Source organism: Nocardia sp. GTS18, assembly GCF_013839555.1.
In the GTDB taxonomy this organism is placed as follows: Bacteria; Actinomycetota; Actinomycetes; order Mycobacteriales; family Mycobacteriaceae; genus Nocardia; species Nocardia rosealba.
The window spans coordinates 1-52,525 of the sequence record NZ_JACBIU010000032.1 but is presented as its reverse complement, the minus strand read 5'-3'; the positions used below and the strand labels follow the sequence as shown (position 1 = coordinate 52,525).

The window sequence follows — 52,525 nt, the reverse complement described above, 5'->3', positions numbered from 1 at the left end:
GACGCCCCCCGGCGCCGACCACGGCGGTCCCGACGGCTCCCCCGGCCGCCGCGCCACCAGCTGCTCCCGCACCGGCACCCGGCGCGCCCGCGCCTGCCGCGCCACCTGCCGCAGCGCCGGCACCAGCCGCGCCACCCGCCGCAGCGCCGGCACCAGCCGCGCCACCCGCCGCAGCGCCGGCACCAGCCGCCCCCGTAGCTCCGCAGGGCCAAGCGCCCGCACCAGCCGAATCAGCTCCGGCGCCGGGCGCGCCGAACGGCCAGGCACCGGCAGCCCCCGCCCAGGCACCGGGCGCCCCGCAAGACCAAGCCGTGCCAGCTCCGCAGGCCCAGGTCCCGGCGGCCCGAAAGCTCCCCGGCGGAGCGAAATTCATCGCCGACCCGGAAAACCTGGAACCCGGCACCACCCCTGACACCCCGGCTCTCGCGCCGGGCGCGGTCGACCCGGAACTCGTCGACGAGGTCGGCGCCCAGGTCAAGGAGCTCACCCAGGAGACGCCGTTCAGCATGGTCGCGCTCACCGCGCGTGACCTGGTCAACACCACGACCAAGCTGCGCGCCCGCCAACCCGACGGCAGCTGGGGCCCCTGGTACAACGCCGATCCGATCGACACACGCGCCACCGATCAGACCCCGGCCGACGCACCGACCGGCACCGAACCGATCTACGTCGGCGAGACGACCGCCGTGCAGATGCTGGTGACCCGCAAGCCCACCGCGGGCCCGGATCACGACCCGGCGCACCTCACCGAGGCCGCGCTCAAGGCGGTGCTGATCAATCCGGGCCGGGCGGCGATCGATGCCGCGCTCAACGATGTGGCGGCAGCCCTGCCGGGCGGTGGTCCCAAGGTCATCACCCGCGCGCAGTGGGGTGCCGACGAGTCGATCCGCTGCCAGGAACCCACCTACGACGACGGCATCGGCGGCGTCACCGTGCATCACACGGCGGGCCGCAACGACTACAGCCGCGCCGAGTCGGCGGGTATCGTCCGCGCGATCTACGCCTATCACGCCGAGACGCTCGGCTGGTGCGACATGGGCTACAACGCTCTCGTCGACCAGTACGGACAGATCTTCGAGGGCCGCTACGGCGGCCTCGACCGGGACGTGCAGGGCGCGCACGCGGGTGGATTCAACGAGAACACCGCCGGTGTGGCGCTGATGGGCAACTACGAGAACGAGCAGCCGAGCAACGAGGCGATCACCGCGATCGGCCGTTTCATCGGCTGGCGCACCGGAATCGCCGGTCTCGATCCCGAGGGCGAGACCGTCATGTACTCCGAGGGCACCGAGTTCACCCCGTACGCCCAGGACGAGGCAGTGGAGTTGCCGGTGGTGTTCGCGCACCGCGACGTGGGCAACACCGACTGCCCCGGCGACGCCGCCTACGCCATGATGGACCGCATTCGTGCCATCGCCGCGGGCAATTCGGTCACCAACGACGCGTCGAGCAACCCGCATCGTCCGCCGAGCAATCAGGCGCGAGCTCCACAGGGCAACATGGCCGAGCTGGGCGCGCTGGTGGACAAGTTCCTCGGCCTGTCGAGTGAGAACCCGATCGCCAAGCACTGGGTGAGCCGCGGTGGTGCCGACGGCCCGCTCGGCGCGCCACAGGCGGACCTGCTCGCGGGCGCGGGTGGGCGTCAGTACGCGAAGTTCGCGAACGGGTTCGTGTACTCGGGCGAGAACGGTCAGGTGTTCGAGGTGGTCGGCGCGATTCTCGACCGCTACCTGAGCCTGGGTGCCGACGCGGGCGTGCTCGGCCCGCCGACGGGCAGTTCGTACCTGGTCCCGGACGGTCTGCGCACGGATTTCCAGAACGGTTCGCTGGTGCTCAACGAGCTCACCGGCATCGTCACCACCTTCTGGAAGACCTACAACGACACCTACGAGCAGGAGATGAACGGCAGCAAGCCGGAACAGGCGCCGCCGACCACCGCGCCGACGCTCGGCCTGACGGTCCCGGCCGAACCCGGCGCACCGGAAGCCGCCGCACCGACCGGCCCGCAGTCGTCGACCACGGTGCCACCGGCGGGTTCACCGGCGCCCGCCGGTCCGCAGGCGCCGGCCGTACAGCAGGCCCCTGAACAGGGCGTTCCAGCACAATCGGCGCCCGCCGAGCCTGCCCCCGTCGGCTGATCTACCGCAGCAACGACAGAGCCGGTGCGCTCCTTCGGGAGGGCACCGGCTCTTTGTCATCAGCCCGGAAAGTTCACCGGTTCGGCCCCTGGGCCCGTCGAGGCCGAGCACCGACAGCGCGACGGATGCGCCTAGGTCCACCACCGCTCGAGCACCATCGCCACACCGTCGTCCACATTCGTCCCGGTCACCTCATCAGCCGCCGCCCGCGCCTCGGGATGCGCATTCCCCATCGCCACCCCGTGCCCGGCCATCGTCAGCATCGGCACATCGTTGGGCATGTCCCCGAACGCGACGATCTCGTCCTCGCGCACGCTCATCCGCCGCGCCACCTCGGCCAGCCCGGACGCCTTGGTCACCCCTGGCACGGCGAGTTCGATCAGCCCGTGCTCGGTGGAGTAGGTGATCTCGGCACGGTCGCCGATCAGCGGGGCCAGCGCCGCGCGCATCTCGGAACTGCGGGCCGTGCTGAGCCGGATCAGCATCTTGATGGCCGGTGCGTCGATCACCTCGGCATGCGAGACGACGGTGTCGTCGGGATTGAGCCAGGCGTGTTCATATGTCGGCGAGCTGACGAACTGCGGCGTGGCGGCGTCGTGCGCGCTCACCCCCACCCGTTCGGCGGCGAGCCCGCATCCGGGTAACGCGCGTTCGGCGATCTCGGCGAGCCAGCCGAGGGTCTCGGTGTCGAGGGTGTGGCTGGCGAGCACGCGGTCGGTGGCGCTGTCGTAGACGACGGCCCCGTTTCCGCAGATGGCAAGCGGTGCGTAGCCGAGTTCGCTGACCACCGGGTCGATCCAGCGGGGCGGCCTGCCGGTGGCGAGCACGAAGGTGGCGCCGTCGGCGAGGACAGCGCCGACGGCGGCCTTGGTGCGTGGCGAAATCCGGTCGGCGTCGTCGATGAGGGTGCCGTCGACGTCGGTGGCGACCAGCTTCGGTTTCGGGTGCGTGCTCGTCATCGTTTCCATCCTGCCGCACGTCGGCACGCGGCGACGCGTGACTGTCCTTATGATCAGGGCTTGATTACCCGATCCAGAGGGGACTGATGACCGGCTTCTTGGTGCGGCGCGCGCTGAACTACCTCGTGCTCCTGTTGCTGGCTTCGTTTCTGACGTTCAGCCTCGCCTCGCTCACCTTCCGTCCGCTCGACAGTCTCGAGCAGCGCAATCCGCGCCCACCGCAGTCGGTGATCGACGCCAAGGCCGAGCAGCTGCATCTCGACGAGCCGATCCCACAGCGCTATCTCACCTGGCTCGGTGGTGTGGCGCAAGGTGATTTCGGGACGACGCTGGCCGGGCAGCCGGTGAGCGAGGAGCTCGGCAGACGGGTCGCGGTGAGTCTGCGGCTGCTGATCCTCGGTTCGATCATCGGCACCGTCCTCGGTGTGCTGATCGGTGCGGCGGGGGCGATCAGGCAGTACAAATTCAGCGACTATTTCTCGACGGTGTTGTCGCTGCTGATCTTGTCCACACCGATCTTCCTATTGGCGACTTTGCTGAAATACGGTGCGCTGGAGATCAATACGCTCACCGGCAGCCAGATATTCCTCTATACGGGTGAAACCTCGGCCACCGAGATCACCGGCCTGTGGAATCAGATCGTCGACCGCGTACAGCATCTCGTGCTGCCGACCTTGGCGCTCGCACTCGGCGGCATGGCCGGGTACAGCCGCTATCAGCGCAACGCCATGCTCGATGTCCTGCAGAGCGATTTCATCCGGACCGCGAGAGCCAAAGGCCTGACCCGTAATCGGGCGCTCTACAAACACGGCCTGCGCACCGCGTTGATCCCGATGGCGACGATTTTCGCCTACAGTCTCGGCGGTCTCATCACCGGCGCCACCTTCACCGAGAAGATCTTCGGCTGGCACGGTGTGGGTGAGTGGCTGGTCGATTCGATCAATGCCCAGGATCTGTACGTGGTGGTCACCGTGACCGCGTTCGCCGGGCTGGTGGTGCTCGTGTCGGGCCTGCTGTCCGATATCGTTCTCGCCCTGCTCGACCCGAGGGTGCGTGTGTCATGACCGAGACCGAACTGATCGTCGTCGGCGCGCCGGAGGTGGCGGCGGCCGGTCGCCGCAAATTGGTGTGGCGGCGTTTCCTGCGCAACAAGCCGGCCGTTGCCGGTGCGGTGATCCTGGTGCTGCTGCTGATCGCCAGTTTCGCGCTCCCGCCGCTGTTGCCCTGGGACTACCAGCAGATGGACTACAAGGCGCTGATGAAGCCGCCGAGCCTCGAGCACCCGTTCGGCACCACCCAGATCGGGCAGGACGTGCTCGCCCAAACCCTGCGTGGCCTGCAGAAATCGCTCGTCATCGGGTTCTGTGTCGCCCTGTTCTCCAGCGTGATCGCCGCGGCCGCCGGTGCGGTGGCCGGACTGCTCGGCGGCTGGACCGACCGGGCCATCATGTGGCTGGTCGACCTGCTGCTCGTGGTGCCCAGCTTCATCATCATCGCGCTGTTCGCCCCGCGCACCAAGGGTTCCGGGTCGATCGCGATCCTGATCGTGCTGCTCAGCGTGTTCGGCTGGATGATCGCCGCACGCATCATCCGTGGCCTCACCCTGAGCCTGCGTGATCGCGAATTCGTCCGTGCCGCACGGTATATGGGCGCGCCGACGCGCAAGATCATCGTGAGCCACATCGTGCCGAACATCGCCTCGATCCTCATCATCGACACCACCCTCGCCGTCGGCGCGGCGATCATGGCCGAAACCGGTTTGAGCTTCCTCGGTTTCGGTGTGCAGCCGCCCGATGTGTCGCTGGGTTCGCTGATCGCCGCGGGCACCAAGTCGGCGCTCACCTATCCGTGGTTGTTCCTGTTCGCCGGTGGGCTGCTCATCACGATCGTGTTGTGCGCCAACCTGGTCGGCGACGGTCTGCGTGACGCGTTCGACCCCGGTGCCCGTGGCGCGCGCAAGTGGCGCAAGGACAGCGCCGAGCGTAAGGACGAGAAGCGATGACCAATTCGACCGCACCGCTGCTGGAAGTCACCGATCTGCGCGTGTCGTTCCCCGGTGAGGAGGGCCGCGTCGAGGCGGTGCGCGGGGTGAACTACACCGTGTCCGACGGTGAGGTCCTCGCGATCGTCGGCGAGTCCGGTTCTGGTAAGTCGGTGTCCTCGCTCGCGGTGATCGGGTTGCTGCCCGAGCAGGCGCGGGTGCAGGGTTCGGTGCGGTTGCGTGGCCGCGAACTGCTCGGCCTGGGCGACAAGCAGATGTCGAAGCTGCGCGGTTCCTCGATCAGCATGGTGTTCCAGGACCCGCTCTCGGCGCTCACGCCGGTGTACCGGGTGGGCGATCAGGTGGCCGAGGCGCTGCTCGCGCACGGCAAGATGAACCGCAAGGAAGCCGGCGAAAAGGCTGTCGAGCTGCTCGAACTCGTCGGCATCCCCGACGCGCGGGTGCGCTCACGCGCCTTCCCGCACGAGTTCTCCGGCGGTATGCGTCAGCGGGTGGTGATCGCGATGGCCATCGCCAACGATCCCGCCCTCATCATCTGCGACGAGCCGACCACCGCGCTCGACGTCACCGTGCAGGCGCAGATCCTCGACCTGCTGCGCAAGGCGCGCGACATCACCGGTGCCGGCGTCATCATGATCACCCACGACATGGGTATCGCGGCGACGCTCGCCGACCGGGTCGCGGTGATGTACGCCGGAAAGGTCGTCGAAACCGCCCCGGTGACAGAACTTTTCGCGGGTCCGCGCATGCCGTACACGGTCGGCCTGCTCGGTTCCATCCCCCGCATGGACGGCCCCGCCCGCACCCCGCTGATCCCGATCGTCGGCGCCCCGCCCGCCATGCACGCCCTGCCGCCGGGGTGCTCGTTCGCGCCGCGCTGCCCCGTCTCGATCGACGACTGCACCGCCGCCGAACCCCCGCTCGAGCGGGTGAGCCCCGGCCATTCGGCGGCCTGCATCCGCACCGCCGAACTCGGCACACCGGAACTGTTCGACGCCTACCGCGCTGACATCGCGGCCCAACCGCATCCCGACCGCACCGACGACGACGTGGTCCTGCGGGTCACCGACCTGGTGAAAACCTTCCCGCTCACCTCGGGTGTGCTGTTGCGGCGGCGCACCGGCGAGGTGCGGGCCGTCGACGGGATCAGTTTCAGTGTGCGCGCGGGCCGCACCCTGGCGCTGGTCGGCGAGTCCGGTTCCGGTAAGTCGACGACGCTCACCCAGATCATGGATCTGGTTCGCCCCCAATCGGGTTCGATCGAGGTGCTCGGTCACGATGTCGCCACACTCACCAAGGCGCAGATCCGGGAGATCCGGCGCAAGATGCAGATCGTCTTCCAGGACCCGAGCGCCTCGCTCGACCCGCGCCTGCCGATCTTCGACGTGCTCGCCGAACCCTTGCGCATCGACGGCCGCTCCCGCGACGAGGTGAACAAGCGAGTGCCGGAGTTGTTGCGGCAGGTCGGGTTGCGGCCCGAGCACGCCGACCGGTACCCGTCGGATTTCTCCGGCGGGCAGAAGCAGCGCATCAGCATCGCGCGGGCGCTCGCGCTCGATCCGTCCTTGCTCGTCCTGGACGAACCGGTGTCGTCGCTGGACGTGTCGATTCAGGCCGGTGTGCTGAATCTGCTGCGCGATCTGCAGGCCGAACGGGGGCTGTCGTATCTGTTCGTGTCGCACGACCTGTCGGTGGTGCGCAATCTCGCCCACGACATCGCGGTGATGTTGCGCGGCAAGATCGTCGAATCCGGTCCGGCGGAGCAGATTTTCGCGAATCCTCAGCACGAGTACACCCGCTCGCTGATCGCGGCCGTGCCCGAACCCGCCGTGAGCGGCTGACCTTGGAGGAGACGCCATGAGAACCCGACGCCTACGCACGCACGGTGCCCGGCTGCGCTGTGCGGCCGTGGTGGTGGCCGCCGGGATGATCGTGGCGGGCTGTAGCGGCGGTGACGACGCGGCCGACGGGTACACCGGCGCGATCGGCAGCTCCATCGACATCAATCCCACCGACGTCGGGGAACTGCGCGAGGGCGGGAATCTGCGCCTGGCCGTCACCTCGTATCCGGCGAACTGGAACACGCTGTCCAACGACGGCAACGACGGGGAGATCGGCGAGATCGTGCGCGCCATGTTGCCGCGCGCGTTCGAAGTGGACGCGTCGGGCCAGCTGACGGTCGACACCGACTTCTTCACCGGCGTGGAGTTGACCAGCACCGACCCGATGCGGGTGACGTACACGATCAACCCCGCGGCGGTGTGGTCCGACGGTACGCCCATCACCTGGGAGGACATCGCCGCCCAGGCCAACGCGCTGAGCGGGCGCGACAAGCGGTACCTGATCGCGATCACCAACGGTTTCGAATTCGTCGAGAAGGTGGAGCGCGGCGTCGACGACCGGCAGGCCGTGCTCACCTTCAACACCCCCTACGCCGACTGGCGCGGACAGTTCGCGGGCAACACCACCCTCTACCCGAAGTCGGTGACCAGCACGCCCGAGGCGTTCAACACCAGCCTTGCCGATGCGATGGGTGTGTCGGCCGGACCGTTCATCGTCACCGGAACCGATCGCGGTCAGGGCCGGATCACGCTGGGCCGCAACCCCCGCTGGTGGGGTGACAAGCCGGTGCTCGACACCATCACCTACTCGGTGCTCGACCATTCGTCGTGGGTGCAGGCATTGCAGAACAACGAACTCGACCTGGTCCGGCTGACCACCCTCGAAGATGTGCAGACCGTGCGCGGCACCGATGGACTCGTCGTGCGCCGCGCACCGGGTAACCGGTGGCGCCACATCACCTTCAACGGCGCACCCGGCTCGATCCTGGCCGATCAGGGTGTCCGCGTGGCTATTTCGAAGGCTATCGACCGTCAGCACATCGTCACCGCCCTGCAGAGCGGTCTCGTCGAACAGCCGACCCCGTTGAACAACCACATCTTCCTGCAGGGCCAAAAGGGTTACCAGGACAACAGTCTCGGCTTCGAACCCGACGCCGCCGCCCGCGAACTCGACGCCCTCGGCTGGAAACTCAACGGCGACGTGCGAGAGAAGGACGGCCGCAAACTCGTCATCCGCGACGTGATGTACAACGACCCGACCTGGGTGCAGATCGCCCAGATCATCCAGCAGAACCTGGCCGCGATCGGCGTCGGCCTCACCATCGACACCAAACCGGGCGCGGGCTATTTCACCGATGTCATCCAGCCCGGCGACTTCGACGCCGCCCAATTCATCTTCCAGGGCGACCCGTTCCCCCTGAGCAGCATCCGCCAGATCTACTACTACGACCCCAACGACCTGCAGGGCAACTACGGCCGCATCGGCTCCCCTGAACTCAATGCGCTCATCGAACGCACCCTCACCGAACTCGACCCGGAAAAGTCCATCGAACTCGCCAACCAAGTCGACCGCAAAGTCTTCGAAGAAGGCCATTCCCTGCCACTCATGCAAACCGACGGCAGCGTCGGCGCCCGCTCGACGCTGGCCAATATCGGTTCACCGGGACTGGCCACCTACGACTACACGAAGATCGGATTCCTGAAATGACCACAGCTACCTATGGTTCCCGGCTGCGTCGCGCCGGATTTCGCGTCGCCGCACCAGTGGCGGCGCTGACGCTGCTGCTCGGTGGTTGTGGTTCCGGTCCCGAGCTGGAGACCGGGTCGAGTTCGATCACGGCGATGAACGACATCAACCCCAAGGAACGCGACGAATTGCGGGACGGCGGCAATCTCCGCCTGCCGCTCACCGGTTTCCCACCCACCTTCAATGCCAATCACATCGACGGCGACAGCGAGGTGAGCGATGTGGTCGGGTGGACTCTGCCCGGCACCATCAATGCCGACGCGGCAGGCAACATCACGGTGGACCACAATTATTTCACCGACGTGCAGCTCACCAACACCGAGCCGCAGCAGGTGACGTACACGATCAATCCGAAGGCGGTGTGGTCGGACGGTTCGCCCATCACCTGGGAGGATCTGAAGTCGCAGGCACATGCTTTGAGTGGTCGCGATCTCGGTTATCAGGTGTCGGCGACGCAGGGCTACGACCGCGTCGAGAAGGTCGAGCGCGGCGTCGACGACCGGCAGGCGGTCGTCACCTACGCCAAGCACTACGCCGAATGGCAGGGCCTGTTCAATCCGCTGTACCCGAAGCAGAGCACCGCAACGCCCCAGGCCTTCGACGACATGTACCGCAACGAAATGCCGCTGTCGGCGGGGCCGTTCATGGTGACCGGGATCGACCGCGCGCAGCAGCGCATCACCTTGAACCGCAACCCGAAATGGTGGGGTGACACCCCGAAGCTCGACACGGTCACCTACAGCGTTCTCGACTATTCGGCACGTCTGAACGCTCTGCAGAACAACGAACTCGACGCTGCGACGGTTTCGGGCATCGATGAAGTGAAGACCGCGAGCAATTCCCCCGGCATCAAGGTGCGCCGCGCCCCCGCGCCGCGATTCTCGCACTTCACCTTCAACGGCGCGCCCGGTTCCATCCTGGCCGACCCGAAGCTGCGCGTCGCGATCTCCAAGGGCATCGACCGTCAGGCCATCGCCACCGCCACCCAGAACGGCGTTGTCACCGACCCGAAGCCGCTGAACAACCACATCTATCTCGACGGCCAGAAGGGCTATGAGGACAACGCGCAGTCGGTGTCCTACGACCCCGCCGAAGCGGCGCGCATGCTCGACGAACTCGGCTGGAAACTCAACGGTGACGTCCGCGAGAAGGACGGCCGCAAGCTCGAGATCCGCGACGTGATGTACCAGCAGGACAGCTGGGTGCAGATGGCCCAGATCGCGCAGCAGAACCTGGCCCAGATCGGCGTGAAACTGCACATCGAGACCTACCCGGGCAACGGCCTGTTCACCGATGTCATCGACCCGGGCAATTTCGATATCGCGCAGTTCACCTGGTCCAAGAGCATTTTCCCGCTCGGTGCGCTCCCGCAGATCTACGCCTACAACCCGGAAAACCCGCTGAGCAACAAGGGCCGCATCGGCTCGCCCGAGCTGAACGCCCTGATCGAGGAGATCATCTCCGAGCTCGACCCGGAGAAGGCGATCGAAATGGCCAACAAGGCCGACCGGATCATCTTCGAATCCGGTTTCTCGCTGCCCATCGTGCAGTCGGCGGGCACGGTCGCGGTGCGCGAAACCCTCGCCAATTACGGTGCCTCGGGCTTGGCTTCCTACGACTACACCAAGGTCGGCTTCGTCAAGTGACCTCGGCCCGCTTACGGAAAGGGCGCAACCCCATGCGAATTCGCTCGCTCGGTACCCGATTCGCGGTGCCATGTGTGGCAATCGGCCTGATCCTGTCCGGGTGTTCGGGCGACACCGGCGGTTCATCCGGCACCAACCTCATCGGCAGCAGCAACGACATCAACGCCCACGATGTGGCCGACCTGCGCGACGGCGGCAATCTGCGGCTGGTGCTCTCCGCGCTGCCGGAGACGTTCAACTACTTGCAGGTCGACGGGACCACCGACAACACCGGCGATGTGATCGAGCCGCTGCTGCCTTCGGCGTACACCAGCAATGCCGCGGGCGAATTGTCCATCAACCACGACTATTTCACCGACATCCAGCTCACCGGCACCAACCCGCAACAGGTGACCTACACGATCAATCCGAAGGCCGTGTGGTCCGACGGGACGCCGATCACCTGGGAGGATCTGCGCTCGCAAGCGGCGGCGCTCAGTGGCCGTGACCCGGCGTATCTGATCTCGGCGACCAGCGGATTCGAGCGTGTGGAGAAGGTGGAGCGCGGTGTCGACGATCGGCAGGCCGTCGTCACCTTCTCGCAGCCGTATGCCGAATGGCAGGGCCAGTTCATTCCGCTGTATCCGAAGGCGAGTACCGAATCGGCCGCGGCGTTCAACGACCGTGACCGCAACGGTCTCGTGGTCAGCGCGGGGCCGTTCCAGATCAGCTCGATCGACCGTACCCAGAATCGGATCGTCCTGTCACGCAATCCGGCCTGGTGGGGCGCGACACCCAAACTCGACACGATCACCTTCAGCGTGCTCGACTCGTCGGCCTGGCTGCCCGCCATCCAGAACAACGAACTCGACGTCGCCTACATGTCCGGCATCGAGAATGTCACCGGCGCCAAGCAGGCGGCAGGCGTGGTGCTGCGGCGCACGCCGGAACCGAGCTGGTCGCACATCACGTTCAACGGCGCACCCGGTTCGCTGCTCGAGGACCCGCAGTTGCGGATCGCGCTGTCCAAGGCGATCGACCGGCAGGGCATCGTCAACGCCGCGCAGAACGGTGTGGTCGACGATCCGAAGCCGCTGAACAACCACATCTACATGCAGGGCCAGAAGGGGTACCAGGACAACTCCGGACCCATCTCCTTCGACCCCACCGCGGCGGCGAAGATGCTCGACGACCTCGGCTGGAAACTCAACGGTGAGGTCCGTGAGAAGGACGGGCGCAAGCTCGAACTCCGCGATGTGATGTACCAGCAGGACGGCTGGGTGCAGACCGCGCAGATCGTGCAGCAGAACCTGGCACAGATCGGCGTGAAGCTGAACATCCAGACGGTGCCGGGCGCAGGGCTTTTCAAGGACGTCATCGACCCGGGCAATTTCGAACTGGCCCAGTTCAGTTGGGGCGGAAGCGTGCTGCCGCTCGGCGCGTTGCCGCAGATCTACGCCTACGACCCGAACAACCTGAAGTCCAACAAGGCCCGGATCGGGTCGCCGGAGCTGAACGCGCTCATCGAACGCACGATCTCCGAACTCGATCCCGACAAGGCACGCGAACTCGCCAACGAATGCGACAAGCTGATCTTCGCTTCCGGCTATTCGATTCCGCTGCAACAGGCTTCGGGCACCTATGCCGTGCGGGAGAACCTCGCCAACTACGGAGCGTTCGGGCTCGCGTCACCCGACTACACCAAGGTCGGCTTCCTGAAGTGAGCCTGCGCGCCCTCACCTATCCACTGGCGGTCACGTGCGGCACCCTCGTCGTCATCGCGGCGTGGGTGCCGTTCGCCGACCTGGATCAGGTGAGTGCGCTGGCGGTGGTGGCGTTGGGGGTGCTCGGGTACACCGGCTATCAGATGGCGCTGGCGTTCGGGGTTCTGCCGAGCGGGGCAGTGACGCGACTGGGTGAGACCGGCGGAAGTGGGATCGCCGGGCGTCAGGGCGAGTCGAGCGAGGTTGCACCGAATCATCGGGATGCCGCAGGTCGGCAGGGTGCGAGCGGGATCGCGACGGGGCGGCGGGTTCGGCAGCAGCATCGGCTGGTGAGCCGGTCGTTTCTGGAGATCAGCGTGGGTGAGCGCACGGTGTGGCAGCCGGTGTTCTACGAACCGGCGCTGTCCACCCTCACTCCCACCGACCTGGACATCACCCCGCGGTCGATTTCCGCGGGCTCGACCCGCTTTTTCCCCTCCGGCCGGGCACGCTCCACCGAACCGCCGGGCAAACTCGTCGACAACCCCACCCGTCCCGCCGACCCACCCGCTTTCACCCCGACCCGCCGCCTGATCCTCGACGCCCAATCCACGGTCGCCGCCCCTTTCGCCGGCCTCCTCTGGGTCTACGTCATGAACGGCGGCCTCCCCGCCTTCATCGGCGCCACCACCGTCGCCGCCGCCACCGCCACCTGGCTCTCCGCCATCCGAGGATCCGACCCCAGCTGAACGGTTGATCACCACGATGTGGTGGCCGCATCGGCCGAGTAGTTTCCGTCACCAGAGCGTGGTGATCGCGCGCCCCCGATTCGTTGAACGTGGGGCGAGTACCGGTCGGGCGGTGCGACAGTCGCGGCTGTGGTCGCCTTCGAACCGCTACCGCCCAAGCCTGCGCCGAAGCGGGATTTTGCCTGCTCAGACTGATAGCCGTCCCGCCCGAGGTTCCATGCTTCGACGGACTGGTCTTACCACTTGACCAGCTGGCCAGACGAGCGCATGCTTGGGTCATGGCGTGGACTCCTGTTGTGAAGCGGTCGGTATCCGGGGACGTGTTCGAGCAGATTGCCGAGCAGGTGCTGGGTGAGGAGCTGGCGGTGGGGAGTTCGTTGCCGAGTGAGCGGCAGCTGGCCGAGGCGCTGGGGGTTTCGCGGCCTGCGGTGCGGGAGGCGTTGCAGCGGTTGGCGGCGGCTGGTTTGGTCTCGGTGCGGCAGGGGGAAGCGACGACTGTGCTGGATTATCGGCGCAGTTCAGGGCTGGAGGTGTTGCCACGGCTGTTGCTTCGGGGGGAATCGATCGATCCGGCGGTCGCGCGGAGCATTCTCGAGGCGCGGTTGCACAACGGGCCCAAGATCGCCGAGCTCGCCGCGCGCCGGGTGCGCAGGGAGGCCGCTCGTGGGGGCGGCACGACCCCGTCGGCCGAGGCCGCGGCGGCGCCCATCGCGGAACCGGAATCGGCGGTGTACGGCGAGTTGACGCTCCTGCACGACTCGGTCGAAAGGCTTGTCGCCGAGTCGGATCCACTCACCCAGCAGCGGATCGCGCTCGAATTCTGGGATCACGTGCTCGATCTCGCCGACTCGATCGCGTTCCGGCTGATGTATTCCATGCTGCGCGCAGCCTATGAACCCGCGTTGGCCGCGCTCGCGCCGATCATGTCCGCCGAGGTGGGCAATGGGGGCGCGTATCGAGACCTGGCCGCCGCGATCGACGCGGGCGAGCCGGAACGGGCCGCCGAATGCGCTCGGGCACTGCTCGAGCCGGCGACCACCGCTCTCATACATGCCCTCGACGGGGCATGATCCACCCGAGGAAGCACCATGACTACTGACCGTCCGACAACGTCGTCGCACGAAACCACCACCGGCACAGGCGAGAAGGCTCCCGAACGGACCGGCGCAGGCTCCGCCGAGCATGCGCATCGCACGAAGCGAAGCGAATCCGCAGGCAGCTCGGGCCGAATTCGCCGCAGCGCGACCCTGGGCGCGGCGGCGCGAGAATTCCTTCGGCATCCGTCGCCGTGGATGATCGGCGCGGTACTGATCGCCGCTTTGGTCGCACGCGTCCTGGTCGGGGATTGGCAGCTCACCGACGCACTGGTGCCGATCCTTATCCTGGCGGCATTCCCGCTGATCGAATGGGTCATCCACGTCACCGTGCTGCATTGGCGACCGAGGCATCTCGGCCCGGTGACCCTCGACAGCGAGCTGGCCCGCAAACACCGCGCGCACCACGTCGACCCCCGTGACGTGCCACTGATCTTCATCCCACCGAAGTCGTTGCTGCTCACCATCGTCGCCCTGGTGGCGATCGCGCTGCTCGCGTTCCCGCGCCTCGGCCTCGGCCTCACTTTCCTGCTCACCATCACCGTCCTCGGCCTGCTCTACGAGTGGACGCACTACCTGATCCACACCGACTACAAGCCGAAACATGCCGCGTATCGGGCGGTTTGGCGCAATCATCGCCATCACCACTACAAGAACGAGCACTACTGGTTCACGGTCACCACCACCGGCACGGCCGATCGACTGCTCGGCACCGCGCCGGACCCGGCAACCACGCCGACCTCACCGACCGCCCGAAACCTGCACGCCCACTGACCCTCCCTCCCAACGCCCGGCCCGCACCTGCGAGCCGGGCGTTTGTCGTTCGAGCGAATCCACTCTTGACACCTTTATACCCTAGGGGGGTAAGGTACCGTCCACGAGACGCACTCCGCTCGAAAGGACGAAAGTCGTGACTACGCAATCGCAATCCACCCGCAGATGGTGGGCGCTGGCGGTGATCGCCGCCGCGCAATTCATGGTCATCATGGACACCTCGATCATCGGGATCGCGCTGCCCAAGATGCAGGCCGAACTCGGCTTCACCCCCGGGAATCTCACCTGGGTCTTCAATGCCTACGTGATCGCCTTCGGCGGTCTGCTCCTGCTCGGCGGCCGGCTGTCGGACCTGTTCGGCGCCCGGCGGGTGTTCGGGGCGGGCTGGCTGGTGCTGGCCGTCGGCTCGGTGATCGCCGGTGCCGCGGGTTCGGTCGGCGTCGAGCTGGCCGGTCGGGCGATCCAAGGAGCCGGTTCGGCGCTGATCGCACCGTCGGCGCTCACGCTGCTGATGATGTTGTTCGGCGGTACGCCGCAGGAACTCACCAAGGCACTCGCGGTGTATGGCGCGGCCGCGCCTGCAGGCGGTACGGCGGGCGTGTTCCTGGGTGGCGTCATCACCGAATATGTGAGCTGGCCTTGGGTTTTCTACATCAATATCCCGATCGCCGTGCTCGCGCTGATCGCGGTTCCGCTGTTGATGCCCGCCGCGCCCGCCCGTAAGGGATCCATCGACCTCGCCGGATCCGTCACTGTGACAGCCGGTTTGGCCGCCGCCGTGTACGCCATCGTGCAGGCGCCGGAGGTCGGCTGGGCATCCGGGCAGACCTGGGGCGTGCTTGCCGTCGCCGCCGCCTTGCTCGCCGGTTTCGTCGCCATCCAGTCGCGCCGCTCGGAACCGCTGATGCGGCTGAGCATCTTCCGCGCACCGAACCTGGCCGCCGCCAACTTCGCCCAGTTCGCGCTGGCCGCCGCGTGGGTGCCGATGTGGTTCTTCCTCAACCTGTACCTACAGCAGGTCCTCGGCTACAGCGCGTTCCCCTCGGGCGCGGCGCTGCTGCCGATGACGACGCTCATCATGCTCGGCATGGTCGTGCTCGCCCCCAAGGCGATGCAGCGATTCGGCGCCAAGCCGATGATCGTGACCGGCCTGGTGGTGCTCGGTCTCGGCCTGGGCATCATGTCGCTGGTTCGCCCCACCGGCAACTTCTGGGTCGACGTGCTGCCGGCCTCGCTGGTGGCCGCGGGCGGTATGTCGCTGGCGTTCATCCCCTCGCTCGGCACCGCCATCTCGGCGGCGCGGCCAGAGGAGGGCGGGCTCGCCTCGGGCATCGTCAATGTCAGCTACCAGGTGGGTTCGGCGCTCGGCCTGGCCGCGATGACGGCGGTGGCGGCCGCGTTCGGCGCGGGTGAACTGGGCGATCCGACGGCACTCACCGACGGCTACTCCGCAGCCTTCCTCGGCGCGGGCCTGCTGGCCCTGGCCGGCGCGGGCATCGCGGCGGCGACCCTGCGCAGCCCCGCCGAGGACAAGCCCCCCGCCCAGGTTTGACAACCTACCCTAGGGGGGTATGGTAATGATGACGACAAAAGAGGAGAACAGCATGAGCACCACCGTGACCGTCACCGGTATGACCTGCGGCTGCTGCACCAACAAGGTGCGCGACAAGGTCGGCGCCCTGCCCGGCGTCACCGGCGTCGAGGTCGACCTGGCCGCAGGCTCGGTGACCATCGACGGCGCCACCCCCGACCGCACCGCCCTCGCCGACGCCGTCACCGCGGCCGGCTTCCAGCTCGCAGACTGAACCCGAAACGGAGCATCCCAATGAACGCAACAGGCAAGTTCGCCGGATTCACCCTCGGCCTCGCGGCGGTCTTCGGGATCGCTCTGGGTGTCGGCGCCCTGGTCGGTCCGGAGCCCACGCAGGCTCCGGCCGGGCACGGGGAGCACGCGGCGGCGGCACCGGCCGGCGACCTGCCCGGTGGCCTGCTGGTCACCGACCAGGGCTACACACTGGCCCTGGACACGACGGTCGTGAAGAGCGCGGCGCAGACGCCCGTCTCGTTCCGCATCCTCGACGCGACCGGCGCACCGCTCACCGAGTACAAGACCAGCCACGACAAGGACCTGCACCTGATCGTGGTCCGCCGCGACATGGCCGCCTTCCAGCACGTCCACCCGGTTCTCGACGCCGCGGGCACCTGGTCGGTGCCGCTGAACCTGAGCCGTGCGGGCGACTACCGGGTGTTCGCCGACTTCACCCCGGCGGGCGGGTCGAACCTGACCCTCGGCGCCGACCTGCGCGTGGCAGGCAACTATGACGTGCAGGCGCTGCCCGCCCCGGCGACCACCGCGAAGGTCGGCGAGTACACCGTCGCCCTGAACGGCACGGTGAAGCCGGGCGAGTCCTCGAAGGTCACGCTGTCGGTGAGCCGCAACGGCATCCCGGTCACCGACCTGCAGCCCTACCTCGGCGCCTACGGCCACCTGGTCGCCCTGCGCGCCGCCGACCTCGCCTACCTGCACGTTCACCCCGAAGGCACACCCGGCGACGGCGTGACACCGGCCGGTCCCGGCATCGACTTCGTGGTGAACGCGCCGAGCGCGGGCGACTACCGCCTGTTCCTCGACTTCCAGCACCAGGGCGTGGTCCGCACCGCCGAGTTCACCCTGCGCGTCGCCCAGTCGGGTGCGAGCACTCCCGCCCCGACCAGCGCACCGGCCGACCACGGCACCCCCGGCCACGGCCACTGAGCACCAACCGCAAACCTTCAGCAAGAATCGATATCAGGAAACGATCGGAGCATCCCATGACCGCCGTGACACACCCACCGGGCACCGGCCAGGTAGAACTGGTGATCGGTGGCATGACCTGCGCTTCCTGCGCGAACCGCATCGAGAAGAAGCTCAACAAGCTCGACGGCGTCACCGCGACCGTCAACTACGCCACCGAGAAGGCGCGCGTGGATGTCACCGGTGACGTGTCCCCCGAGGACCTGATCGCCACCGTCGAGCAGGCCGGCTACACCGCGGCACTGCCCGCCCCGAAGCAGCCCGAGACCACCGACGCGCCCACCGAGGACGACCCGACCGCGTCGCTGCGCACCCGCCTGCTGGTGTCGCTGGTCCTGACCGTCCCGGTGATCGCGATGGCGATGATCCCCGCTCTGCAGTTCACCAACTGGCAGTGGCTCTCGCTCACCCTGGCCGCACCGGTCGTGATCTGGGGCGCGCTGCCGTTCCACAAGGCTGCCTGGACCAACCTGAAGCACGGCACCGCGACCATGGACACCCTGGTGTCGATGGGCACGCTCGCCGCGTTCGGGTGGTCGCTGTACGCCCTGTTCTGGGGCACCGCGGGCACACCGGGCATGACGCACCCGTTCGAATTCACCATCGCCCGGATGGACGGCACCGGCAGCATCTACCTCGAGGCCGCCGCGGGCGTCACCACGTTCATCCTGGCCGGACGCTACTTCGAGGCCAGGTCCAAGCGCCGCGCCGGTGCCGCGCTGAAGGCGCTGCTCGAGCTGGGCGCCAAGGACGTGGCCGTGGTGCGTAACGGCGTGGAGACACGAATCCCGGTGGAGCAGTTGGCTGTCGGTGATGTGTTCGTCGTCCGCCCCGGTGAGAAGATCGCCACCGACGGTGTGGTGACCGAGGGCAGTTCCGCTGTCGACGCCTCGATGCTCACCGGCGAATCGGTGCCGGTGGAGGTCGGCGTGGACGACACCGTCACCGGTGCGACCGTGAACGTCGGCGGACGACTCCTGGTGCGCGCCACCAGAATCGGCTCCGACACCCAGCTCGCCCAGATGGCGCAGATGGTCGAGGACGCCCAGACCGGCAAGGCACAGGCCCAGCGACTGGCCGACAAGATCTCGGGCATCTTCGTCCCGATCGTCATCGCGCTGGCCGTCGCGACTCTCGGGTTCTGGCTCGGCACAGGCGGTTCCATCGCCGCCGCGTTCACCGCCGGAGTCGCGGTGCTCATCATCGCCTGCCCGTGCGCCCTCGGCCTGGCCACCCCGACCGCACTGATGGTCGGCACCGGACGCGGCGCCCAGCTCGGCATCCTCATCAAGGGCCCCGAGATGCTGGAATCGACCCGCAAGGTCGACACCATCGTGCTGGACAAGACCGGCACCGTCACCACCGGCAAGATGACCCTGCTCGACGTGATCCCCGCCGAGGGTGAAGAGCGCGCCCGCGTGCTGGAACTGGCCGGTGCGCTGGAGGATTCCTCGGAGCACCCGATCGCCCAGGCGATCGCCAAGGCCGCACGCGATGCCGGAACGTTGCCCGAGGTGGAGGGTTTCGCCAATATCGAGGGTCTCGGCGTGCAGGGTGTCGTCGACGGTCACGCCGTGATCGTGGGCCGGGCTCGGCTGCTGGCCGACTGGTCCCAACCCCTCGGTGACGACCTCGCCACCGCCATGGCCGACGCCGAATCGACGGGCAAGACCGCCGTGGCGATCGGCTGGGACGGCAAGGCACGCGGCGTGCTCGTGGTCGCCGACGCGGTGAAACCTACCTCCGCACAGGCCATCGCGCAGTTCCGCGAGCTCGGCCTCACCCCGATCCTGCTCACCGGCGACAACACCCGCGCGGCGAACGCCATCGCCGCCGAGGTCGGCATCGAACAGGTGATCGCCGAGGTGCTGCCGCAGGACAAGGTGGAAACGGTGAAGCGGTTGCAGGCCGAGGGCAAGGTCGTCGCCATGGTCGGTGACGGTGTGAACGACGCACCCGCCCTGGCCCAGGCCGATCTCGGCCTGTCGATGGGCACCGGCACCGACGTGGCCATCGAGGCCGCCGACCTCACCCTGGTGCGAGGTGACCTGCGGGCCGCGGCCGACGCGATCCGCCTCTCGCGCCGCACCCTGGCCACCATCAAGGGCAACCTGTTCTGGGCTTTCGCCTACAACGTTGCCGCGATCCCGCTGGCCATGGCGGGCCTGCTCAACCCGATGCTTGCCGGTGCCGCGATGGCATTCAGCTCGGTCTTCGTGGTGAGCAACAGCCTGCGGCTGCGACGGTTCAAGTCGACGGCCCAGTAGGTGCTCGGTGCGGGGCGGCAGTCGACTGCCGCCCCGCATTCATGTGACTCAGATCACTCTTGAGGTTGACCCGAGGTCAGGGTGGAGCCTTGGTCGCAGCGGCAGGAAAAGCCGGAAACGCGAACAGGAGCGACCATCATGACCATCACCGAAAACACCGCGGCCCAGCACCGTCCAGAACTCACCAAGATCCTCGACGACATCGTCGGGTCCGGTTTCCTCGCCGCCTCGCTGCGCGTGCACGACAGCCAGGGCGAATGGGTCGGCAGCGCCGGCGTGAGCGAACTCGGTGGCACGACCGCAGCGCCGGTCGACGGTCACGTCCGCATCGGCAGCAACACCAAGCCCTTCACCGCGACCATCGTCCTGCAACTCGTCTCCGAGGGCCTCATCGACCTCGACGCGCCGGTCCTGAGCTACCTGCCCGACTACGCGCTCGACGAGCGGGTCACCGTGCGAATGCTGTTGCAGCACACCAGCGGCATCTTCAACATCACCGGTGAGCCGTCCGAGGACGGCAGCATCAGCGGCGGTGTGCCGTCGACCATCTCGGGCAAGGAGTGGGCCGACAAGCGGTTCCACACCTACACCCCCGCCGAGCTGGTGACCTTCGCGCTCGGCAAGCCCGCCCGGTTCGAGCCGGGCACCGGCTGGAGCTACTCCAACACCAACTACATCATCGCCCGGCTGGTGGTCGAGGCCGTCACCGGCCGCACCCTCGCCGAGGAGGCACAGCGGCTGATCCTCGGTCCGCTCGGCATGACCGGCACCGTGCTGCCCGGTACCTCGACCGACCTGCCCGAACCGCACCCGCACGCCTACTACCGCTACACCGACGGCGACGAACAGCACACGATCGACGTCAGCGAGCACAACCCCTCGTGGGTCTGCACCGGTGGCGACATGATCTCCACGACCGCCGACCTGCACACCTTCATCAGCGCCCTGGTCGGCGGCAAGCTGCTGCCCGAACCGCTGCTGGCCGAGATGCTCACCACCCACCCCACCGGCATCCCGAAGATGGACTACGGACTCGGGGTGTTCGTGCAGGAAACCGAGGGCGGCGTCACCGTGGTCACCCACAACGGCGGGATCGCCGGGTACGCGATGCTGATGTACAGCACGCCCGACGGCGCGACCACCATGACCGCGTACCTCACCTACGTCGACGACGCCGAGATGTCGATGGCACCGGCTTTCCAGGTGGCACAGAAGGCGCTGGTAGACGCGGCGTTCGGTGGCGAACCCGACGCGGTGGCCTGAAATCCGCAGGCGCACAAGGCAAGCTGATCCCATGCGCAACGGGGTGACGATCGGACAGGCGGCGGTGTTCGTCGGGGTCACGGTGAAAACGGTTCGGCACTACCACAAGCTGGGGCTGGTCACCGAGCCCGAACGCGACAGCGCCGGGTACCGGCGCTACGGGTCGGCGGAGCTGTTGCGGCTGGTGCAGGTGCGGACGCTGGCCGGGGCCGGGGTGCCGCTCGCGGAGATCGGTCCGCTGCTCGAGTCCGACGCCGACCAGTTCGCCGCCGCTATCGCCGAGGTGGAACGTCAACTCACCGAACGCATCTCGGAACTCACCGCCCGCCGCGACACCCTGCACCGGCTCTCCGACGGCAACCGGGCGCTGCTGCCCGACCGCGCGGTCGCGCTGCTCGCCCGGATGCCGAGCCTCGGGTATCCCCCGGCCGAGATCGCGGCGGCAAGGGAAGGGTGGGTGCTGGCGCGGGCGCTGGTCCCGGAAGGATTCGACGACTACCTCGCCGATGTCGAGAACGCGATCGAGGACCCGCGATTCGTCACCCTGCTCCGTCGCAGCACCGACATCGAGGCGTGGGCACCCGACGATCCCCGGCTCGACGAACTCGCCACCGAAATGGCCGAGCATTTCCTCGCCAACCCCGCGCATCTGCGGATCGTGACCGGCCTGCAGGCCCGCACCGAGGCCGCCACCCGCTACCAGCTCATCGCCAACCACGGACACCAGGAGACCTCGGCCGCCGGGGTGCTCGCCGCGCTCGTCGAGACGAAACTGCGCGCGGCGGGCATCGGCATTCCGAGGTAGCCGCCATCCGGATTCCGCGGTGTGGCGGCGAGGGTTCAGAAGGTGTGCTGGTCGTCGGCCGAGATCGCGAAACCGTGACCACCCGACATGCAGCGGACACCCTGCGAGGACGAGCTGCAGGTGTAGCCGTTGACGGTGAGGGATTCGGCGTAGTTCAGCACCACGCCGCCTGCGGGCGAACCGTCCTGTGGAATACCGACGAAGATGCCCTGGCTGGTGCACAGGAGTTCCGACTTGCCCTGGTAGAGGTGCGCGGCGACCTTGCGGTCGGGTGCGTCGGTGCAGTTCGGCAGTTTCGGCGAAATGTAGTTCGTGGAGGCCAGCTGACAGCCGACACCGTAGGGAGCCTGGGTGAGGATGCCGCAGTAGATGTTCCCGGACGGTGACCGGAAGTAGTGGCCGCCGTCGAGCTGGAACTTGCTCGCGTCGACGGGGGTGAAGCCGTCCTTGCTCGGAGCCGGGACGGCCGTCGGTTTCGGGGTATCCGGTGCCTGGGTGTCGGGGCTACCCGCCCCCGGCGAACCCGCGCCGGGCGAACCTGTCCCCGGCGAACCCGCGCCAGGTGAGCCGGCACCAGGCGCGCTGGACGGCTGACCCGTGCTCGGTGCGGGCGAGGCATAGGTGGCCGAGTGCTGAGTGGTAGTGCTCGGCAGGCTCGAACCCGACTCGGTGCCGCAAGCGGTGAGCCCTCCGGTCAATGCCACAACAGCTGCCAGCATGAGGACTGTACGCATGAAAACATCTCCGCTCGTTTGGCTTTCCCGACCGAATGGTCATTCGTTCAGAACGCGGCTAACCGTTACAGTCGAGCCCCGTTATCTCGTGTCGCTGCATTGTTTTCGTCGATCTCAGCCTGTCCCGACTGGCAGTTTCCAGACCGAACGTTCTAGATACTTGCGTCCTTCGGTTTTCCCGCCCACGCAGGGACAATCGAAGGGGTGGATCAATCCGTTTCTTCGGCATTCGAACCGTGACTGATCAGGAATGAGCCTGTGACACAACAGATCTGGTATGCGGCATATGGCTCCAACATGTGCGCGACCCGCTTCGACTACTACCGGCTCGGTGGCACACCGCCCGGCACGGACCACCTCTACGCAGGCTTCCGCGATCCCACCCCACCCGCGAAGACCACCGCGCTCACCGTGCCCGGCACCGTGTATTTCGCCTGGCAGAGCCCGGTGTGGACCGGCGGCGTCGCCTTCTACACCGACCAACCCGCACCCGGGTGGCCGAACGGTGCCGTCGCCAGGGGGTATCTGCTCACCCTCGACCAGTTCGCCGACCTGCTCGACCAGGAGATGTACCGCACGCCCGGCCGCGGCTTCGACCTGGACCGCGTCGTCGACCAGGGCAGGGTCCGGTTCGGGCCGGGACGCTACGAAACCGTCATCCACCTCGGCGACGAAGACGGCGTACCGATCCTGACGTTCACCGCGCCATGGTTGCCGGAAAGTGTTGCCCTGCAACGCCCGTCGGCCAGATACCTGTCCATGATCGGGGCCGGACTACGCGAAGGTCAGGGGTGGGACACCGACCGGATCGTCGATTACCTGCGGGTGCGGCCCGGTGTCGCCGGACAATGGGACGAGCGCGAACTGCGCGCCGCCCTGTTATCGACGCACGACACCGGGTAGTCCACCGGAGGGCAGATCTCCCAGGAGCGAGCGCATGGAGTGGTTCGCGGCACCGGAATACTGGTACGGCAGGCTGATCTTCCAGCGCGGCCTGGCGGTGATCTACGCCGTCGCCTTCCTCACCGCCGCACTCCAGTTCCGGGCGTTGCTCGGCGAGCGCGGCATGCTGCCGATTCCGCGTTTCCTCGAGCGTTCGTCGTGGCGGCGGTCGCCGAGCCTGTTCCATCTGCGCTATTCGGATCGGCTGTTCGCCGCCGTGTCGTGGACGGGGGTGGTGCTCGCGGTCGCGGTGGCGGCGGGTCTGGCCGACGCGGTGCCGCTGTGGGCGGGCATGCTGCTGTGGTTCGCACTGTGGGTGCTGTATCTGTCGATCGTCAACGTTGGTCAGCTGTGGTACGGCTTCGGTTGGGAATCATTGCTGCTCGAGGCCGGTTTCCTGGCGATATTCCTCGGCAACGACACCGTCGCCCCGCCGCTGCTCGTGCTGCTGGCCGCGCGGTGGCTGTTGTTCCGGGTGGAGTTCGGGGCAGGACTGATCAAGTTGCGCGGCGATCCGTGCTGGCGCGACCTGACCTGCCTGTACTACCACCACGAAACCCAGCCGATGCCCGGTCCGCTGAGCTGGTTCTTCCATCACCTGCCCAAACCGCTGCACAAGGTGGAAGTGGCGGCCAATCACTTCGCCCAGCTCATCGTGCCGTTCGGGTTGTTCGCACCGCAGCCGGTGGCGAGTATCGCGGCGGCGATCGTCATCGTCACCCAGCTGTGGCTTGTGCTGTCGGGCAATTTCGCCTGGCTGAACTGGGTGACGTTGCTGCTCGCCGCCACCGCGCTTTCGCTGCCCGGCGGACAGTCCGCACCCGCTGCGCACGGATGGTTCGTCGGCGTCTGCATCGCCTACGTGGCCGTCGTGGTGGTGGCGAGCTACCGGCCGGTGCGCAATATGCTCTCGCCGAATCAGCAGATGAATGCCTCCTTCGACCCGTTGCACCTGGTCAACACCTATGGTGCGTTCGGATCCATCGGCCGCACCCGCTACGAGATCGTACTGGAGGGCACCGACGACACCCACCTCACCGACGACACCGTGTGGCGCGAATACGCGTTCAAAGGCAAACCGGGCGACCCGCGCCGCATGCCACGCCAGTTCGCGCCCTACCACCTGCGCCTGGACTGGCTGATGTGGTTCGCCGCGATCTCCCCCGCCTACGCCCGCTCGTGGGCGCTGCCGCTAGCCGCGCGGCTACTGCGCAACGACCCCGACACCCTGCGCCTGCTCGGCCCCAACCCGTTCCCCGACGCCCCGCCGCACTATGTGCGGGCCCACCTCTACGAATACGAGTTCAGCACCCCGGCCGAACTGTTCGGGCAGCGAATCTGGTGGCGGCGCACGCTGATCGGCGAGTTCCTGCCGCCACTCACGCGTGACCGCTTGAACCGGTACTGACAGCAGAAAAGCCCGGCATCCAGGCCGGGCTTTCGTTGAGCGGATGACGAGATTCGAACTCGCGACCCTCACCTTGGCAAGGTGATGCGCTACCAGCTGCGCTACATCCGCGTGCACGTCCTCGGCCCGATCCGGGCCTCGTGGTGCGAGAAGGAACTCTAGCGTGTGCTCCCCCGAAACACGAAATCAGGCCCCCTTGACCACTGCTCGGATGGTCTGCCGCTCTGGCGATCGGGCACATCGTTAAGCCCGCAATAAGAATGCGGAAGCCGTTGCGCGGGAGACTTATTCGCAGGTAGGCAACCATTGCCGCCACTCAGGGGAGGTAAGGGATTGAAGACTCTCGGACTGCTCACCGCCGCCGTGGCTGTGACGACCGTCATGGTCGCGGGACCCGCGAACGCCGACATCACCGATGCCGTCGGATTCGTCGACACCACCGACAACGGTGGCGAGGAGGGTTTCAGCGACTACGCCATCGACATCAACCACCCCGGTTCCTGCCTGGTGGTGCAGAACCACACCGGCGGCCGGGTCCGCATGCGGTTGGACTACCCGACCAGCCGGGGTTCCTGGTTGTTCGACCACGACGACGTCAAGATCGTCACCCGCGAGGGCAACGCCGTGAAGTCGCCGTCGGGCCGGTGGCATGTGCGGGTGAACCCGCCGATCACCCCCGTCTGGACCTACGACGCCAACCGCAACGCCAGTTGGGGCTGCAACGGCTCGTGGGTACTGAGCATGAACTGATCGGGGGGTGTCGGGCCCGGAGCACAGATCTGCTCCGGGTCCGACGCGCGTCTCAGTTCTCGGGGTTCGCGCGCTGAGCGGCCTTGCGCGCCAAACGTTCCGCGGCCTCGGCGTTGTCGAGGGCGGTGGCCTCCTCCAAGGAGGGAGCGCTGCCGCCGAGGCGCTTGGGCACCCAGTAGGCGCCGGGCTCGTGTTCGTAGTCCTTCTGCAGGTCGGCGAGCATGGCCTGCATGGTTCCGCGCAGCTCGGCGGTCAGGTCGCCGACGGGTTCGTAGGGCTTGATCGGCTTGCCGACGGCGATGGAGATCGGGGTGTTGGTGCGGCCCAGGCGCTTCGGGAAGCCTTTGGTCCACACGCGCTGGGCACCCCAGATGACGATCGGGATGATCGGCACGTCGGCCTCGAGCGCCATGCGGGCCGCGCCGGACTTGAATTCCTTGATCTCGAAGCTGCGGCTGATGGTCGCCTCGGGGTACACGCCGACGAGTTCGCCGTCGCGCAGGTACTTCACCGCCGACTTGTAGGAGTCGGCGCCCGCCGTGCGGTCGACCGGAATGTGTTTGAGGGCGCGCATGATCGGGCCGGAGATCTTGTTGTCGAACACCTCCGCCTTCGCCATGAACCTGATGTAGCGCTTGGGGGTGCGCGCGGGCAGGCCGGCGTAGGTGAAGTCCATGTAACCGGTGTGGTTGATCGCCACCACGGCACCACCTGTCGCGGGGATGTTTTCGGCCCCCTTGACGGTGAACTTCAGACCTTCGAGGAAGAAGACGGTTCGGGCCAGGCCGATGATCGACCGGTAGACGGGTTCCACAATTCAGCTAGCGTAGTCGCAGATCGCCGCTTCCGGCACCCGGCCAAGGAATGAGGAACGTCGAAGTGCAACGCGCTCAGCTGCCCCCGTTTGCTCCGACCCGCCGTGCCAGCGCGCTGGCCGCGGGACTGACCGCCGCCGCGCTGATCGCCGGCTGCGACTCGGTATCGGGCATTCCGGGCGACGAACCGGTGGCCGCGCCTGCCACCAGCACCTCGGCAGCCGCCTCGTCCTCGACCGCCACCGAGGCCGCGACCACACCGGTACCGACCACCGAGCCGCTGCCCGCCGACGCACCGCAGGTCGGCGCGGTGGCGGGCAATCCGGATGCCGTGACCGCCGTGCGCCGCTGGGCCGCCGACCTGCGCTCGTCGACCGTCACCGAGCTACAGGCCAAGTGCTGGACCATCCCGCCGCGCACCGTCGCCGACATGTACGTCGACCCGCAGTCGATCCTCGCCGCCCTGAGCAGGCCGGGCACCGCCACCGCCGACACCGTCACCTGGCGCAACGCGACGACGACGATCACCGTGGAACAGCGCGACATCGCCACGGGCTACGCCTGCGGCCGGGTGTTCGCCGCCGGTGTCGAGCCGGGTTACGACGAGGCCGACGCGCGTCACACCGTTCGCCGTTACCTGGCCCGCGCAACGGGCAAACCTCTCAACCCGGACGACACCGAACAGATCCACCCCCTGACCTGCGCGGCGAGCTCGGCCACCTGGGACCCACAGGGCTCCGGCAACCCCACAGCACCCCCGCTGGCCACCGACTCGGGCAAAGTAGGCAATGTCACCTCCTTCGCCGACCAAGAGCTATCATCCGAACGAGTTCAGGGGGATTACCTGGCGGTTCAGGTCCCGGTGACCACCTCCCCCGGGGGCACCAGGACGCGCACATTCACCGTCGTCTCGACCCCCGAGGGCTACTGCATCGGTGATGTAACGGTTTAGCCACTACCCTTGTTGGCTGGTGCCGCCGCAGTGGTCAGAGCTCGGCGGCGGCTCGCGTCACCAGGTCGAGCCCGGTGCGTCGGCGAATCAGATCCTGGTAGGAGGACATAGCTCGTGCAGATCACCAGTGTCGGACATGCTGGCTTCCACATCCGAACCGAGGCCGGGACCATCCTGTGCGACCCGTGGGTGAACCCCGCCTACTTCGCGTCGTGGTTCCCGTTCCCGGACAACACCGGCCTGGACTGGGCGGCGCTCGGCGACGTCGACTACCTCTATGTCTCGCACCTGCACCGCGACCACTTCGACGCCGCGCTGCTGCGCGAGCACGTCAACAAGGACGCGACGGTCCTGCTGCCCGACTACCCGGTGCCGGATCTGCGCCGCGAACTCGAGGCGCTCGGCTTCACCAAGTTCTTCGAGACCGAGGACTCGGTCAAGCACACCGTCACCGGGCCCAAGGGTTCGCTCGACATCATGATCGTGGCGCTGCGCGCGCCCGCCGACGGCCCCATCGGTGACTCGGGCATCCTCGTCTCCGACGGCGAGACCACCTGCTTCAACATGAACGACGCCCGCCCCGTCGACATGGACGTGATCCACGACGCGTTCGGGCACATCGACATCCACCTGCTGCAGTACTCGGGCGCCATCTGGTACCCGGCCGTCTACGACATCCCCGCGCGCACCAAGGCCAACTTCGGCAAGCAGAAACGTCAGCGCGGCATGGACCGGGCCCGCTCCTACATCGAGCAGGTCGGCGCCACCTGGGTGGTGCCCTCGGCCGGTCCGCCGGTGTTCCTCGACGACGAACTGCGCTACCTCAACGACGACCGCGGCGACGAGGGCAACATCTTCCCCGACCAGATCGTGTTTCTCGAGCAGATGGAGATCCACGGCAACAAGGGCGGGATCCTGATGATCCCCGGGTCCGTCGCCGACGTGCGCGGTTCCTCGTTGGATCTCACGCACCCGTTCGACCCGCAGCGCATCTACGGCGACAAGGCCGCCTACATCGCCGACATGGCCGAACGCTTCGCCCCCGTGCTCGCCGCCGAGAAGGCGACGTGGGAGCAGGGTGAGGGTTCGCTGCTCGAGCCGCTGCGCGAGCTGTTCGAGCCGATCATGAAGCAGAGCGCGCTCATCAGCGACGGCATCGGTTACCCCGTGGGCCTGGTGCTCGGCGAGGAAACCATCGTCCTCGACTTCCCGCAGCGCACCGTGCGCGAGCCCATCGAGGGCGAAGGCCGCTACCGCTACGGCTTCCGCATCGCCCCCGAACTGGTACGCACCGTGCTGCGCGACGACGAACCGGACTGGGTGAACACGATCTTCCTGTCCACCCGCTTCCAGGCGTGGCGCATCGGCGGCTACAACGAATTCCTCTACACCTTCTTCAAGTGCCTCACCGACGAGCGCATCGCCTACGCCGACGGCTGGTTCGCCGAGGCGCACGACGACTCGGCCACCATCGAACTCGACGGCTGGGAAGTGCAGCGCCGCTGCCCGCACCTCAAAGCCGACCTGTCGAAATTCGGTGTGGTGGAAGGCAACAACCTCACCTGCAACCTGCACGGGTGGCAGTGGGACCTGGAGTCGGGGCGCTGCAAGACGTCCAAGGGGCACGAACTGCGGTCCCAGAAACTCTGAGGTTCGGATTCGGGACGGGCGGTGCGTGACGGCACCGCCCGTTTCTCGTTTCCGGCGCGGTTCAGTCGTCTTCGGGCGGGGTGGCGACGTGGCGGGCGTATTCCAGGATGCGCAGAGTTTCCACGGCGTCGCGTGGGTCCACCGGGACCGGTGCCTCGTCGAGTAGCGCGGCGGCCATCTGCGCGTAGAAGGCCGGGTAGTCACCGGGGAGGGTGGGGATCGTCTTCAGGTCCTCGCCTGCGCCGAAGATGCCCCATTTGTCGGGAGTGACTGTGCCCCACGGTTTTCCGTCGTCCGGGCGGCGGCCGGCACGCAGGTCGTCTTCCTGGGGATCGAGGCCCGAGACCGTGTAGCCGTTGGTGGAACCGAGCACGCGCATGCGTGGACCCAGTTGAGGCGCAACGGCACTCATCCACAGGTGCGAGCGGACGCCGGAGGCGTGGGTGAGGGCGACGAAGGCGTCGTCGTCGGCCTGCACGTCCGGGCGGCGCTGGTCGAGTTCGGCGTACACCTCGGTGACCGGGCCGAAAAGGGCGAGTGCCTGATCCACCAGGTGACTGCCCAGATCGAACAGGATCCCCGCCCCGTCCTCGGCGGAGCCGACCTCACGCCAGCCGCCTTTCGACACCGGCCGCCACCGCTCGAACCGCGACTCGAACCGGCGGACCTCGCCGAATTCGCCCCCCTCCATCAGCGCTTTCACGGTCAGGAAGTCGTTGTCCCAGCGGCGGTTCTGGAAAACACTCAGCGGCAGCCCCGCCCGCTCCGCCACCGAAACCACCTCGTCGGCATCGGCCGACTTCACCGCGAACGGTTTGTCGACCACCACCGGCAACCCCGCGACCAACGCCTTCACCGCCAGCTCCGCATGCGTCCGGTTCGGTGTCGCGATCACCGCCAGATCCACATCGTCGGCCTCGGCGAACATCTCCTCCGCGCTCTCCCACACCCGCACCCCCGGATGCTGCGCCCGCGCCTGCGCGGCCCGCTCCGCCGACGACGTCACCACCGCCGCCACCCGCATCCTCGGCTCCGCCGCGATCAACGGCGCATGAAACACCGCCCCCGCCAACCCGAACCCGACAACCGCAACCCCGAGCTGATCCATCCCGACCCTTCCGTCGACGATCCCCGCCCGAGTATCCCCTCCTTGCTCACCGCTTCGGTAGTTTCTCCACGGCCTGGCGCAGGAATGTGGTGGCGATCGAGCAGGATTGGCCGGTGCCTTGCGGCATTCCTTCGACGGTCACCTGCACCGTTTCCTCCCCGGCATTCGGCACGAGGTAGGCGCGGGTGCATTCGATGAGGCCGTCCTTGCGGTAGATCTCCATACCGTCGACGCGCAGCACCTGGGTGTTCTTGCCCGTGGTCACCGGGCTGGTGCGCAGGAGTTGCAGGTTCAACCGGACGCGCGCGTCCCATTGGCAGGTGTGGGCGTCGGCGATGGTCGGTGCCGGTGGGAGCGGGCCGATACTCTCGGCTACGGCATCGCGGTCGAGCAGGGTGCAGGGTTCGAGCAAGGCGAGAGGTGACGGCTGCTCGGCCTGCGGGGCCGTGGTCAGCGAGCGGGCCAGCGCGGCAGCCACGTGGTCGACACCCGCGCAGTCCTTGACCGAAGGTGGGGTGAGCAGCGTGAGGACGATGCCCGCTTCGCGTTCGTCGCCCGGGCTCGCGATGGCGCGCACGCACCCGGACGGACTGCCGTGGGTGATCGGAACACCGTCGACCACAGTCTGATTCAGGGTGAGGTACTCGTCTTCCTTACCGAGCTCCAGATTGAGGATGTACTTGCCCGAGTCGAGGGAACATCCCCAGGGGCCGGTCTGTCGCGTTTTCCAGGAGTCGGCAGGGAGCGGAGTCGGTGCCACGGGGACCTCTGTGCCGATCGCGGACGTCAGCCAGGCGCAGGCATCGATGCGGCGCAACTCGGCCAGGGTCAGGCCGGTCACCGGACCAGGTTCACTCTCCGGACGGGTGACGAAGTAGGTGAGCCCGACCAGCGCGAGCAACACCACGACCAGCCCGCCCGCGATGCCGATGCGCGCTCGAGCACTCGCGCCTATCCACCGCTCACGACCGTATTCCGGTGCGTTCCTCGCTGTTTGCCGGAGCGAGGTCCACTTGGCGCCGACGGCGCCGGCGAACGGCTTCGCCTGCTCCGGTTCCGGTGGAGTGAGGGCAGGTGCGGCGGCACGCAGCGCCGAGATCTCCTGCTGCACCCGTCCGATGTCGTCGAGAACCGGTGCGGGCCAGGGCGGCGGGCCACTCGGTGCACCACCGAGATACTGGAGGATCTGTGCGGGCGTGGGCCTGGCCACCGGGTCTTTGCGCAGGCATGCGGCCAGCATCTCGTAGAGCGGTTCGGGCACCCGGCTCAGATCGGGTTCGCGATTGGCGATATTGAACAGGGTGTACGGCACCGACGGCGCCGCGAACGGTGCCACTCCCGACGCTGCGTAGGCCAGCACCGAGCCGAGCGCGAAAACATCGGCGGCGGGGGTAAGTTCCAGACCGAGTGCCTGTTCGGGTGCCAAGAAGTCGGGCGTGCCGATGGTGGTCGCTGTTCCGGTGGTGGACAGGCCTGCCGCAGGAGTGACGCCGATATCACCCAGGCGCCCACCGTCTTTCGCCAGCAGGACGGTGTCGGCGCGCAATCGCTGATGTACCAACCCGGCGGCGTGCACGGCGCCGAGAGCGGACGCCAGTGCGGCGGCCAAGGCACGCACAGCGGGGACCGGCAGCGGGCCGTGCTCGGCCACAGCCGCATCGAGCCGCACACCAGGCACGAAAAGCGATGCCAACCAGGGCTTGTCGGCATCGGCGTCGACATCGATCACCGTGGTGTTGGACGGCCCGGCGACGCGCATGGCGGCAACGGCACTGTGCCGCAACCGCACCCGGAATTCGGGTTCCGCGAGCAGTTCGGGGCGCACCTGCCGCACGACCACGAGCGCGTCGTCGGGGCCGGTGGCGAGCACACTGTGGTCACCGGCTGACGGGTCGAGCGCGCCGATCACCCGGTATCGGCCGATGGTCTGCGGATCGTCCGGGCCCGGTGGATGAATCGTCATGAGGGAGGCAACTTCTGGAGGACGGATTCGAGCACGGGGGTGGCGAGGGCGCAGGGGCCGGCGGGGGGTGAAGACGCGGCGTGGTATGTCACGGATATCTGCTCGGCCAGGTCGTCGCGGCTCGGCCGCGTCATGACCAGAAAATCACACACGGTGGCGTCGTCACGGCCGACGTAGACCGTGCGATCGCCGATCGTCCTGGTCGTCGGGTGGGCGTTGCCGGTCCGAACACTGTCAGGTCGGGTCTTTTCGGTGAGGTCGAGATAGAGGGAGCCGTCGGTGCCCCAGAAATTGCAGCTGTGCGGCGCGCGGGATCGCTCGGAATCGCCTACCGCGGCACGGACAGCCGCCATATCGACGAGGGCACACGGGTCGAGGGCGAGGATCGAGTTGTCGGGGTAGTCGCGCAGCGGAGGGTCGACCGACAGGCGCCGGACGATGGCAGCGAGAGCTCGCTCGGCCACCGGACACCCGTCACCGCCCGGCACGCTCGCGGTGACGGAGAACACCGTCTGCCTGCCGCTCTGCTCCTTGACCGAACGACGGCAGGAGGCGGACTCCCGCTCGTCGCCGAGCACCGGCATCCAGTTGATGGTCTGCCCGAGCGGCGGGTCGTTGGCGTAATCGGGCCGGGTTGTGTCGAGCGAGATGTTGATCTCGCGACCGGCGGGATCGCGATACGTGGACCGGCAATCGGAGGGGCTGTACCCTTCCACCCCGCTGACGGAGGTGCCGAGTTCACCGATCACCTGCGGTGTCAGAAGCGCGCAGATGTCGAGGCGCCGGGTCTCCTCCTCGGTCAGCGCCAGCGGCGGGTCGTCCATCGCGACCGCGGTGCCGTCCCGGCCGATGCCGACCAGTGCGATGCAGCCGAGGACCAATACCGACACCACTGCCGCCGCCGCTGCCAGGCGCGGCAGCTTCCGATCGGGTCGCGACTCCTCGACGGCCGCTACCGACGCGGTTCCGTTGGCCCACGCCGCCGCCTCCGCCTGGTGATCGGCGATGCGGCGACGAATACGCACCGGCCACACGGGTTCGGCGTCGATGCGGGCCGCGGCGTCGAGCAACTGCTCGGGAGTGGGTCGCGCGGCCGGATCCTTGGCGAGACACGCGTCGACCAGCGAACGGATCGGTCCGGGGATCGCGGTGGTGTCCGGCGTGCCGTAGAGGACGTTGTAGAGGGCCTGCGGTGTGGACGCCGCCGCGAAGGGGCTCGTGCCGGTAGCCGCCATCGCCAGGATCGCACCGACGGCGAAGACATCGGAAGCGGCTGTGAGCGTGCGGCATTCGGCCTGCTCGGGCGACATGTACGCGGGCGAGCCGATCACGGCGCCGGTGGCGGTGAGGGTGACGTCGTCTTCGACGGCGCGGGCGATGCCGAAGTCGATCACCCGTGGACCGTCATTGGTGAGCAGGACATTGCTCGGCGTCAGATCCCGGTGCACCAGACCGGTGCGGTGGATTTCGAGCAAGGCCATCGCCAGGCCCGTGGCCAGCAGTTTCAGACCGCTCACCGTCAGGGGGCCGAACTCGGCGACCATGTCCTGCAGTGCCGGTCCCGCGATGTACTCCGAAGCGAGCCAAGGCGTTTCGGACTCGGCATCGTGGTCGATCACGCCCGCGGTGTACGCACCGGTGACCTGCTGGGACGCGAGCACCTCCCGCCGAAACCTGGCGCGGAACTCCGGGTTGCCGGTGAACTGCTGATGGATCTGCTTCACCGCGACCAGTCGGCCGTCCGGTGCCTGCCCGAGCAACACTTGGCCCATGCCACCCCGGCCGAGCACGGCCAGCAGCCGGTAGCGGCCGAGCTGCGCGGGATCACGTGGCCCCAGCGATGTCATGCGCGCTTCACTCACCACGAACCACCGAGCAGTGCGTATTGGGCCACGGCTTGGCGCCGGGTCTCGACTTCCTGATTACCGTTGATACGGACGACGAATTCGCCGTGCCGCACCAAGCACGCGAACCGACGCGCGGGGACCGACGCGGGCTCCGGTCGGAGCGCGCTGTAGCACGAGATACCCGGCAGACCCGCCACCCCCGAGGTTTCGCGGTATCGGGTGAGCATCTGCTGTTCCTCGACCTCGGCGTAGCTTTCGGCGGATGCGCTGTCCGCGGTGCGATACAGGAACTTGTTGTGCGCCACCGCGATCGTGTCGACCTTGTTGGCCTCGAATTCGCGCATACGCGTACGAGGTTCGTTGTTCCGCAGTGCGAATGCGCGGGGGCCGGACACGAAGAAGTCCCAGCGGTCGGGCCAGTAGTCATCGGTTTTCACGACCCGTGGAAGCAGCTTGTCCGGATCGAGTCTCAGGTTCGACAGATCGGCTGGCGTTGTGGGCGTGAATGTTTCGAGTTCGGCCAACTGGGCACGATAGGTGCGGGTGAGCAGGTCGGCCAGCTGCTCGGGATTCGGGTCGACGATCTTCGCGTAGAGCCGGATCACCAGGTTCTTCCACACCAGCCAGCTACCGACCGTCGGTACACCGGGCCGCCAATGCGACAGCGCCGCAGGGTATTCGGGGAGGACGATGGGCGCGTTCTCGGGAGTCGCACCGAAATCTGCCGCGGCCATCGCCTGCGCGGCCGCGGTGGCCTGCGCTTCGTCCGGCAGCGACAGCAGGGTGATGGACAGGAATTTGTTCTTCAGTTCGTTGTCGTCGAGACCGTTACCACCGATCACGCCGAACCCGGCGAGCACGTCGAACGGGTCGAGGGCGGTGCGCTGCACACCCGAGAGCAGATCGTCGACGCCGCGCACACCGACCAGCGGGCCGCCGCCGTTGCCCGCGGTCAGCTCGGGGTCGATGCGGTCGGCGAAGATCACCCGCTCGCCGAGGCGCAGCGATTCGACCAGGGCGCCACGCATCCGGCTCGGGCCGTCGTCGTAGTCGCCCGGTTGCGCGACCAGCGCGTATTCGCCGTGGTCGGGTGCCTGGTCACCGCATGCGGCGGTGACCAGACACAGTGACAACAGCGCCGCACCCCAGCGATAGCGCACGCCCATCCCCCTTCGAAACTCTGCCGTGAAGCTATCACCCCCGCGTTTGCCGCCGCTACCGCGCAGGCAGCCTGCCGACCGCCTGCTTGATCAGCGGATCTGCCACCGCGCAGAGCTCGTCATCGCTCTCGGCGGGATTGCTGACCAGCACTTCGACGTCCTCGCGGTAGGTCTCGCCGATCTTGCGGAACAGGTACACCCGCTGACAGCGGTGCTCGCCGATCGCGCCGATGCTGTCTTCCTCGACGATCACTCCGTCACCCAGATCGACTGCCTTGCCTGGGAGTACTCGCTGCCGCGGTTGCGACGTCGTGATCCGGATGGTGTTGTTGTCGCGTACCCATTCACACACGTGCGCGGATTTGGCGGTCGCCCGGCCGAGCGTCGGATCATCCAGCAGCGCACAGGGATCCACCGATGACAGCGACTGTGCTGCGGCCGGGTCGGCGGACAGGGCACCGATCGCTGCGGCGAGCCGATCGACGGCGTGGTCGGCGAGGGCGCAGTCGACGCGGGTGAAGGTGTCGACCACGATGCCCCAGCGTTGTCCGTCGGCGCCGCCTTCGATGCCGAAGGCACAGTCCTCGCCGCGTTGCGCGACCCCGTAACCGTTGGCGACCTTGCTGGTTGCGCCGAAACCGTCGAGTGCGGCACCGATTTCGACGGCCAGACGGGCACCGCCCGAGCTTCCGTCGCAACCCCAGCTCGCGGTCGGGAGCCAGCGCCAGTCGGCGACCGTTGTCGCGGCCTTGTCTGCTGCCTCTTCGGGGAGGGTCGCGCCGAGGGCTTGGTTCACCCATGCGCAGGTGTCGATGCCGCGCAGTTCACTCAGGGGCGGAATCGTTTTCGTCGGAGTGGCGACCGTGCTGGGCGCTGGAGCGGATTCGTCGTCCGAGGTCAGGACCATGACGCCGGTCGCAGCAGCGATCAGGACGGTGACCAGGGCGCCGAGGCCGAGCAGGACCGGGCGGCGTTTGCGGGCGGGAGCCGGGGACGGCGGCGCGACGATCGGCGTGTGAGTCGGAATGATCTGTGTTGATTCGGGATCCGATGTCAGGGCGATGAGATTTCGCGTCTGCTCGGCGATCTGGGCGTGGACCGGGGTGGGCCAGGGTTGTGCCTGGACCGGCAGGACGCCGAGGTAGTCCAGGATCTGGGCGGGGGTGGGCCGGGTCTTCGGGTCCTTGCGCAGGCAGCCGGCGATCAGCTCACGAAGCTCGACCGGCACATTCTCGAGTTGCGGTTCGCTGTGCACGATATTGAACAGGGTGTACGGCGCCGAGTTGGCCGCGAAAGGGCTCTTGCCGGTGGCGGCCATACACAGCATCGAACCCAGAGAGAAGACGTCGCTCGCCGACGTCACCGGTTCGCTCATCGCCTGCTCCGGCGACATATAGGCGGGTGAGCCGACCACCGCGCCGACCTCGGTGAGCGGCGCCCCTGTTCCGGTGGCCTGGGCGATTCCGAAGTCGATCACGCGCGGTCCGTCGCCGGCGAGAATGACGTTGGCGGGCTTGAGGTCCCGGTGTACCAGGCCGGTGCTGTGGATGGAGTGCAGTGCCGAGGCCAAGCCGGAGGCGAGCGTGCGCATCGCCGGAACCGGCAGCGGTCCCAGTTCGCGGACCGCCTTGTCCAACGGCACACCGGGGATGAACAGCGAAGCGAGCCAGGGTGGTTCGCCCGTGGTGTCGAAGTCGACCACCGCGGCGGTGAACGCCCCCGACACCCGGGCCGAGATGGCGACCTCGCGCTCGAAGCGGGCGCGGAACTCGCGGTCGTCGAGCAGGTGGGCGTGGATCTGTTTGATGGCGACGAATCGGCCGTCCGGCCCGGTCGCCAGGACCACTCGACCCATCCCACCCGACCCGAGCACACCCTGCACCCGGTAACGACCGATCACCGGTGATTCGGTCGGCGACAACGGCTCGATCACTGCACTCCCCCAGCTCGGACCCGCCGACGCGGGTGAGCGCGCCATCGTCCATCGGCGCGCTCGCTCGCCAGCAACCTAGCATTTCGCCGATGTGTCGGCGACGTGCTCACCAGGCCACGAATGCTGGTCAGTTGCGTGGTTTCTCCGGCGGTGACGATGCGGCTCGGCTTGCCATGATCACCGCGGTCAGGACGATCGCGCAGCTCAGGAGGGCCGATGGCGCCAGGCGGCCTTCGGCGGTGTCGAGGATCAGGGCGGTGACCAGTTGGCCGGCTACCGAGGTGAGGCCGAGGAGGAGGACGCCGATCATGCTGACGGTGATCGCGGCGAGGGCGATGAAGGCTACGCCGATCAGGCCGCCTAGGTAGAGCCAGGGGGTGGTGGGGAATTGGGTGGGGAGGCCCTTGGTGAGGAGGGTGTAGGTGTCGAAGAGGCAGAGGGCGATGAGGCCGACGGTGAAGTTGACGAGGGTGGCGGGGAAGGGGCCGCCGACTGCGCCGACGCGGCCGTTGACCGCCTGCTGCCAGGCCAGGCCGATGCCTGCGAGGGCAGGTAGGGCGATGAGCAGGTAGTCGGGGACACCGGTGTCGGCGGCGGTGGGGGCGGCGCGGCCGCTCACCGCGAGGACGACACCGATGATGCCGAGGCCGGCGGCCAGCACCCGCCACCAGGTGATCGGTGTCCGGCCGTTCGGTGCTAGACCTACCCGGTCGACGACGAGGCTGCTGAGGAGCTGGCCGGCGACGACCGCGACGGTGAAGGCCGTGACGCCGATGGCGGCGATGGTGAGGCCCTGACTCGCGACGAAGAACGCACCGCACACACCGCCCAGGAGATACCACGGGCGCAAGCTGCCGTCGGTTGTGGCGGTGCGGACCGAGCCGAGGCCCGATCGCAGGGTCGGGCTGACCGCGAAGGCGATCAGCAGGGCCAGCAGGCCGATTCCGAAACTGATCGTGGCGGCTGCGACGCCGTCGCCGAGTTCCGCTCCGAGTGCCCCGTTGATCCGTCCCTGCACCGCGACACCGCCGCCGATGCAGAACCCGAAGATCGCTCCGAGACCGTTGCGCCCGACCACTCCGCCCTTTCCGCCGTCGTAGCTCTCGACACTACCGATGCGCGAACCGACAGCGGCTGGGTGACGACCCGTACTCCATCGGGTCGTCCACGATCACTTCCGTCCCGGCAACCAACTCGGTGCGACCAGCCCGGCTGCCAACAACACCACTCCCAACCCGGCGATTGCCACAGACATCGAAACCCACTGTGTAGCAGCGGCAACGACACCGAAGACCGCCAACGCCACCACCTCCGACAGCAAGCCGACCACCGAGGTGACCGTTGCCCGTGCGCGGCCTTCGATCGCGTCCTGCAGGCGCGCGCCCGCGACGACCTCGGCATTGAAGTCGATCCCGTACGCCACGGCGATCCCGAGGAATCCGATCCACAGCAGTCCGGCGCCGACAGCCAACGCACCGGCGATGAACAAGATCCCCGCGACGAACAGGGCGACTCCGACCAGCCGGGCGGGCGCGGACTCGGTGCGCCCCGCCAACAGCGAACCAGCCAGCGAGCCCGCGACGGTCACGCCGACGAGCAACGCGGAGGTGGCCGGCGAGGCGCCGCCGGAAACAGCGAGCAGGCCGAAGTATTCGTCGAAAGCGGTGACGCCGTAGAGCAGCGCGCCGAGCAACACGCCGCGACGCACTCGCCGCACATGCATCGATTCGGCGATCCCGGTCCGGAGCATCGCCACATACCGCTTGTGCACCGGTCGATCCGCCTCGACAACGCCCGCTGGTGCGGTAACACCGGGAGGTGGCGTTGCGTCGTCGTCCAGAGCATCGACTTCCGTCGCCGAAATGGCCACCGGCGCACGGGGCAGTGCCAGCGCGGTGACGGTGTGGACGACACCGACGCCGACACTCACCCAGCCGACCAGGCCATACCCACCCCACGCGAAAAGCGGTGCGGCCGCGACGATCGCGACGAGAACGGTCGTCTCCTGCGCGGCCCGAGCCCAGCCCATGATGCGCGCGTACTGAGCGGTTTCCCCGCGCGCCACCAGGTCGTCGTAGATCAACGCCTCGAACGTGCCCGATTCCAGCGCACCGGCGATCCCCCACACGACGAACCCCACCGCGAACCCGGCGAACGAGGGAGCGACCATCCAGATCGTGAAACCGGCTGCCTGCATCACCGCGCTGAACACGAGCAGACCCCGCCGCGACACCGTGTCCGCCCACGCCCCGGAGGGCACCTCGAGCAGGAAAGCCGTGATCGACCACAGCGCGAGCAACAACGAAATCTGTGCGGTTCCGAGCCCGTGATCAGCGAAAAGCACACCGTAGAGCGCATAAATGGGCAGCAGATCCCGCGAGCCCTTGAACAGCACCGCGCGAACCCCGAGCCCACGCACACTGCCGGGCGCACGACTCACCGCCGCCACCAGGCGCCTACACAGCGAGAAAGGTCAACAGGCGTAAACAAGCATCCGCATGCGTCCATCGTTCGCCACTGCCCACCACCCGTCAACCGACTTTTCGTCATGCGGCCGCTCCTGCGCGGCCGCGGACCGGGCACAGCTTCGAAGCCGGCTCAGCCGAGGGGGATCCAGCCGTTGGCGGCGAGGGAATCGTCGTCGTCGGAGTGGGGGGTGTTGAGGTCGTTGATGAGGTCGGCGACCGGGTGGGAGTCGCTGTAGTGGTAGCCCTGGGCCAGGGCGAAGCCGAGTTCGGTGAGGACGGCGGCCTGGTATTCGGTTTCCACGCCCTCGGCGATCACCTGTAGGTCGAGGGATTTGCTGAGGGCGGCGATGACGCCGAGCAGGGGTGGGGCGGGGGAATCGGAGCGGATGGCGGCGACGAAGGACTGGTCGACCTTCAGGATGTCGCTGGGGATGGTGGCCAGGCGGCTCAGCGAGGAGTAGCCGGTGCCGAAGTCGTCGATGGCGATGCGCACGCCTCGGTCGCGCAGGGTGTGCAGGTTGGCGATGGCCGTCTGGGATTCGGCGGCCAGTTCGCTTTCGGTCACCTCGAGCACGAGCTGGTCGGCGGGCCAACCGGTGTCGTTGAGGATGGTGGCGACCCGTTCGGCGTAGTCGGTTTCGGCCAGTTCCAGGCCGGAGACGTTCACGTTCAGCGTGAGGTTCAGGGAGGCGAAGCTCTCCTGCAGGCGGGCGGCGTCGGCGCAGGCGCGGCGCAACACCAGTTCGTCCAGGTCGGAGATGAGGTCGTATTCCTCGGCGACCCGGATGAGGCCCTCGGTGGTGACCTCGGGCTGCGCGTTGGACGACCAGCGCAGCAACGCTTCGACACCGACGGCCTGGCCGCCGTCCTCGGTGAGGCTGACGATCGGCTGGTAGTGCACGTCGAGGGCGCCGCTGTCGATGGCCTCGCGCAACTCGACCGCGAGCGGCAACTGCCGCGACGATTCGAGCACCGTGCGGTTGCGTCCGGCCTGCTTGGCCCGGTACAGACCCACATCGGCACGGCTGATCAGCAGCGAGCCCGACTCGCCCGGCTGCCACGACGTGACACCGGCCGAACAACCCATGGTCACCGCCGCACGCAGCTGTTCGGTGAGCAGGATCGCGGCCTGCTCGGTGGTGCCGGGCAGCAGCAGCGCGAACACGTCGCCACCGAAGCGGGCGAGCACCTGATCGGGTGCCAGCAGGTCGAGCCAGGTGTCGGCCACGCGCTGCAGAACGGCGTCGCCGGCACGGTGGCCGAGGTGGTCGTTGATCTTCTGGAAGCGGTCGAGGTCGACCAGCACCAGCGACAGACCCTGACCACCGCGTCCGGCCGCGTCGATCGCCGGGTTGAGCTGCTTTTCGAAGCCGCGCCGGTTGAGCAGGCCGGTGAGTACGTCGATATCGGCGTCGGACGCCATGCGGGTGAGGATGCCGACCACCACCCCGGCCCCGAAGGTGACCCCGGCGGGGATCAGGCCCGACCACCACGGCAGCCCACGGTCGGGCAGCACCCACAGGCACAGCACCATCGCGAAGCCGATGTGCGCGGCGGCCTGCGGCCAGGCGAAGAACAGTGCCGCGTCGCAGGCGATGAAGACGTAGAACGACGCGAGCGTGATCCCGCCGACGAGGTTCGGGAACGAATGCACCGCGATGGTGACCAGCACGGTCGCGGTCGCCAGGTAGAGGTGGTGCAGCGCGTGCGGCATGCGCGGGCCCCAGGCCAGCAGCGTCAGACCGAGCAGCAGCGCGACCGCGGCGGCGGTGCCGACCAGCAGTCGGTTGCCGTCGTCGCCCGGTGCGACGGCAGTGATGGTCAGGCCGAGGACACCGCCGAGAACGTAGAACGCCCCCGTTGTCCTGGCCATGACTTTTGCCGTCGCCAACGCCGATGCCGCCCGCACCCGGGTTCGGGTATCGCCGCGCGCCCCGATTCCTCGCACGAGCACCAGCCTAGATGTTGTTCGGTTCCGATGTTTGCCACATCACATAAATGCCTGACCAGCAAACAGTGGAAAGCTCTACGGTGTCAAAACGTCGGTGCCGACGAACGGCACCAGCGCCTCGGGCACCCGGACCGAACCGTCGGCCTGCTGGTGGTTCTCCAGGATCGCCACGATCCAGCGGGTGGTCGCGAGCGTGCCGTTCAAGGTCGCCGCGATCTGGGCTTTGCCGTTCTCGTCGCGGTAGCGGACCGAGAGCCTGCGCGCCTGGAAGGTCGTGCAGTTGGAGGTGGACGTGAGCTCGCGGTAGGTCTGCTGGGTTGGCACCCACGCCTCGCAGTCGAACTTGCGCGCGGCCGAGCTGCCGAGATCGCCCGCGGCCACGTCGATCACCCGGTAGGGCACGTCGATCGCGGCCAGCATCTCGCGTTCCCAGGCGAGCAAGCGCTGATGCTCGGCCGAGGCCTGCTCGGGAGTGGTGTAGACGAACATCTCCACCTTGTCGAACTGGTGCACCCGGATGATGCCCCTGGTGTCCTTGCCGTAGCTGCCCGCCTCGCGACGGAAGCACGACGACCAGCCCGCGTACCGCTTCGGGCCCGCGCTCAGGTCGAGGATCTCGTCGGCGTGGAAGCCCGCCAGCGGCACCTCCGAGGTGCCGACCAGGTACAGGTCGTCCTCGGCGAGGTGATAGACCTCGTCCGAGTGCTGACCGAGGAAACCGGTACCGGCCATGATCTCCGGCCGGACGAGCACCGGCGGGATCATCATGGTGAAACCGTTCGCGACCGCCCGCTGCGCGGCCAGCTGCAACAGACCCAGCTGCAGCAGCGCGCCGTGCCCGGTGAGGAAGTAGAACCGCGAACCCGACACCTTGGCGCCGCGCTCCATGTCCAGCAGCCCGAGCGACTCGCCGAGCTCCAGGTGGTCCTTCGGCTCGAAGTCGAACTGCGGTGGGGTGCCGACGGTTTCGAGCACGACGTAGTCGTCCTCGCCGCCGGCGGGCGCACCCTCCTGCACGACATTGGAGATCGCGCGATGCGCGGCGTCGAGATCGGCGTCGGCCGCGCTCTGGGCGTGCTCGGCCTCTTTGACCTTGGCCGACATGTCGGTAGCGGCGGCCAGCAGCGCGGGACGTTCTTCCTTGCTGGCCTTGCCGATCACCTTGCCCATGGCCTTGTGCTCGGCACGCAGGGAGTCGGCCGTGGCGACGGCGGCGCGGCGGGCCGCGTCGGCTTCGAGCAGGGCGTCGACGAGCGCGGGGTCCTCACCGCGGGCCCGCTGCGAGGCACGGACGGCTTCCGGGTTCTCGCGCAGGAATCGGAGGTCGATCATGAGAAAACAGCCTAGTTGTTTACGCGATCCTCAGAATTTCGGCCTATGCCAACGTGCCCGGGCGGGGGCATAGTTGCGGGGTGAGTACCACTTTCGACACCGCCGTCATCGATACCGCGCTCGACGATCTCACCGAGGGGGCGAAAACCTGGGCTGCGACCGATCTGCGCCGCCGCCGCGAGCTGCTCGACGAGCTGCACGCGCTCACCGCCCGCGACGCCGAGTCGTGGGTGGCTGCGGCCAGGACGATCAAGAAGCTCGACGCCGACAGCCCCCTGCTGGGCGAGGAGTGGATGTCGGGCCCGATGACGCTGCTGGCAGGCGCCAAGGCGCTGAGCGAGTCGATGGCGGCGCTCGAGCGTGGCGCGAGCCCGATCGACGGCGTCGACCTCGGTACCGCGCCCGGCGGCCGGGTGAGCGTGCCCGCGCTGCCACACGGCTTCTACGACTGGCTGCTGCTCAACGGGTTCAGCGCCGAGGTGTGGTTGCGTCCGGGTGTCGACGCGGCCACCGCGCGGCGCAAAGCCGGTCTGGCCCAGCGTGATCCGAAGCAGACCAACGGTGTCGGCGCGGTACTCGGCGCGGGCAACATCATGTCCATCGCGCCGCTGGACACCCTCTACGAGCTCTATGCCAACAACCGGGTGGTCGCGCTCAAGCTCAACCCGATCACCGATCCGCTGCTGCCGGTGTTCCAGGCGGTGTTCGCCCCGTTCATCGAACTCGGCGTGGTACGCATCCTCACCGGCGGCGCCCCCGAGGGCGGCTACCTGGTGAACCATCCGAAGGTCGACCACGTGCACATGACCGGCGGCGCGCCGACCCACGATGCGATCGTGTGGGGTGTCGGTGAGGACGCGCAGCGCCGCAAGCAGGCCGGCGAGCCCGCGCTGACCAAGCCGATCACCAGCGAACTCGGCGGCGTGGCGCCGTGCATCATCGTGCCGGGCAAGTGGAGCAAGGCCGACCTGAAGTTCCAGGCCGAGCACGTGGCGACGATGCGCCTGCACAACGGCGGCTACAACTGTGTGGCCGCGCAGACGGTCGTGCTCAGCGCCGATTGGGACCAGAAGGAACAGTTCCTCACCGAACTGCGCGCCGCCATCGACAACGCCCCCGTCCGCACCGCCTACTACCCGGGCAGCGACACCCGCGTCGAGGGCGCGCTGGCCAGTTACCCCGACGCCGGGCGGGCCAACGGCCGCGTGCTCGTCGAGAACCTGCCGACGACCGGCACCCCGCTGCTGCGCACCGAGTACTTCTCCCCCGTCCTCGGCGTGGTCGAACTGCCCGGCACGGGCGCGGAATTCCTCGACAAGGCCGTCGATTTCGCCAACGACGAGCTGATGGGCACGCTCGGCGCCAACCTGCTCGCGCATCCGGCGACCATCGGCGAACTCGGCGACGCCTTCGACACAGCCGTGGCGAACCTGCGCTACGGCACCGTCGCGATCAACTCGTGGACCGGTCTGGCGTTCCTGACGCCACGTGCGAGCTGGGGCGCTTTCCCCGGACACACCATCGACGACATCCAGAGCGGCATCGGCGTCGTCCACAACGCCTTCCTGCTCGACGATGTCGAACGCACGGTGGTGCGCGGACCGTTCCGCCCGGCGCCCCGATCGCTGTTCGCGGGCGAATTCGCCACCACCCCGAAACCGCCGTGGTTCGTCGCCAACAAGACCGCCGCGGCCACCGGTCGCAAGCTCACCGGCTTCTACGGTGACGGCAAGCTGCGCAGACTGCCCGGCATCTTCGTCTCGGCTCTGCGCGGCTGAGCCCGCCCGCCGCGTCGATCGGCTCCCATACAATCGCCGTCGTGTCCGATCATCAGAGCGACCCGGCCGAGAAAACCGCTGAACGCGGCGCCGGTCCGCTGCATCTGTCGGCGACGAAACTGCGGTGGGGACTGCTGATCGGCGCGCTCGGCGCGGTGCTCGCGGCGCTGGTCACGATGACGGTGACCGGTTTCGAATCCGACAAGGTGGAGGCACACCAGCCCGGCGCCGCGCCCGTGGTCAGGGACAAGGAGTTCAGCAGCGCCAACGAGGGCGACTGCCTGACCTGGGGAAAGCCCGACCGCAGCGACCTGCTGAAGGTGAACTGCGCCGACCAGCACCTGTTCGAGGTGGCCGGTGTCGTCGACTTGAAGGCCTACCCGGGTCGCGAGTTCGGCGACGGCACCCGGCACCCGGACTCGTTGCGGATGACCGAGCTGCGCGACGAGCACTGCGTGCCCGCGGTGCAGCGCTACCTCGGTGGGCGGTTCGATCCGCGCGGCAAGTTCATGGTGAACGTGATGTCGCCGAGCCCGGCGGGTTGGCAGCACGGTGACCGCACGCTGCGGTGCGGTCTGCAGGTGGCCGCCACGTCGACCAGTCCGGCCTCGACCGGTTCGGCGACCCAGGGCGACCAGTCGAAGGTGCACGCCGTCGGCACCTGCCTCGGCATCAACCAGAACCTGCCGACCGATCCGGTGGACTGCGCGCAACCGCACGCGGTCGAGATCGTCGGCAACGTCGACCTGGGGAAGAACTTCACCGGTGGACCGCCCTCGGAGGCCGATCAGGACAAGTTCGTCGAGGCCGAATGCAATCGGTTGTCCACCGAGTACCTCGGCAGCCCCGACGCGATCCGCAACAAGACGCTCACGCTGTTCTTCGATTATCTGGAACCGACCAGTTGGCTCGCGGGCAGCCGCCAACTCGACTGCTGGCTCGGAAAGGGCGCCGACCGTGAGGGTTTCGCGCCGATCGTCGGTTCGGCGCGCGGAGAAATCCTGATCGACGGACAGGCTCCGGTCCCGCCACCCAACACCGGCCGCTCCACACCGGCCCCGCTGCCGGGCGCCGCACCGCTGCCGCCGCAGCCACAACCGCGATGACCGAACGGATGTCGCCCGACCGGTTCGAGGAACTGGTCGGCGACGCGCTCGACCTCATCCCACCCGAGCTCACCGGGGCGATCGACAACGTCGTGGTGCTGGTGGAGGCGCGTAATGACGAGGAGCCCTCGCTGCTCGGTCTCTACCACGGCGTCGCCCTCACCGAACGCGACAGTTACTACGCGGGTTCGCTTCCCGATACCGTAACCATCTATCGGGAGGCTATTCTCGACATCTGTAGCAGTGACGACGAGGTGGTCGAGGAAGTCGCGATCACCGTGATCCACGAAATAGCACACTATTTCGGGATTGACGACGACCGGCTACATGAGCTGGGATGGGGCTAGCGAAGTTGGGTGGGGAAATCGATGGAACCGAACGACCCGCTCTCGCGTCCTATCACTCGTAGGGGGAATTCTCGTGGTTCCCGTTAGTCGCCACTAGAAGGAGTCGGGTCATGGTTGGACACGTTCTCGTCGCACCGGAGATCATTTTCGCCGCGGCCGCCGAGCTGGATCTGCTTGCCGAGCGGCTCGCCGCCGCAGCCGCGCTGGCAGGGCCGACCACGCACGTGCTGCCCTCGGGCGCCGAAGAGGTCTCGCTGCTGGCGGCTGGACACTTCAACCGCGCCGCGGCTACACACGACGGCGCCATCGCCCAGGGCATTCTCGAGCTGCACCACGCGGCCGCAACCCTGCGCTCGCAGTTGGTCACCCACATCGGCGAGGACATTGCCGGCGCGGCAACGATCAACGCCGTCCAGGTGTAACCCGAACCCGCCGACGATCATTCATTCAGGGGAGAAACAAGTATGACCGCAGGGATCACCGGGGTCTTCTGGCTGCCGCGCATGGCCGAAGTCAACTCGACCACACTCAACGCGGGCGCGCATGCCGTCCCGATCTCGGCTGCCGCCACCTCCTGGGGCACCCTTGCTGCCGCCTGGGGCGACGCCGCCTTCACCGTCACCCGCGTGATCGCCGAGGTCGGCGTCGGTCTGCAGGGCCTCAACGGTCTGGCCGTGCTCGGCCGGCTCGCGCCGTTCCTGCACTGGACCGGGCAGCAGAGCGTGATGGCCGCGACCATGAGCGCCAAGGCCGCCGCCAACGCCACCGCCTACACGGTCGCCTCGATCGCCATGCCGAGCCTGCCCGAGATCGCCGCGACCAACGCGGCGGTCGCGGCTTCGGCCAACCCGCCCGGCGTGGTGTCGGGCGCGTTCGAGGTGGCCGAGGTCGCCCGGCACGCGATGGATATTCGCGCAGCGCTGGTGATGGAGACCTACGAGGCCGCCACTACTGCCACCGTCACCACCCCCGGTGAGTTCGCCATGCCGCCCGCCATCGCCAGCGGCGCCGGTTCGGCCGCCCAGGGCGAGTTCGGCGGCGGCGATCCGCTGCAGACCGCCGTGGCCGCCGCGCAGGCCTTCGTGTCCAACCCCGGCGTCGTCAGCGCGGCCACCCAGGCCGCGAACGTGGCGGGCAGCGTCGTGTCCGGTGGTGTCGGCACGGTCGGCAACATCGGTGCCACCGCGCTGTCGGCGGCCACCTCGACCGTTCCCGCCGCCGCCGGTGTCGCGCCCGCGATGGCCGCCGGAGCCGGAGCCGCCGCCATGGGTGGCATGTCCACCGCGTCGGCGAGCCTCGGTGGGGTGTCGCTCGGTGGCAACGGGCTGAAGCTGCCCGAAGGCTGGGGTGCCCCGTCGTCGAGCGCTCCCGCGGCCGCGCCGGTCGGCGAGACCGTTGTCACCCGCTCGGAGGCCGCGCCCGTGCGCAACTCCCAGCCGGCCGCGAACCCGCTGCTCGGCAACCGCGCCAAGGGCGAGGACGACGAGGAACACGACGCGAACGACTACGGACGCTCCGACGAGGCGTTCACCGATGGCCGCTATGTCGCCGAGGGAGTGATCGGCGCCGATCTCACCGGATCGGCCAAGTGACGGTGCTCGGCGGGGGCGGCGGCGGATCGCTGCTCGAGGCGGTGGTGCTCTCGCTCGACGAGATGCAGTTCCTGCTCGAGCAGCTGCAGTTCGACGAGATGCCCGTGGTGCTCGACGCCATGGGCCGCTACGACCATGTCTCGGCGCACGACGCGGCCATGGAGGCAGCCGAAAAGCTGCTCACCGAACGGGAATTGCTGTTCGGTGACGTGGTGGTGCCCGAACTCGCCGAGCGCTTACGGGTGCTCTACCGGCCGCAGTGGATCATCGCGCTGCGGTGGGTGGTCGCCGGCCAGGTGAACCGGTTCTGTCTGGCGCAGGGCGACGACCGCGCGGTCGTGGCCCTGCGCGGGCCGGACTCCTATGTCATCGACGACGCGGGTCTCGACCTGCCCGGCGCGGTGCTGCAAGCCCTCGGCACCACCGAGGCACTCGAGCTGTACGGCATGAACGCGCCGACCGAGCAGCTCGCCCCGATCTTCGGCGACACCGGCGATGCCGCCGCAACCGCCGCGCGGCTCAGCGAGGTGGGCAAGCCGGCCACCGACGCGAAGACTCTCGCCTCGGCGCTGGTCGAAATCCACTCCTACGCCGAGATCGTCGGCGTGGCCTACGGCGACGGCACCCGTGAAGTGCAGGACAACCACATCGCCGTGTTCAACACGCGCGCAGGACGTTTCATCATCACCGCGAGCGTCGCCGACGACGGCGTGAAGTGGTCGTCCATCGCCACCGGAACCAACGCCCGCCTCCGCACAGCGGTAGCCGACCTCATCGAATCCCTCCCGCTCCGAGAGGAATTCAAGGCCACCATCCCCGGCTCCTGACCCCACCGCGCAGAGCCGGGTACCCCCCCACAACCAACCCCCAGTCGCGCCCTCTCCAAGCACCGACGCCCCCACAACTCAGCCGTGAACCGGAGGCGCCAGCCGGAGCGTTCAACCCATCGGGTCGTCCGGGGTGGGGTCGGCCTTCACGGTGAACGGTGGGGTGAATCGGCCCCAGCGCAGGCATTCCCAGCCGCCGTCCTCGGTGGGGAGCAGCTCGATCGTCTCGGTGTTGTCGAGGTGGTTGTTGGTGGTGAACGGCGGCGCGACGCCTGCCAGTTCCTTGCCGACCAAACGCATTGCGGCGCCGTGGTTCACGACCACCACGTCGCCGTCCTCGTCGTCGTCCAGGTACTGCGCGCGTAGCTGGGCGAGTACCGGGAGGATGCGGTCGAGTACCTCACGGCCGGATTCGCCACCGGGGGTTCGTGTGTCGAGTTCGCCGTGGTGCCAGCCACGGTAGATCCGCTGGAACAGTTCGTGGGAGTCCCGGTCGGAGCGGCCGTGGAGTTCGCCGACCTGCACTTCGTAGAGATCGGGCAGGACCTGGGTGGCGGTGCCGGTGGCGGCCTCGATGTAGCCCGCGGTCTGGCGGGCGCGCAGGGCCTCGGAGGCGACCAGCACGCGGGGCGGGCGAATCAGCGTGTCGCCGAATGCTTTCGCCTGTGCCACACCGCGTTCGGTGAGTGGCAGGCCGGGGACCCGAGTGTCGAGGATGCGGGCCACATTGCCCTCGGTCTCGCCGTGGCGGACCAGGATCAGCTTCGCGCGGTTTGTCATAGGTCCGCGACCCCCTTTCGCAATTGCGTCAACCATTCCGCGGCGGGTTCGTCCGACGGTGGCGGGGTGCCGACCGCCGAACAGGCGGGCCACGAGCCGAGGAAACGGATCCGGGCGGTGCGGTGCAGCGCCTTCAAGGTCTCGGCGACGGCCGGGTCGTCGATATGGCCGACGCAGTCGAGGTAGAACCGGTAGGTGCCCATGCCGGTGCGGGTGGGCCGCGATTCGATGCGGGTGAGATCGACACCGCGCGTGGCGAATTCGGCGAAGGCTCGCATGAGTGAGCCCGGTTCGTTGGGCAGTTCGAGGACGACGGAGGTGCGGTCGGCACCGGTCGCCTGCGGGGCGACGCCGGGCAGGCGCACCAGCACGAAACGGGTGATGGCCTGCTCGTGGTCGGCCACGCCTTGCGCGAGGGCGACGAGGCCGAGCCGTTCACCGGCGAGGGCGGTGGAGACGGCCGCGTCGGCGGTGCCCGCGACCACATCCTCGGCGGCGGCGGCGTTGGAGGCCGAGATGAACGGTGTCGCCTCGGGCATGTTCCTGGCCACCCACTCGCGCACCTGCGCGGCCGCCACCGGATAGGCCGCGAGGGTGCGCACGTCGGCGAGGGCGGTGCCGGGCCGGGCGAGGATCGTGAAGGTGACCTCGAGTTCGGTCTCGGCGACGATCTGCAGGCGCGGACCGACAGCCAGCGAGTCGAGGGTGGCGGGGATGGAGCCTTCGACCGAGCTCTCGATCGGGACGACGGCGCCCGTCACCGCACCGGAGCGGATCAGGTCGAGTGCCGCGCCCTGACTGGGCGCGGCGATGCGCTCGACGGGTTCGTCGAACGCCCCCGATTTCTCGAACTGCACCAGCGCCATCTCGGTGAAGGTTCCGGATGGCCCGAAATACGCGATACGCGGCACACAGAAAGATTAGCTGGACCGGCGGTCCGCGCGCCTCGCGTCAGGATTCGAGGACCGACACCGCCGCGCGAACCGACTGCTCATCGCCGGTTTCGATGGCGAGCAGCACGGTTCGGGTCGCCTCGATAGCGGCGGGTTTCAGTGCGGTGAGGAAGGGGAGATCGGGTGCGGCGAGGGCGGTGGGGATGTCCTCACCGCAGAGCGCGGCGACCGTGCCCGCGATGACGGCGAGCGCGCGGGGGCCGCTCTCGGTGCGGGCGACGAAGCCGCCGTCGGCGTGGGCCACCTCGACCAGGGCGGCGGCCAGTTCCGGGTCGGGGATGTCGACGTCGACGACGCGCGTGCCGTCGGGTGTGCTGCCGAGCGGGCGGATCAAGCCCGCGACGAGGCTGCGGCGCGGGGCCGACAGGCTGACCAGCACAGGTTCGCCGGGAGAGGTGGTGTCGTCGTGCGCCATTCGACCACGGTAGAGGCACGCTTTCGGCGTGTCGGCGGCGGACCTCTTGCGCGAACCCGCCGCGTAACTTAGCTTAGGGTTACCTTATTCACCGTCGCGGAGGTTGACATGTCGAGCCCCACCACGATTCTCGCGCCCACCACTGCCGAGCGCGTGCGCAGTGCGTGTCTGCGCGCGGAGACCGCGGTGCTCGCACTGCCCGGCATCGACCCCGTGCCGACCACCCTGCATCACCTGCGCCGCTGCGGTGACGCGGTGATCGCCGTTCCCGCCGACTCGCTCGCCGCCGCCCTCGCCGCCACCGCCAACGAGACCTCCGCGGTGCTCGAACTCACCGACCACGCACCCCTGCCGCTGCGCGAGCCCGTGCGCGCGCTGGTGTGGTTGCGCGGCTGGGTGCGTCAGGTGCCGCCGCACGCCCAGCGCGCGCTCGCCGTCGAAATCGCCAAGGACTTCCCGCATCCCGGCCTGCTCGACGTAGGCCACGGCGCGACTCTGCTTCGGGTGGTGGTGAACTCCGCGGTGCTCGCCGACACCTCCGGCGCCGAATCCGTCGACCACGCCGACCTGCGGGCGGCCACCGCCGACCCGTTCTGCGAGATGGAGGGCGCCTGGCTGGCCCACATGGCCGAGGACCACGCCGACCTCATCGCCCAACTCGCACGCCACCTGCCCGCCCGCCTGCAGGGCGGCCGGGTCCACCCGCTGTCGATCGACCGCTACGGCATGACGCTGCGCGTGGAGAGCATCGACGCCGATCACGATGTACGCCTACCCTTCTCGTCCCCCGCCGACGACGTCGAGTCGCTCAGCAAGGCCGTCCGCCTCCTGGCCGGCTGCCCCTTCCTGAACGGCCTGCGCCGTATATAGACCGACCGGACACCCAGGCTGGGCGGCAACGGGTCGACTTTTCCTGCCTACACTGCGCGGCATGCGCGTGGAACCTCCCGAGACCCAGCTGAGCGAACGCGAGCGGTTCGGGATCCGGGTCGAGATCGGCGTCGTACTGCTGGTGACGTTCGGGCTCAGCGGGATCAGTGCGGGGCTTTCACTGCTCGATTCCGCGTTGTCACCGGGTGGGGTCGGCGGGCGGACGGTGGCGCTGAACGCGTCGCGCTCGAACAACTCGATCATCGATCTGTTGTTCCAACTCGTCGGCATCACGCGTCTGCTGGCGTGGGCAGCGCTGGGCCTCTACCTGTTGTGGCGCAGCGGAATCGGGCCGCGTCTGATCGGCTTGGCGCGGTTCGGTCGCACCGACGCGGTCGCGGGTGTGGTGCTCGCGGCGGTGATCGGGATACCGGGCCTGGGCCTGTATCTGCTCGCCCATGCGCTCGGAGTGAGCGTGACCATCGTGCCGAATTCGATCGACGAACACTGGTGGCGGCTGCCGGTACTCATCGCGTCGGCCTGTGCGAATTCGGTCGCCGAGGAGGTGATCGTTGTCGCCTACCTCATCAGCAGGCTGCGCAAACTCGGTTGGTCGGAGAACGGTTCGCTGCTCGCCTCGGCGCTGCTGCGTGGTAGTTATCACCTGTACCAAGGCCTCGGGGGTGGGCTGGGCAATATCGTGATGGGTCTCGTCTTCGGCCGATACTGGCAGCGGACGAACCGGCTGTGGCCGCTGATCCTCGCGCACGCCCTCATCGACGCCGTCGCCTATCTCGGCTACAACGTGCTGCGCGGACGCGTCGGTTGGCTACCGTGACGGCGTGTCACCGCGCGGCGCGCTAACGGTCGGGCCGACCATGGGTATGCAGTAGTGACCGCGCACGCAAACCCAGCCCGCGCCCCCGACGATCAGTAGAGTTCGACAGTGATGAACGGCGACAACCCACGCGATGATCCACGCAGGCGCCGGGTGCCGCCGCCGACCGGCCGCCCCGGCCCGCCGCCCGATGCCCGGCGACCTCCGCCCGTCCCTGGCCGACCCGCGCCCGACGCCCGGCGACC

Annotated in this window: 45 protein-coding genes and 1 tRNA gene; 29 read left to right on the top strand and 17 right to left on the bottom strand. The window is 68.1% G+C overall.

Translation table 11 applies throughout. The annotated features are described in order from the left end of the window. On the bottom strand, positions 1-183 hold a 183-nt coding region (locus HYG95_RS25055), incomplete at its 3' end, for a hypothetical protein (protein ID WP_305082202.1). A 128-nt stretch (positions 184-311) separates the two neighbouring features. Here HYG95_RS25055 and HYG95_RS20840 point away from each other — a divergent pair. Beyond that, positions 312-2,138: an N-acetylmuramoyl-L-alanine amidase gene (locus tag HYG95_RS20840; protein ID WP_370465865.1), complete on the top strand. Its 1,827-nt coding sequence runs from the start codon at positions 312-314 to the stop codon at positions 2,136-2,138. 131 nt (positions 2,139-2,269) lie between these two features. Here the strand turns inward: HYG95_RS20840 and HYG95_RS20835 are convergent, their stop codons facing one another. Beyond that, positions 2,270-3,106 (bottom strand): HAD family hydrolase, encoded by an 837-nt coding sequence (locus HYG95_RS20835; RefSeq protein ID WP_181700242.1) that lies wholly within the window; start codon positions 3,104-3,106, stop codon positions 2,270-2,272. A 77-nt stretch (positions 3,107-3,183) separates the two neighbouring features. Here HYG95_RS20835 and HYG95_RS20830 point away from each other — a divergent pair, with 77 nt between their 5' ends. The 15 genes from HYG95_RS20830 (at position 3,184) to HYG95_RS20760 (ending at position 21,761) form a co-directional block, all read left to right on the top strand. Further along, positions 3,184-4,161 carry an ABC transporter permease gene (locus HYG95_RS20830; RefSeq protein WP_181700240.1) on the top strand — a complete coding sequence of 326 codons (978 nt, stop codon included), beginning with the start codon at positions 3,184-3,186 and terminating at the stop codon, positions 4,159-4,161. After that, entirely contained in the window at positions 4,158-5,099 is a 942-nt protein-coding gene (locus tag HYG95_RS20825) for an ABC transporter permease (RefSeq protein WP_181700238.1), read from the top strand. The genes HYG95_RS20830 and HYG95_RS20825 overlap by 4 nt, the downstream gene beginning before the upstream one ends. Then, on the top strand, positions 5,096-6,940 hold the full coding sequence (locus HYG95_RS20820; RefSeq protein ID WP_181700236.1) for an ABC transporter ATP-binding protein: 1,845 nt from the start codon (positions 5,096-5,098) through the stop codon (positions 6,938-6,940). Before HYG95_RS20825 ends, HYG95_RS20820 begins: the two co-directional genes overlap by 4 nt. Positions 6,941-6,956: 16 nt before the next feature. Continuing rightward, a complete protein-coding gene (locus HYG95_RS20815) occupies positions 6,957-8,648 on the top strand; it encodes an ABC transporter family substrate-binding protein (RefSeq protein ID WP_181700234.1) in 1,692 nt (563 codons plus the stop codon). After that, a complete protein-coding gene (locus HYG95_RS20810) occupies positions 8,645-10,333 on the top strand; it encodes an ABC transporter family substrate-binding protein (protein ID WP_181700232.1) in 1,689 nt (562 codons plus the stop codon). Before HYG95_RS20815 ends, HYG95_RS20810 begins: the two co-directional genes overlap by 4 nt. A 32-nt stretch (positions 10,334-10,365) precedes the next feature. Continuing rightward, positions 10,366-12,036, top strand: a complete 1,671-nt coding sequence (locus tag HYG95_RS20805; RefSeq protein ID WP_181700230.1) for an ABC transporter family substrate-binding protein — start codon at positions 10,366-10,368, stop codon at positions 12,034-12,036. Continuing rightward, positions 12,033-12,764, top strand: a complete 732-nt coding sequence (locus tag HYG95_RS20800; RefSeq protein ID WP_181700228.1) for a hypothetical protein — start codon at positions 12,033-12,035, stop codon at positions 12,762-12,764. Before HYG95_RS20805 ends, HYG95_RS20800 begins: the two co-directional genes overlap by 4 nt. A 278-nt stretch (positions 12,765-13,042) precedes the next feature. Continuing rightward, entirely contained in the window at positions 13,043-13,834 is a 792-nt protein-coding gene (locus tag HYG95_RS20795) for a FadR/GntR family transcriptional regulator (RefSeq protein ID WP_181700225.1), read from the top strand. Between the two features lie 18 nt (positions 13,835-13,852). Then, complete coding sequence (locus HYG95_RS20790) at positions 13,853-14,632, top strand: sterol desaturase family protein (protein ID WP_181700223.1); 780 nt, start codon at positions 13,853-13,855, stop codon at positions 14,630-14,632. Between the two features lie 136 nt (positions 14,633-14,768). Continuing rightward, positions 14,769-16,184: an MFS transporter gene (locus HYG95_RS20785; RefSeq protein WP_181700221.1), complete on the top strand. Its 1,416-nt coding sequence runs from the start codon at positions 14,769-14,771 to the stop codon at positions 16,182-16,184. Positions 16,185-16,236: 52 nt separating this feature from the next. Then, on the top strand, positions 16,237-16,437 hold the full coding sequence (locus HYG95_RS20780; protein WP_181700219.1) for a heavy-metal-associated domain-containing protein: 201 nt from the start codon (positions 16,237-16,239) through the stop codon (positions 16,435-16,437). A 20-nt stretch (positions 16,438-16,457) separates the two neighbouring features. Beyond that, positions 16,458-17,387: a hypothetical protein gene (locus HYG95_RS20775; RefSeq protein WP_181700217.1), complete on the top strand. Its 930-nt coding sequence runs from the start codon at positions 16,458-16,460 to the stop codon at positions 17,385-17,387. Between the two features lie 56 nt (positions 17,388-17,443). Further along, entirely contained in the window at positions 17,444-19,693 is a 2,250-nt protein-coding gene (locus tag HYG95_RS20770; protein ID WP_181700215.1) for a cation-translocating P-type ATPase, read from the top strand. 138 nt (positions 19,694-19,831) lie between these two features. Beyond that, positions 19,832-20,956, top strand: a complete 1,125-nt coding sequence (locus tag HYG95_RS20765) for a serine hydrolase (protein ID WP_181700213.1) — start codon at positions 19,832-19,834, stop codon at positions 20,954-20,956. A gap of 31 nt (positions 20,957-20,987) precedes the next feature. Beyond that, positions 20,988-21,761, top strand: a complete 774-nt coding sequence (locus tag HYG95_RS20760) for a MerR family transcriptional regulator (protein ID WP_181700211.1) — start codon at positions 20,988-20,990, stop codon at positions 21,759-21,761. 35 nt (positions 21,762-21,796) lie between these two features. Here HYG95_RS20760 and HYG95_RS20755 read toward each other — a convergent pair whose 3' ends face one another. Beyond that, positions 21,797-22,495, bottom strand: a complete 699-nt coding sequence (locus HYG95_RS20755; RefSeq protein WP_181700209.1) for a DUF6636 domain-containing protein — start codon at positions 22,493-22,495, stop codon at positions 21,797-21,799. Positions 22,496-22,753: 258 nt separating this feature from the next. Here HYG95_RS20755 and HYG95_RS20750 point away from each other — a divergent pair, with 258 nt between their 5' ends. Then, positions 22,754-23,398, top strand: a complete 645-nt coding sequence (locus HYG95_RS20750; RefSeq protein WP_370465864.1) for a histone deacetylase — start codon at positions 22,754-22,756, stop codon at positions 23,396-23,398. A gap of 34 nt (positions 23,399-23,432) precedes the next feature. Continuing rightward, positions 23,433-24,845 carry a lipase maturation factor family protein gene (locus tag HYG95_RS20745; RefSeq protein ID WP_181700207.1) on the top strand — a complete coding sequence of 471 codons (1,413 nt, stop codon included), beginning with the start codon at positions 23,433-23,435 and terminating at the stop codon, positions 24,843-24,845. Between the two features lie 38 nt (positions 24,846-24,883). On the opposite strand, the gene HYG95_RS20740 is transcribed toward HYG95_RS20745, so the two are convergent. Continuing rightward, positions 24,884-24,956: transfer RNA gene (locus HYG95_RS20740), tRNA-Gly, on the bottom strand. 222 nt (positions 24,957-25,178) lie between these two features. Between HYG95_RS20740 and HYG95_RS20735 the strand changes: the two genes are divergently transcribed. Continuing rightward, a complete protein-coding gene (locus tag HYG95_RS20735; RefSeq protein ID WP_181700206.1) occupies positions 25,179-25,595 on the top strand; it encodes a hypothetical protein in 417 nt (138 codons plus the stop codon). Positions 25,596-25,647: 52 nt separating this feature from the next. Here the strand turns inward: HYG95_RS20735 and HYG95_RS20730 are convergent, their stop codons facing one another. Beyond that, positions 25,648-26,409, bottom strand: a complete 762-nt coding sequence (locus HYG95_RS20730; protein ID WP_181700204.1) for a lysophospholipid acyltransferase family protein — start codon at positions 26,407-26,409, stop codon at positions 25,648-25,650. Between the two features lie 65 nt (positions 26,410-26,474). Here HYG95_RS20730 and HYG95_RS20725 point away from each other — a divergent pair, with 65 nt between their 5' ends. Together HYG95_RS20725 and HYG95_RS20720 are read left to right on the top strand one after the other, a co-directional pair. After that, the gene (locus HYG95_RS20725; protein WP_370465863.1) at positions 26,475-27,362 is read left to right on the top strand and encodes a hypothetical protein; all 888 of its coding nucleotides are present in this window, start codon (positions 26,475-26,477) and stop codon (positions 27,360-27,362) included. 114 nt (positions 27,363-27,476) lie between these two features. Further along, on the top strand, positions 27,477-29,012 hold the full coding sequence (locus tag HYG95_RS20720) for a Rieske 2Fe-2S domain-containing protein (RefSeq protein ID WP_181700202.1): 1,536 nt from the start codon (positions 27,477-27,479) through the stop codon (positions 29,010-29,012). 61 nt (positions 29,013-29,073) lie between these two features. Here the strand turns inward: HYG95_RS20720 and HYG95_RS20715 are convergent, their stop codons facing one another. The 9 genes from HYG95_RS20715 to serS all read right to left on the bottom strand — a co-directional run bounded on the left by HYG95_RS20715 (position 29,074) and on the right by serS (position 42,774). After that, a complete protein-coding gene (locus HYG95_RS20715) occupies positions 29,074-30,120 on the bottom strand; it encodes a Gfo/Idh/MocA family oxidoreductase (RefSeq protein ID WP_181700199.1) in 1,047 nt (348 codons plus the stop codon). Between the two features lie 46 nt (positions 30,121-30,166). Next, positions 30,167-32,083, bottom strand: a complete 1,917-nt coding sequence (locus tag HYG95_RS20710) for a protein kinase (protein WP_181700197.1) — start codon at positions 32,081-32,083, stop codon at positions 30,167-30,169. Next, complete coding sequence (locus HYG95_RS20705) at positions 32,080-33,930, bottom strand: serine/threonine-protein kinase (RefSeq protein ID WP_181700195.1); 1,851 nt, start codon at positions 33,928-33,930, stop codon at positions 32,080-32,082. Before HYG95_RS20705 ends, HYG95_RS20710 begins: the two co-directional genes overlap by 4 nt. A gap of 11 nt (positions 33,931-33,941) precedes the next feature. After that, positions 33,942-35,090, bottom strand: coding sequence for a hypothetical protein (locus HYG95_RS20700; protein WP_181700193.1), 1,149 nt, complete (start codon positions 35,088-35,090; stop codon positions 33,942-33,944). A 55-nt stretch (positions 35,091-35,145) separates the two neighbouring features. Further along, a complete protein-coding gene (locus tag HYG95_RS20695) occupies positions 35,146-37,023 on the bottom strand; it encodes a serine/threonine-protein kinase (RefSeq protein WP_181700191.1) in 1,878 nt (625 codons plus the stop codon). A gap of 127 nt (positions 37,024-37,150) precedes the next feature. Further along, on the bottom strand, positions 37,151-38,101 hold the full coding sequence (locus tag HYG95_RS25220; RefSeq protein ID WP_181700189.1) for a DMT family transporter: 951 nt from the start codon (positions 38,099-38,101) through the stop codon (positions 37,151-37,153). A 93-nt stretch (positions 38,102-38,194) separates the two neighbouring features. Then, on the bottom strand, positions 38,195-39,463 hold the full coding sequence (locus tag HYG95_RS20685; protein ID WP_370465862.1) for an MFS transporter: 1,269 nt from the start codon (positions 39,461-39,463) through the stop codon (positions 38,195-38,197). A gap of 158 nt (positions 39,464-39,621) precedes the next feature. Then, complete coding sequence (locus tag HYG95_RS20680) at positions 39,622-41,439, bottom strand: bifunctional diguanylate cyclase/phosphodiesterase (protein ID WP_225281685.1); 1,818 nt, start codon at positions 41,437-41,439, stop codon at positions 39,622-39,624. Between the two features lie 78 nt (positions 41,440-41,517). Beyond that, a complete protein-coding gene (gene serS / locus HYG95_RS20675) occupies positions 41,518-42,774 on the bottom strand; it encodes a serine--tRNA ligase (RefSeq protein ID WP_181700185.1) in 1,257 nt (418 codons plus the stop codon). Positions 42,775-42,854: 80 nt separating this feature from the next. On the opposite strand from serS, the gene HYG95_RS20670 reads away from it, so the two are divergent. From HYG95_RS20670 to HYG95_RS20645, 6 genes are all read left to right on the top strand, one after another. Then, positions 42,855-44,552 (top strand): aldehyde dehydrogenase family protein, encoded by a 1,698-nt coding sequence (locus tag HYG95_RS20670; RefSeq protein ID WP_181700183.1) that lies wholly within the window; start codon positions 42,855-42,857, stop codon positions 44,550-44,552. Between the two features lie 41 nt (positions 44,553-44,593). Then, entirely contained in the window at positions 44,594-45,658 is a 1,065-nt protein-coding gene (locus HYG95_RS20665) for a septum formation family protein (RefSeq protein WP_181700181.1), read from the top strand. Next, entirely contained in the window at positions 45,655-46,005 is a 351-nt protein-coding gene (locus HYG95_RS20660) for a metallopeptidase family protein (RefSeq protein ID WP_067495311.1), read from the top strand. Before HYG95_RS20665 ends, HYG95_RS20660 begins: the two co-directional genes overlap by 4 nt. Positions 46,006-46,115: 110 nt before the next feature. Further along, positions 46,116-46,427 carry a PE family protein gene (locus tag HYG95_RS20655; RefSeq protein ID WP_181700179.1) on the top strand — a complete coding sequence of 104 codons (312 nt, stop codon included), beginning with the start codon at positions 46,116-46,118 and terminating at the stop codon, positions 46,425-46,427. 42 nt (positions 46,428-46,469) lie between these two features. Beyond that, positions 46,470-47,597, top strand: a complete 1,128-nt coding sequence (locus HYG95_RS20650) for a PPE domain-containing protein (protein ID WP_181700177.1) — start codon at positions 46,470-46,472, stop codon at positions 47,595-47,597. After that, complete coding sequence (locus HYG95_RS20645) at positions 47,594-48,424, top strand: ESX secretion-associated protein EspG (RefSeq protein WP_181700175.1); 831 nt, start codon at positions 47,594-47,596, stop codon at positions 48,422-48,424. Before HYG95_RS20650 ends, HYG95_RS20645 begins: the two co-directional genes overlap by 4 nt. A 111-nt stretch (positions 48,425-48,535) precedes the next feature. Here HYG95_RS20645 and HYG95_RS20640 read toward each other — a convergent pair whose 3' ends face one another. From HYG95_RS20640 to HYG95_RS20630, 3 genes are read right to left on the bottom strand one after another with little or no spacing between them, the layout of a single operon-like run. After that, positions 48,536-49,204 (bottom strand): histidine phosphatase family protein, encoded by a 669-nt coding sequence (locus tag HYG95_RS20640; protein WP_181700173.1) that lies wholly within the window; start codon positions 49,202-49,204, stop codon positions 48,536-48,538. Then, a complete protein-coding gene (gene pheA, locus HYG95_RS20635; RefSeq protein WP_181700171.1) occupies positions 49,201-50,115 on the bottom strand; it encodes a prephenate dehydratase in 915 nt (304 codons plus the stop codon). The genes HYG95_RS20640 and pheA overlap by 4 nt, the downstream gene beginning before the upstream one ends. A 40-nt stretch (positions 50,116-50,155) precedes the next feature. Next, a complete protein-coding gene (locus HYG95_RS20630; protein WP_181700169.1) occupies positions 50,156-50,572 on the bottom strand; it encodes a hypothetical protein in 417 nt (138 codons plus the stop codon). Between the two features lie 108 nt (positions 50,573-50,680). Here HYG95_RS20630 and HYG95_RS20625 point away from each other — a divergent pair, with 108 nt between their 5' ends. Further along, entirely contained in the window at positions 50,681-51,442 is a 762-nt protein-coding gene (locus HYG95_RS20625) for a DUF2470 domain-containing protein (protein WP_181700167.1), read from the top strand. Between the two features lie 61 nt (positions 51,443-51,503). Then, positions 51,504-52,280: a CPBP family intramembrane glutamic endopeptidase gene (locus HYG95_RS20620; protein ID WP_181700166.1), complete on the top strand. Its 777-nt coding sequence runs from the start codon at positions 51,504-51,506 to the stop codon at positions 52,278-52,280. The last annotated feature ends 245 nt before the right edge of the window (positions 52,281-52,525 follow it).

Excerpts from the sequence above, each read along its gene's own strand:
- HYG95_RS20655 (WP_181700179.1), top strand. The coding sequence starts at position 46,116 with ATGGTTGGACACGTTCTCGTCGCACCGGAGATCATTTTCGCCGCGGCC.
- HYG95_RS20710 (WP_181700197.1), bottom strand. The coding sequence starts at position 32,083 with ATGACGATTCATCCACCGGGCCCGGACGATCCGCAGACCATCGGCCGA.
- HYG95_RS20630 (WP_181700169.1), bottom strand. The coding sequence starts at position 50,572 with ATGGCGCACGACGACACCACCTCTCCCGGCGAACCTGTGCTGGTCAGC.
- HYG95_RS20835 (WP_181700242.1), bottom strand. The coding sequence starts at position 3,106 with ATGGAAACGATGACGAGCACGCACCCGAAACCGAAGCTGGTCGCCACC.
- HYG95_RS20705 (WP_181700195.1), bottom strand. The coding sequence starts at position 33,930 with ATGACATCGCTGGGGCCACGTGATCCCGCGCAGCTCGGCCGCTACCGG.
- HYG95_RS20660 (WP_067495311.1), top strand. The coding sequence starts at position 45,655 with ATGACCGAACGGATGTCGCCCGACCGGTTCGAGGAACTGGTCGGCGAC.
- HYG95_RS20640 (WP_181700173.1), bottom strand. The coding sequence starts at position 49,204 with ATGACAAACCGCGCGAAGCTGATCCTGGTCCGCCACGGCGAGACCGAG.
- HYG95_RS20780 (WP_181700219.1), top strand. The coding sequence starts at position 16,237 with ATGAGCACCACCGTGACCGTCACCGGTATGACCTGCGGCTGCTGCACC.
- HYG95_RS20790 (WP_181700223.1), top strand. The coding sequence starts at position 13,853 with ATGACTACTGACCGTCCGACAACGTCGTCGCACGAAACCACCACCGGC.
- HYG95_RS20825 (WP_181700238.1), top strand. The coding sequence starts at position 4,158 with ATGACCGAGACCGAACTGATCGTCGTCGGCGCGCCGGAGGTGGCGGCG.
- HYG95_RS20650 (WP_181700177.1), top strand. The coding sequence starts at position 46,470 with ATGACCGCAGGGATCACCGGGGTCTTCTGGCTGCCGCGCATGGCCGAA.
- HYG95_RS20815 (WP_181700234.1), top strand. The coding sequence starts at position 6,957 with ATGAGAACCCGACGCCTACGCACGCACGGTGCCCGGCTGCGCTGTGCG.
- HYG95_RS20745 (WP_181700207.1), top strand. The coding sequence starts at position 23,433 with ATGGAGTGGTTCGCGGCACCGGAATACTGGTACGGCAGGCTGATCTTC.
- HYG95_RS20625 (WP_181700167.1), top strand. The coding sequence starts at position 50,681 with ATGTCGAGCCCCACCACGATTCTCGCGCCCACCACTGCCGAGCGCGTG.
- HYG95_RS20805 (WP_181700230.1), top strand. The coding sequence starts at position 10,366 with ATGCGAATTCGCTCGCTCGGTACCCGATTCGCGGTGCCATGTGTGGCA.
- serS (WP_181700185.1), bottom strand. The coding sequence starts at position 42,774 with ATGATCGACCTCCGATTCCTGCGCGAGAACCCGGAAGCCGTCCGTGCC.
- HYG95_RS20755 (WP_181700209.1), bottom strand. The coding sequence starts at position 22,495 with ATGCGTACAGTCCTCATGCTGGCAGCTGTTGTGGCATTGACCGGAGGG.
- HYG95_RS20810 (WP_181700232.1), top strand. The coding sequence starts at position 8,645 with ATGACCACAGCTACCTATGGTTCCCGGCTGCGTCGCGCCGGATTTCGC.
- HYG95_RS20620 (WP_181700166.1), top strand. The coding sequence starts at position 51,504 with ATGCGCGTGGAACCTCCCGAGACCCAGCTGAGCGAACGCGAGCGGTTC.
- HYG95_RS20795 (WP_181700225.1), top strand. The coding sequence starts at position 13,043 with ATGGCGTGGACTCCTGTTGTGAAGCGGTCGGTATCCGGGGACGTGTTC.
- HYG95_RS20770 (WP_181700215.1), top strand. The coding sequence starts at position 17,444 with ATGACCGCCGTGACACACCCACCGGGCACCGGCCAGGTAGAACTGGTG.
- HYG95_RS20765 (WP_181700213.1), top strand. The coding sequence starts at position 19,832 with ATGACCATCACCGAAAACACCGCGGCCCAGCACCGTCCAGAACTCACC.
- HYG95_RS20760 (WP_181700211.1), top strand. The coding sequence starts at position 20,988 with ATGCGCAACGGGGTGACGATCGGACAGGCGGCGGTGTTCGTCGGGGTC.
- HYG95_RS20830 (WP_181700240.1), top strand. The coding sequence starts at position 3,184 with ATGACCGGCTTCTTGGTGCGGCGCGCGCTGAACTACCTCGTGCTCCTG.
- HYG95_RS20775 (WP_181700217.1), top strand. The coding sequence starts at position 16,458 with ATGAACGCAACAGGCAAGTTCGCCGGATTCACCCTCGGCCTCGCGGCG.
- HYG95_RS20715 (WP_181700199.1), bottom strand. The coding sequence starts at position 30,120 with ATGGATCAGCTCGGGGTTGCGGTTGTCGGGTTCGGGTTGGCGGGGGCG.
- HYG95_RS20820 (WP_181700236.1), top strand. The coding sequence starts at position 5,096 with ATGACCAATTCGACCGCACCGCTGCTGGAAGTCACCGATCTGCGCGTG.